This window comes from Rhodococcoides sp. S146-33, from assembly GCF_059489205.1.
In genome coordinates, this window is sequence record NZ_JCAJWY010000003.1 from 114,304 (window position 1) to 169,782 (window position 55,479).

Annotated in this window: 58 protein-coding genes, 4 tRNA genes and 1 riboswitch (2 of these 63 cut by a window edge); of the genes, 28 read left to right on the forward strand and 34 right to left on the reverse strand. The window is 65.0% G+C overall.

Features of this window, described 5'->3' with window-relative positions:
* The 4 genes in view from AC5WEY_RS16155 to AC5WEY_RS16170 are tightly spaced (at most 9 nt apart) and all read left to right on the forward strand, a layout consistent with a single transcriptional unit that may run on beyond the window.
* On the forward strand, positions 1–57 hold the 3' portion of the coding sequence (locus tag AC5WEY_RS16155) for a cytochrome ubiquinol oxidase subunit I (RefSeq protein WP_495646667.1). It extends 1,479 nt beyond the left edge of the window; only the last 57 of its 1,536 coding nucleotides appear in the window; its start codon lies beyond the left edge, outside the window; it ends in the stop codon at positions 55–57.
* A 9-nt stretch (positions 58–66) separates the two neighbouring features.
* Positions 67–1,104, forward strand: coding sequence for a cytochrome d ubiquinol oxidase subunit II (cydB, locus tag AC5WEY_RS16160; RefSeq protein ID WP_495646668.1), 1,038 nt, complete (start codon positions 67–69; stop codon positions 1,102–1,104).
* Positions 1,101–2,789 (forward strand): thiol reductant ABC exporter subunit CydD, encoded by a 1,689-nt coding sequence (gene cydD, locus AC5WEY_RS16165; protein WP_495646669.1) that lies wholly within the window; start codon positions 1,101–1,103, stop codon positions 2,787–2,789. The genes cydB and cydD overlap by 4 nt, the downstream gene beginning before the upstream one ends.
* The gene (locus AC5WEY_RS16170; RefSeq protein ID WP_495646670.1) at positions 2,782–4,383 is read left to right on the forward strand and encodes an amino acid ABC transporter ATP-binding/permease protein; all 1,602 of its coding nucleotides are present in this window, start codon (positions 2,782–2,784) and stop codon (positions 4,381–4,383) included. Before cydD ends, AC5WEY_RS16170 begins: the two co-directional genes overlap by 8 nt.
* A gap of 177 nt (positions 4,384–4,560) precedes the next feature.
* Here AC5WEY_RS16170 and AC5WEY_RS16175 read toward each other — a convergent pair whose 3' ends face one another.
* Positions 4,561–5,181 carry a heme-binding beta-barrel domain-containing protein gene (locus AC5WEY_RS16175; RefSeq protein ID WP_057476413.1) on the reverse strand — a complete coding sequence of 207 codons (621 nt, stop codon included), beginning with the start codon at positions 5,179–5,181 and terminating at the stop codon, positions 4,561–4,563.
* A 391-nt stretch (positions 5,182–5,572) separates the two neighbouring features.
* On the opposite strand from AC5WEY_RS16175, the gene AC5WEY_RS16180 reads away from it, so the two are divergent.
* Positions 5,573–7,114 (forward strand): cutinase family protein, encoded by a 1,542-nt coding sequence (locus AC5WEY_RS16180; protein ID WP_495646671.1) that lies wholly within the window; start codon positions 5,573–5,575, stop codon positions 7,112–7,114.
* A 68-nt stretch (positions 7,115–7,182) separates the two neighbouring features.
* Here AC5WEY_RS16180 and AC5WEY_RS16185 read toward each other — a convergent pair whose 3' ends face one another.
* From AC5WEY_RS16185 to AC5WEY_RS16205, 5 genes are all read right to left on the reverse strand, one after another.
* A complete protein-coding gene (locus tag AC5WEY_RS16185) occupies positions 7,183–7,488 on the reverse strand; it encodes a DUF1416 domain-containing protein (protein ID WP_032376387.1) in 306 nt (101 codons plus the stop codon).
* Between the two features lies 1 nt (position 7,489).
* Complete coding sequence (locus AC5WEY_RS16190) at positions 7,490–8,326, reverse strand: sulfurtransferase (protein ID WP_057476380.1); 837 nt, start codon at positions 8,324–8,326, stop codon at positions 7,490–7,492.
* Positions 8,327–8,405: 79 nt separating this feature from the next.
* Positions 8,406–8,876: a DUF4395 domain-containing protein gene (locus AC5WEY_RS16195; RefSeq protein ID WP_057476381.1), complete on the reverse strand. Its 471-nt coding sequence runs from the start codon at positions 8,874–8,876 to the stop codon at positions 8,406–8,408.
* Between the two features lie 252 nt (positions 8,877–9,128).
* Positions 9,129–9,548, reverse strand: coding sequence for a thioredoxin family protein (locus AC5WEY_RS16200; RefSeq protein ID WP_495646672.1), 420 nt, complete (start codon positions 9,546–9,548; stop codon positions 9,129–9,131).
* On the reverse strand, positions 9,545–10,324 hold the full coding sequence (locus tag AC5WEY_RS16205) for an LmeA family phospholipid-binding protein (RefSeq protein WP_057476414.1): 780 nt from the start codon (positions 10,322–10,324) through the stop codon (positions 9,545–9,547). The genes AC5WEY_RS16200 and AC5WEY_RS16205 overlap by 4 nt, the downstream gene beginning before the upstream one ends.
* A gap of 130 nt (positions 10,325–10,454) precedes the next feature.
* On the opposite strand from AC5WEY_RS16205, the gene AC5WEY_RS16210 reads away from it, so the two are divergent.
* The 6 genes from AC5WEY_RS16210 (at position 10,455) to pstB (ending at position 16,276) form a co-directional block, all read left to right on the forward strand.
* Positions 10,455–11,216 carry a winged helix-turn-helix transcriptional regulator gene (locus AC5WEY_RS16210; RefSeq protein WP_057476383.1) on the forward strand — a complete coding sequence of 254 codons (762 nt, stop codon included), beginning with the start codon at positions 10,455–10,457 and terminating at the stop codon, positions 11,214–11,216.
* Complete coding sequence (gene mshD / locus AC5WEY_RS16215; RefSeq protein WP_495646673.1) at positions 11,217–12,122, forward strand: mycothiol synthase; 906 nt, start codon at positions 11,217–11,219, stop codon at positions 12,120–12,122.
* A gap of 202 nt (positions 12,123–12,324) precedes the next feature.
* Positions 12,325–13,425: a phosphate ABC transporter substrate-binding protein PstS gene (gene pstS / locus AC5WEY_RS16220; RefSeq protein WP_057476385.1), complete on the forward strand. Its 1,101-nt coding sequence runs from the start codon at positions 12,325–12,327 to the stop codon at positions 13,423–13,425.
* Between the two features lie 87 nt (positions 13,426–13,512).
* The gene (gene pstC / locus AC5WEY_RS16225; RefSeq protein ID WP_057476386.1) at positions 13,513–14,550 is read left to right on the forward strand and encodes a phosphate ABC transporter permease subunit PstC; all 1,038 of its coding nucleotides are present in this window, start codon (positions 13,513–13,515) and stop codon (positions 14,548–14,550) included.
* A gap of 3 nt (positions 14,551–14,553) precedes the next feature.
* Entirely contained in the window at positions 14,554–15,462 is a 909-nt protein-coding gene (pstA, locus tag AC5WEY_RS16230; RefSeq protein WP_057476387.1) for a phosphate ABC transporter permease PstA, read from the forward strand.
* Between the two features lie 37 nt (positions 15,463–15,499).
* A complete protein-coding gene (gene pstB / locus AC5WEY_RS16235; RefSeq protein ID WP_094679883.1) occupies positions 15,500–16,276 on the forward strand; it encodes a phosphate ABC transporter ATP-binding protein PstB in 777 nt (258 codons plus the stop codon).
* 123 nt (positions 16,277–16,399) lie between these two features.
* Here pstB and phoU read toward each other — a convergent pair whose 3' ends face one another.
* The 6 genes from phoU to AC5WEY_RS16265 form a co-directional block, all read right to left on the reverse strand.
* Positions 16,400–17,074, reverse strand: coding sequence for a phosphate signaling complex protein PhoU (gene phoU, locus AC5WEY_RS16240; RefSeq protein ID WP_495646674.1), 675 nt, complete (start codon positions 17,072–17,074; stop codon positions 16,400–16,402).
* Between the two features lie 66 nt (positions 17,075–17,140).
* Positions 17,141–19,060 (reverse strand): LCP family protein, encoded by a 1,920-nt coding sequence (locus AC5WEY_RS16245; RefSeq protein ID WP_495646675.1) that lies wholly within the window; start codon positions 19,058–19,060, stop codon positions 17,141–17,143.
* A 118-nt stretch (positions 19,061–19,178) separates the two neighbouring features.
* On the reverse strand, positions 19,179–20,318 hold the full coding sequence (dusB, locus tag AC5WEY_RS16250; RefSeq protein WP_057476390.1) for a tRNA dihydrouridine synthase DusB: 1,140 nt from the start codon (positions 20,316–20,318) through the stop codon (positions 19,179–19,181).
* Positions 20,319–20,409: 91 nt separating this feature from the next.
* Positions 20,410–21,366, reverse strand: coding sequence for an acyl-ACP desaturase (locus AC5WEY_RS16255; RefSeq protein ID WP_495644586.1), 957 nt, complete (start codon positions 21,364–21,366; stop codon positions 20,410–20,412).
* Between the two features lie 261 nt (positions 21,367–21,627).
* A tRNA-Lys gene (locus AC5WEY_RS16260) sits at positions 21,628–21,703 on the reverse strand.
* 67 nt (positions 21,704–21,770) lie between these two features.
* Positions 21,771–22,994, reverse strand: a complete 1,224-nt coding sequence (locus tag AC5WEY_RS16265) for a lipase family protein (RefSeq protein ID WP_495646676.1) — start codon at positions 22,992–22,994, stop codon at positions 21,771–21,773.
* 600 nt (positions 22,995–23,594) lie between these two features.
* Between AC5WEY_RS16265 and AC5WEY_RS16270 the strand changes: the two genes are divergently transcribed.
* The 6 genes from AC5WEY_RS16270 (at position 23,595) to AC5WEY_RS16295 (ending at position 25,827) form a co-directional block, all read left to right on the forward strand.
* Positions 23,595–24,263: a TetR family transcriptional regulator gene (locus tag AC5WEY_RS16270; protein WP_057479303.1), complete on the forward strand. Its 669-nt coding sequence runs from the start codon at positions 23,595–23,597 to the stop codon at positions 24,261–24,263.
* A 79-nt stretch (positions 24,264–24,342) separates the two neighbouring features.
* Positions 24,343–24,415 (forward strand) — tRNA-Glu (locus AC5WEY_RS16275).
* Between the two features lie 124 nt (positions 24,416–24,539).
* A tRNA-Asp gene (locus tag AC5WEY_RS16280) sits at positions 24,540–24,613 on the forward strand.
* A gap of 56 nt (positions 24,614–24,669) precedes the next feature.
* Positions 24,670–24,746: transfer RNA gene (locus AC5WEY_RS16285), tRNA-Phe, on the forward strand.
* 117 nt (positions 24,747–24,863) lie between these two features.
* A complete protein-coding gene (locus AC5WEY_RS16290; RefSeq protein WP_057479302.1) occupies positions 24,864–25,439 on the forward strand; it encodes a DUF6584 family protein in 576 nt (191 codons plus the stop codon).
* Positions 25,440–25,524: 85 nt separating this feature from the next.
* Positions 25,525–25,827, forward strand: a complete 303-nt coding sequence (locus AC5WEY_RS16295; RefSeq protein WP_495646677.1) for a hypothetical protein — start codon at positions 25,525–25,527, stop codon at positions 25,825–25,827.
* Here the strand turns inward: AC5WEY_RS16295 and AC5WEY_RS16300 are convergent.
* The 7 genes from AC5WEY_RS16300 to AC5WEY_RS16330 all read right to left on the reverse strand — a co-directional run bounded on the left by AC5WEY_RS16300 (position 25,824) and on the right by AC5WEY_RS16330 (position 30,875).
* Positions 25,824–26,132, reverse strand: coding sequence for an ANTAR domain-containing protein (locus AC5WEY_RS16300; protein ID WP_495646678.1), 309 nt, complete (start codon positions 26,130–26,132; stop codon positions 25,824–25,826). The genes AC5WEY_RS16295 and AC5WEY_RS16300 overlap by 4 nt on opposite strands.
* 89 nt (positions 26,133–26,221) lie before the next feature.
* Positions 26,222–26,806 (reverse strand): helix-turn-helix domain-containing protein, encoded by a 585-nt coding sequence (locus AC5WEY_RS16305; RefSeq protein WP_057479299.1) that lies wholly within the window; start codon positions 26,804–26,806, stop codon positions 26,222–26,224.
* A 36-nt stretch (positions 26,807–26,842) separates the two neighbouring features.
* On the reverse strand, positions 26,843–27,754 hold the full coding sequence (locus AC5WEY_RS16310; protein ID WP_495646679.1) for a pseudouridine synthase: 912 nt from the start codon (positions 27,752–27,754) through the stop codon (positions 26,843–26,845).
* Positions 27,755–27,845: 91 nt separating this feature from the next.
* Positions 27,846–28,841 (reverse strand): NADP-dependent oxidoreductase, encoded by a 996-nt coding sequence (locus AC5WEY_RS16315; RefSeq protein ID WP_495646680.1) that lies wholly within the window; start codon positions 28,839–28,841, stop codon positions 27,846–27,848.
* 11 nt (positions 28,842–28,852) lie between these two features.
* On the reverse strand, positions 28,853–29,278 hold the full coding sequence (locus AC5WEY_RS16320) for an organic hydroperoxide resistance protein (RefSeq protein ID WP_032377436.1): 426 nt from the start codon (positions 29,276–29,278) through the stop codon (positions 28,853–28,855).
* Positions 29,275–29,733, reverse strand: a complete 459-nt coding sequence (locus AC5WEY_RS16325) for a MarR family winged helix-turn-helix transcriptional regulator (RefSeq protein ID WP_495646681.1) — start codon at positions 29,731–29,733, stop codon at positions 29,275–29,277. The genes AC5WEY_RS16320 and AC5WEY_RS16325 overlap by 4 nt, the downstream gene beginning before the upstream one ends.
* Before the next feature lie 98 nt (positions 29,734–29,831).
* A complete protein-coding gene (locus AC5WEY_RS16330) occupies positions 29,832–30,875 on the reverse strand; it encodes an iron-siderophore ABC transporter substrate-binding protein (RefSeq protein ID WP_495646682.1) in 1,044 nt (347 codons plus the stop codon).
* A gap of 247 nt (positions 30,876–31,122) precedes the next feature.
* Here AC5WEY_RS16330 and AC5WEY_RS16335 point away from each other — a divergent pair, with 247 nt between their 5' ends.
* On the forward strand, positions 31,123–32,214 hold the full coding sequence (locus AC5WEY_RS16335; RefSeq protein WP_495646683.1) for a 3-deoxy-7-phosphoheptulonate synthase: 1,092 nt from the start codon (positions 31,123–31,125) through the stop codon (positions 32,212–32,214).
* On the opposite strand, the gene AC5WEY_RS16340 is transcribed toward AC5WEY_RS16335, so the two are convergent.
* Entirely contained in the window at positions 32,211–32,831 is a 621-nt protein-coding gene (locus AC5WEY_RS16340; protein WP_495646684.1) for an alpha-ketoglutarate-dependent dioxygenase AlkB, read from the reverse strand. The two genes, AC5WEY_RS16335 and AC5WEY_RS16340, sit on opposite strands and share 4 nt — an antisense overlap.
* A gap of 58 nt (positions 32,832–32,889) precedes the next feature.
* Between AC5WEY_RS16340 and AC5WEY_RS16345 the strand changes: the two genes are divergently transcribed.
* Complete coding sequence (locus AC5WEY_RS16345) at positions 32,890–33,315, forward strand: VOC family protein (protein ID WP_495646685.1); 426 nt, start codon at positions 32,890–32,892, stop codon at positions 33,313–33,315.
* On the opposite strand, the gene AC5WEY_RS16350 is transcribed toward AC5WEY_RS16345, so the two are convergent.
* Positions 33,308–34,333, reverse strand: a complete 1,026-nt coding sequence (locus tag AC5WEY_RS16350; protein WP_495646686.1) for an AraC family transcriptional regulator — start codon at positions 34,331–34,333, stop codon at positions 33,308–33,310. The genes AC5WEY_RS16345 and AC5WEY_RS16350 overlap by 8 nt on opposite strands.
* Complete coding sequence (locus AC5WEY_RS16355; protein WP_495646687.1) at positions 34,330–35,502, reverse strand: pyridoxal phosphate-dependent aminotransferase; 1,173 nt, start codon at positions 35,500–35,502, stop codon at positions 34,330–34,332. Before AC5WEY_RS16355 ends, AC5WEY_RS16350 begins: the two co-directional genes overlap by 4 nt.
* A 62-nt stretch (positions 35,503–35,564) precedes the next feature.
* Between AC5WEY_RS16355 and AC5WEY_RS16360 the strand changes: the two genes are divergently transcribed.
* Positions 35,565–36,551, forward strand: coding sequence for an LLM class F420-dependent oxidoreductase (locus tag AC5WEY_RS16360; RefSeq protein WP_495646688.1), 987 nt, complete (start codon positions 35,565–35,567; stop codon positions 36,549–36,551).
* Here AC5WEY_RS16360 and AC5WEY_RS16365 read toward each other — a convergent pair.
* The 3 genes from AC5WEY_RS16365 to AC5WEY_RS16375 all read right to left on the reverse strand — a co-directional run bounded on the left by AC5WEY_RS16365 (position 36,532) and on the right by AC5WEY_RS16375 (position 41,298).
* Positions 36,532–37,221: a DUF3239 domain-containing protein gene (locus AC5WEY_RS16365; protein ID WP_495646689.1), complete on the reverse strand. Its 690-nt coding sequence runs from the start codon at positions 37,219–37,221 to the stop codon at positions 36,532–36,534. The two genes, AC5WEY_RS16360 and AC5WEY_RS16365, sit on opposite strands and share 20 nt — an antisense overlap.
* 40 nt (positions 37,222–37,261) lie before the next feature.
* Positions 37,262–38,917, reverse strand: a complete 1,656-nt coding sequence (locus AC5WEY_RS16370) for a DNA repair helicase XPB (protein WP_495646690.1) — start codon at positions 38,915–38,917, stop codon at positions 37,262–37,264.
* 89 nt (positions 38,918–39,006) lie between these two features.
* Positions 39,007–41,298, reverse strand: coding sequence for a helicase-associated domain-containing protein (locus AC5WEY_RS16375; RefSeq protein WP_495646691.1), 2,292 nt, complete (start codon positions 41,296–41,298; stop codon positions 39,007–39,009).
* A gap of 61 nt (positions 41,299–41,359) precedes the next feature.
* Here AC5WEY_RS16375 and AC5WEY_RS16380 point away from each other — a divergent pair, with 61 nt between their 5' ends.
* Entirely contained in the window at positions 41,360–41,548 is a 189-nt protein-coding gene (locus AC5WEY_RS16380) for a hypothetical protein (RefSeq protein ID WP_032395857.1), read from the forward strand.
* A gap of 79 nt (positions 41,549–41,627) precedes the next feature.
* On the opposite strand, the gene AC5WEY_RS16385 is transcribed toward AC5WEY_RS16380, so the two are convergent.
* From AC5WEY_RS16385 to AC5WEY_RS16395, 3 genes are all read right to left on the reverse strand, one after another.
* Positions 41,628–42,233, reverse strand: a complete 606-nt coding sequence (locus AC5WEY_RS16385) for a transglycosylase family protein (RefSeq protein WP_495646692.1) — start codon at positions 42,231–42,233, stop codon at positions 41,628–41,630.
* Positions 42,234–42,241: 8 nt separating this feature from the next.
* A riboswitch (cyclic di-AMP (ydaO/yuaA leader) is annotated at positions 42,242–42,443 on the reverse strand.
* A 276-nt stretch (positions 42,444–42,719) separates the two neighbouring features.
* A complete protein-coding gene (locus tag AC5WEY_RS16390; protein WP_495646693.1) occupies positions 42,720–43,094 on the reverse strand; it encodes a YccF domain-containing protein in 375 nt (124 codons plus the stop codon).
* A gap of 3 nt (positions 43,095–43,097) precedes the next feature.
* On the reverse strand, positions 43,098–43,316 hold the full coding sequence (locus AC5WEY_RS16395; protein ID WP_495646694.1) for a hypothetical protein: 219 nt from the start codon (positions 43,314–43,316) through the stop codon (positions 43,098–43,100).
* 186 nt (positions 43,317–43,502) lie between these two features.
* Between AC5WEY_RS16395 and AC5WEY_RS16400 the strand changes: the two genes are divergently transcribed.
* The gene (locus AC5WEY_RS16400) at positions 43,503–43,919 is read left to right on the forward strand and encodes a cold-shock protein (protein WP_057479286.1); all 417 of its coding nucleotides are present in this window, start codon (positions 43,503–43,505) and stop codon (positions 43,917–43,919) included.
* A 12-nt stretch (positions 43,920–43,931) separates the two neighbouring features.
* Here the strand turns inward: AC5WEY_RS16400 and AC5WEY_RS16405 are convergent, their stop codons facing one another.
* From AC5WEY_RS16405 to AC5WEY_RS16415, 3 genes are all read right to left on the reverse strand, one after another.
* A complete protein-coding gene (locus AC5WEY_RS16405; protein WP_495646695.1) occupies positions 43,932–44,444 on the reverse strand; it encodes a DUF2771 domain-containing protein in 513 nt (170 codons plus the stop codon).
* Complete coding sequence (locus AC5WEY_RS16410; protein WP_495646908.1) at positions 44,441–46,054, reverse strand: MFS transporter; 1,614 nt, start codon at positions 46,052–46,054, stop codon at positions 44,441–44,443. Before AC5WEY_RS16410 ends, AC5WEY_RS16405 begins: the two co-directional genes overlap by 4 nt.
* A 139-nt stretch (positions 46,055–46,193) precedes the next feature.
* Positions 46,194–47,054, reverse strand: coding sequence for a glutaminyl-peptide cyclotransferase (locus tag AC5WEY_RS16415; RefSeq protein WP_495646696.1), 861 nt, complete (start codon positions 47,052–47,054; stop codon positions 46,194–46,196).
* A gap of 59 nt (positions 47,055–47,113) precedes the next feature.
* Between AC5WEY_RS16415 and AC5WEY_RS16420 the strand changes: the two genes are divergently transcribed.
* The 3 genes from AC5WEY_RS16420 to AC5WEY_RS16430 are packed head-to-tail and all read left to right on the forward strand — an operon-like array spanning position 47,114 to position 51,445.
* On the forward strand, positions 47,114–48,181 hold the full coding sequence (locus AC5WEY_RS16420; protein WP_495646697.1) for a DUF3027 domain-containing protein: 1,068 nt from the start codon (positions 47,114–47,116) through the stop codon (positions 48,179–48,181).
* A 41-nt stretch (positions 48,182–48,222) separates the two neighbouring features.
* A complete protein-coding gene (locus tag AC5WEY_RS16425; protein ID WP_495646698.1) occupies positions 48,223–50,904 on the forward strand; it encodes a sacsin N-terminal ATP-binding-like domain-containing protein in 2,682 nt (893 codons plus the stop codon).
* Positions 50,894–51,445, forward strand: coding sequence for a phosphatase PAP2 family protein (locus AC5WEY_RS16430; RefSeq protein WP_495646699.1), 552 nt, complete (start codon positions 50,894–50,896; stop codon positions 51,443–51,445). The genes AC5WEY_RS16425 and AC5WEY_RS16430 overlap by 11 nt, the downstream gene beginning before the upstream one ends.
* Here AC5WEY_RS16430 and AC5WEY_RS16435 read toward each other — a convergent pair.
* Positions 51,414–51,557: a hypothetical protein gene (locus tag AC5WEY_RS16435; RefSeq protein WP_155289340.1), complete on the reverse strand. Its 144-nt coding sequence runs from the start codon at positions 51,555–51,557 to the stop codon at positions 51,414–51,416. The genes AC5WEY_RS16430 and AC5WEY_RS16435 overlap by 32 nt on opposite strands.
* Before the next feature lie 141 nt (positions 51,558–51,698).
* Positions 51,699–51,938, reverse strand: a complete 240-nt coding sequence (locus tag AC5WEY_RS16440) for a DUF2530 domain-containing protein (protein WP_057479284.1) — start codon at positions 51,936–51,938, stop codon at positions 51,699–51,701.
* A gap of 59 nt (positions 51,939–51,997) precedes the next feature.
* Here AC5WEY_RS16440 and AC5WEY_RS16445 point away from each other — a divergent pair, with 59 nt between their 5' ends.
* From AC5WEY_RS16445 to AC5WEY_RS16455, 3 genes are read left to right on the forward strand one after another with little or no spacing between them, the layout of a single operon-like run.
* Positions 51,998–53,449: an NCS2 family permease gene (locus AC5WEY_RS16445; RefSeq protein WP_057479283.1), complete on the forward strand. Its 1,452-nt coding sequence runs from the start codon at positions 51,998–52,000 to the stop codon at positions 53,447–53,449.
* Positions 53,450–53,498: 49 nt separating this feature from the next.
* Entirely contained in the window at positions 53,499–53,930 is a 432-nt protein-coding gene (locus AC5WEY_RS16450; protein ID WP_057479348.1) for an Rv0880 family HTH-type transcriptional regulator, read from the forward strand.
* 57 nt (positions 53,931–53,987) lie between these two features.
* Positions 53,988–55,259: an MFS transporter gene (locus AC5WEY_RS16455; protein WP_495646909.1), complete on the forward strand. Its 1,272-nt coding sequence runs from the start codon at positions 53,988–53,990 to the stop codon at positions 55,257–55,259.
* Between the two features lie 4 nt (positions 55,260–55,263).
* Here AC5WEY_RS16455 and AC5WEY_RS16460 read toward each other — a convergent pair whose 3' ends face one another.
* On the reverse strand, positions 55,264–55,479 hold the final stretch of the coding sequence (locus AC5WEY_RS16460) for a response regulator transcription factor (protein ID WP_057479281.1). The gene runs 390 nt beyond the window's last position; the window shows 216 of its 606 coding nt (coding positions 391–606); the start codon falls outside the window, past its right edge; its stop codon occupies positions 55,264–55,266.

Genomic DNA, 55,479 nt, shown 5'->3' on the forward strand with positions numbered 1-55,479 from the left:
GTCGACCCGCCGGATTCGGAAGACGAAGAGCCGAAACAGCTCTCGTTCGCGTACTAGGGGATAGCTATGTCACTGCCCGAATTCTGGTTCCTCATCATCGCCTTCTTCTTCGTCGGCTACTTCGTGCTCGAAGGATTCGACTTCGGCGTCGGCATGCTCATGCCCATTCTGGGTAGGCACCCGGACGCAGCAACGGGGGAGAAGCGCAGGCGGGCCGTCCTGAACACGATCGGTCCGGTCTGGGACGGCAACGAAGTCTGGCTCATCACCGCGGGCGGTGCCTTGTTCGCAGCGTTTCCGGAGTGGTACGCGACGCTGTTCTCGGGCTTCTACCTGCCGCTGCTGCTGATCCTGGTGGCGCTGATCCTGCGTATCTGCGCCATCGAATGGCGCGGAAAGATCGACGACCCGGTGTGGCGTCGGCGTTGCGACATCGGCATCGGCATCGGCTCGTGGGTTCCGGCTGTTCTGTGGGGCGTTGCGTTCGCCAATATCGTGCGCGGAGTCGCCATCGACGAGAACAAGAAGGTCACCGCAGGATTCTTCGACCTCCTCAACCCGTACGCACTGCTCGGCGGAGTAACGATGGCCGTGGTGTTCGCACTGCACGGTGCCGTGTTCATCGCGCTCAAGACCTCCGGCGACGTCCACGAGGACTCGGTGAAAATGGCGACGTGGCTTTCGGTTCCGGCCGTACTCGTCGGTGGAGCCTTCGCGCTGTGGACACAACTCGCGTACGGGAAGACCTGGACCTGGGTCCTCGTCGCCGTGGCAGCAGTGGCACTGCTACTCGTCGTCGCGCTGACGGCGAAAGTACGCGAAGGCTGGGCCTTCGTCTTCACCAGCATCGCCATCGTCGCCGTCGTCGTGCTGCTGTTCGCCTCCCTGTTCCCCAATGTCATGCCGTCCAGCACGGACGCCGCCTTCGATCTCACCATCGCGAACGCGTCGTCCAGCCCGTACACGTTGAAGGTGATGACGTGGGCCGCGGCCTTCGCTGCTCCCGTCGTCATCGGCTACCAGGCCTGGACGTACTGGGTCTTCCGGCAACGCATTTCGAGCGCCCAGATACCGGACTCGATCGGACTGACGGTGAAACCGTGAGCGCACCCGCTCGCTCTCGGGCACCGGTCGATCCCAGACTGTGGAAGTACTCGCGCTCCGCGCGCGGTTACCTGGTCGCGACGGTCGGGCTGTCTACCGTCGTCACCCTGTGCATCATCGTGAGTGCACTTGCCATCGGCCGCGTTCTGGCCGGTGTGATCACCGACCCGGCTGCCAGGTCGTTGTCCGCTTGGACGACGGAACTGATGGTGCTGGCAGGTGCGACGGTAATCCGCGTGCTGGCGACCGGAGCTCAGTCTCGATACGCGCACCGGTCGGCATCGCGGGTAGTGGCCGAGCTCGAGCTCGAAGTGCTCACTACGGCAACCAGTTTCGAGCCTCGGGAGCTCGATGCCGAACGCGAAGAACTGGCCGTAGTCGTGACTCGCGCCATCGGTGGACTGCGGGCATACCTGATCGGTTACGTACCGGCGCTGGTGCTGGCCGTCGTCGTCACCCCGCTGGTCCTGATCGTGATCCTCACCCAGGACGTGACGTCGGCGGTGATCATCGCGGTGACCCTGCCGCTGATCCCGGTGTTCATGATCCTGATCGGACTGCTGACCAAGGGTCGAGCAGCCGCGACGCTCACCACGATGACCCGGCTGTCGACACAGTTGCTCGACCTGTTGGCCGGTCTGCCGACACTGCGGGCGCTGGGGCGCGAACACGGGCCCGCAGCCCGTATCCGAGCACTGGGTGATGCGCATCGGCGAACGACGATGCGCGCGTTGAAGGTTGCCTTCCTGTCGTCTATGGTTCTCGAACTGCTCGCGACCCTGTGTGTCGCATTGGTGGCCGTCGGCATCGGACTGCGGCTGGTATTCGGGGAGATGACACTCGAGGCAGGCATCGTCGCATTGATCCTTGCGCCCGAGGTGTACTTCCCACTTCGGTCCGTGGGCACCCAGTTCCACGCGGCCGAGGACGGCGTCGAGGCCGCGAGCCGAGCATTCCGAGTGTTGGATCGCCGGACGGTTCGGCCGAGTGGTGGTCGAACGGTCGACGCCTCGGCCGCGAACATCGAACTCGACGGGCTCACCGTCACCAGTAGGGACGGCGAGGCTCCGGCAGCGCTCAGTGCAGTGTGCCGAGCGGGCACCGTCACGGTACTGACCGGTCCGAACGGAGCGGGCAAATCGACTGCGCTGCAGGCAATCTTGGGTTTGGTGACGCCGTCGAGCGGCGCGGTGAGAATAGGGGGAGTTCCGGTGGCCGACCTCGACCTCGACCAGTGGTGGGCGCAGGTTGCCTGGCTCCCGCAGCGGCCGGTGTTGTTGCCCGGCACGCTGTACGAGAACGTCACCCTGCACGGAGTGCCCGAGCCGGCTGCCTTGGACGCGGCATGCCGTTCGGCCGGATTCGACGAGGTGCTTCGAGATCATCCGGCCGGCTGGGACACCCGCGTCGGTCAGGGCGGCGTGGGGCTGTCGCTCGGCGAACTGCAGCGCCTCGCGCTCGCCAGGACTTTCGTCTCCAGTGCGCCGGTCATGGTGCTGGACGAGCCGACCGCACACCTCGATTCGGCGCGCGAAACGACTGTGCTGCAGGCTGTTCGAGCTGCAGCTGACCGCGGAGTGACCGTCGTGATGGTCGGTCATCGGCGGTCGGTGTTGCAGGCCGCCGACCGTGTCGTGGAGGTACGCAGCAAGGCGACCCTGCACTCGAGGGTCGATCATGTCTGATCTGCGTCGGGCGCTGGCGTTGTTGGAGCTCTCTCCGCGACGGGTGGCGGTGGCTGTGGCTGCCGGAGTAGCAACGCTCGGGAGTGCGCTGGCCCTGGCCGCGTTGTCGGCCTGGCTGATCACCCGAGCTTGGCAGATGCCACCAGTACTGGATCTGTCCGTCGCAGTGGTAGCCGTTCGGGCGCTGGGCATTTCGCGGGGCGTGTTCCGATATCTGGAACGACTGTCCACTCACGATGCGGCACTGCGTGGTACGACGGCAGCTCGCACGAGAATCTACGAGAGGTTGGCGAGCGGAAACGGGGCGATCCATGTGCGGCGCGGTGACGTTCTCGCTCGCACCGGAGCGGACGTGGACGTGCTCGGCGACGTCGTCGTGCGGGCCGTCGTGCCCATCTGCGTCAGCGTCGTGATGATGTTCGCGGCGGTGGGCCTGCTCGCCGGCATCTCGCCTGCTGCCGCGTCGATCCTGGCGGTGGCGTTGCTGATCGCCGGAGTGGGGGCACCGGTGCTGGCGGCGCGGTCGGCAAGGATCGCGGAAGAGTCCGGTGCCGACGCCGACGCACGGTTCGCGGAGTCGGCCGTCCGGGCACTCGACCACGCTGCGGAACTACGGGTCGCGGGGCGACTCGACGCAACACTGGCCGAAGCTCGAAGCGCAGCACAGGATTCGGTGGCTGCCCGGGATCGCGCCGCCCGTCCGTCGGCCCTTGCCGATGCCGCTGGGCCGCTGTCGATCGGAGCGTCGGTGATCGGGTCGTTGCTCGTCGGGATCGGGCTGTACGGACCGGACGGAGGTACCGCCGACGGTATGACGCCGATGGCACTGGCGATCATCGTGTTGGTTCCGCTGGCTGCCTTCGAGGCGACCGCGGCACTCCCCGTAGCGGCGATCGCCCTGATGCGCGGCAGAATCGCAGCCACTCGAATCATGGCGATGTTGGAGGCTCCGCCGCTGCATGTGAGCAGAACTTCGACCCCTGCTACAAACTTCCGTGCACATGCGCGAAGCGCTCTCATCGGCCCCAGTGGATCGGGAAAATCGACGATGTTGCGCGCACTTGCCGAGGAATACGGCTCGGACGCAGCACTGTTCGCCGAGGATGCACATCTGTTCGATACGTCGATTCTGGAGAATCTGCGGGTGGTACGCGGGGACGTGAACGAGCAGGAGGCGTCGGAGGCACTGCGGAAAGTGGGCCTCGGATCGTGGCTCGACGCACTGCCCCTCGGTGTCCACACGCCCCTCGTGGGCGGCGCACACGCGGTGTCCGGGGGAGAGCGACGCAGGCTGCTGCTCGCGCGCGCTCTGCTCAGCAGTGCACCGATCGTGCTGCTGGACGAGCCGACCGAACATCTCGACAGAGTCTCCGGGATGCGGATACTGCGGGAGCTGCTCACCACCGACTGCGGCCTGTTCGGTGCCGACCGAACCGTGGTGGTCGTCACCCATCAACTGCCGGAGAACACCGACGCCGACCAGGTGATCGACCTCGGCGTAGACACGAAGAAAAAACACTTTGCCGACTCGGAATCTCGGGCGTACGTTGGAAGTACACGAGAGAGGAGGTGGTCTGAAGTTGATGAACTCTAGGACGCGTGAGGTGGCTGTCAGCTAGCCGCTATCGCTGACGGATTCACTGCGAAGACCGCGCGAGCGGCAAGCGAATCCCAGGCAGCTACCCGGCCCCCGAGCCCCCGACCTGTCCGGTCGGGACCTGAAATCAGGTATGGCTCGGGGGCCGTTCGCATGCAACGAGAAGAAATGAACTTAGCCGATGTAGCGCGACAACCGCGCGGACAACCGCGGTGCGAGTGGGCCGTCGGCGACAACGCGTTCCTCGACGTACGCCAGATCTCCGCCCTCGACGATTCCGTACAGGCGGCGCGCTCCGCCGACCAGCGCACCCGAGGTGCTGCGGATGACGACGTCGGTGGCGAGTTCCCACGAGGACTTGGTGAGCGCGTGTCCGTAATAGAGTTCGACCACACCGGTGCTGTGGGTCAACAGAAGTTCGATGACCTCTTCGTTCTCGGAACCTTTGAGTCCGTGGCCACCGCTGACGCGCCAGAATCCGGTTTCGCGGAGGTCGGGGTGAGCGTAGTTGCCATCGGAGTCGAGCCGCCACGAGCGCGATTCCCAGCTCAAGTAGCTGCCGCCGTCGTGGGTGATGACGATCTGCTGTCCGAAAGGGTAGTCGGTTCCCAGTTCGGGGTCGTGTCCCTCGCCCTCACCGCGCCAGACGCCGACGAGAGGCAACAGCGCCAGCATCGACGGGTCCAGGTCGGGACCGAGCCGCAGGTTGGCGGTGTCGTCGGGATGAGGGATGTCGGGCAGTACCGGGATGTTCCGAGACGATGCCTCGGCGAACTTCTGTTCGGCCGCCGCTATCGCTTCGTCACCACTGGTGGCGGGGACATGGCGTCTCTCGTCGACCCTGCCCTCGTCAGCACTGCCGGGTTGCCCCGCAACCGGATCCGTCACGACTCGTCGTTGACCAGTCGGTAGACGACGTAGAGCGAGAACGCGATGATGGCTATTGCCGCAAGCACCAGCAACAACTCGAAGAAGATGACCACGAGTGCGAGTTTAACCCGCATGGTTTCCCTCTGAGAACAGTGGCCCGAATCCGACGTGTGTCTTTGGTGACATCTAACCGACTTGGGCACGGAAAGTGCGCTGGGTCACTCGTACTGGTGGATAAATCCTGAACAACAGGTACCTTCTTCGGGGGACGTCGGACGCCCGTGGGCGAATTTCCGACGTTGTTCACTGTGTTGTCGTGAAGGCTGGGGAGGTCTCTGCAGAAATGCTGCGTCGTAAGCGTGTCCTGACATCGTCGTTCGGTTCCGTGGTGTTTCGATCGGCGGTCGTCGCACTGACGCTGGCGCTCGCAGCACCTGCCGCCGCGCTGGCCGCCCCGGATTCGGGCTCGTCCGATTCCGGTTCGTCGGATTCCGGGTCTGCCGACTTCGGTTCGTCTCAGGGCCCGAACATCGATCCGAACAACTACGCGCAGGACTGCCCGGATGTACTGCTGTTGGCGGTGTCCGGAGCCACCGACTCCGCCGCAGATCGCAATCCGCTGAACGAAGAGGCGCAGACGATCGCGTCGAATTGGGTCGGCAACGTCACGGTTCCGGTCGGTGAGGCGAACGCGGACAGCCCCGGGACCGTCGGCTGGCTCTACGTTCCGTACACCTCCACCTACGGCTTCGACGTGCTCGACGACGTGGCGACGTACCAGGAATCGATCGACGACGGCATCGCGTCGACCAACCGGTTGATGAACGAGTACAAGACCAAGTGCGGCGAGAAGACCAAGTTCGCGCTGCTCGGGTACAGCGTCGGCGGGGAAGTTCTCGATCGGATCTCGGTCGACCTCGGACACCGTGATCCCAACGCGCTCGTCACGTCCGACGACGTCGTCGGCGTCATCATGGTCGGGTCGCCGTACCGCCCGGCCGGGGTGCCGAACTTCGGCGACGAGGTCGGTGAGTCTCTCGGCGGTTTCATGGATCAGTCGCCCCGCGACTACGGCACCATGACCGACAAGGTCACCTGGTCGTGTCGGCCCTGGGATCTGGCGTGCGATGCACCGGACAAGATCGAGCTGCTGCAATTGGCGCTCGGCGTACTGGGACAGATGCGGTTGACGCTGCTGAATCCGGTGCAGACCGTGTCCGATTTCGGCCGGACGGTCGCTACCATCGCCACCCGCGCGATCATCGACATCGCCACTAACAAGTCCTGGCTCGAATCGGACGAGACTTTGTTGCAGGTTCTGGTCAAGGTGTCCGACCGGCGATACCAGGTGAACGACGCAGAGGCTGTCGCAGCGCTGTCCCCCGACCAGCTTCTCGCCGATCTGAACTGGGCACTCGGACCGGGCGCGGAGACCGTGGAGGCGAAGTTGCGCGCCGAAGGCGAAGGTCTGGTGGACAACAACAAGGGCATCGTCGACGTGGTCCTGGGCCCCTACCTGGCGCTCGGCTTCCTGCAGCACCTGTCCTACTGGTACAACGACCCCAACGACGGTGTCGAGTGGGAAAGCGAGAAGATGGTCGCGTGGGTGACCGATCTCGCTCGTACCGAACGCGAGAAGAACAACGCACCCGCTCCGGTCGATCCGGCCACGCCCGAGGCTCCCATGACCGAGACGCCCGCGCCTGCGCCGGAGCCGCGGCTGCTGCCCGAGCCGGGTACGCAGACCCGAGTCAGTGACCTCGGTGCCTTCCTCGAGTCCCAGGGCATTCCGGTCCCGGAGGGATTGTTCCCGCCGCAGTACTCCACGGTTCCAGAACCGGTGCCCGCGACCGGCTAGAGGACGAAAAAGAACCCCGCACCTGCCGAGCAGGTGCGGGGTTCTTCGTTTCTGTCGGTGCTTCGAAGTCAGACTCCGACGGTGACGTCGGCAGAGTGCACGCCTGCGCCTTCGGGAGCGATGACGGTGTCGCCGTTGCCCGATGCCGACAGTGCACGCAGCGTCCACTGGCCGGGAGCGGCGAAGAAGCGGAAGTCCCCGGTGCCCGACGCGACGACCTCGGCGGTGAATTCGCCGGTGCCGTCGAGCAGACGCACGAACGCTCCCGCTACCGGCTCACCGTCGCCGGCGAGAACGCGGCCGGTGATGACCGTTTCCTTTTCGACGTCGACACCTGCGGGGATGGTCTGGCCCTGTACGGGTGCTCCACACATATCAGTGAACCTCCAACTCGATGGGTGCTCCGACGAGGGAGCCGTACTCGACCCAGCTGCCGTCGTAGTTCTTGACGTCTTCCTTGCCCAGCAGCTCCTTGAGGACGAACCAGGTGTGGCTCGAACGCTCACCGATGCGGCAGTAGGCGATGGTGGCCTTCTCGTCGTCGTAGCCCTTGGCCTTGTACAGCTCTTCGAGCGCATCGTCGGACTTGAATGTGCCGTCCTCGTTGGCGGTGGTGCTCCACGGAATGTTGATCGCGGACGGCACGTGGCCACGCTGCTGAGCCTGTTCCTGCGGCAGGTGAGCCGGGGCGAGGATCTTGCCCGAGAACTCGTCGGGCGAGCGCACGTCGATCAGGTTCTTGTTGCCGATGGCGTCGATGACCTCGTCGCGGAATGCGCGAATCGACAGGTCGGGAGCCTCGGCTCGGTACTGCGTGGTTTCCCGGCTGACGACGTCCTTCGACAGCGCGCGTCCGTCGAGTTCCCACTTCTTTCGTCCGCCGTCGATGAGCTTGACGTCCTTGTGGCCGTACAGCTTGAAGTACCAGTAGGCGTAGGCGGCGAACCAGTTGTTGTTTCCGCCGTACAGGACGACGGTGTCGTCGTTGCTGATGCCCTTCGCCGACAACAGGTCCGAGAACTGCTCCTGGCCCAGGAAGTCGCGGCGAACCGGGTCCTGCAGGTCCTTGCGCCAGTCGAGCTTGACTGCACCTTCGATGTGTCCGCCGTCGTAGGCGCTGGCGTCTTCGTCGACCTCGACGAAGACGATCTTCGGTGCGTTCAGGTTCTGCTCGGCCCAGTCGGCAGAGACCAGGACGTCGGAGCGAGCCATGGTGTTCCTTTCGGTCTTTCTTGTACGGATTGGAAGAAGGGGTGTTTGGACAGGAGTGGAGCCTGCGAAACGACCCGGTTCAGGAGGTGCTGCGCACTCGCGCCGCGAGCGGGTAGATCATGCACCCGAGGCAGACCGCGAACGCGGCGTTGAGAAACGCCGCGAACAGCGCGAAGCCTGCGGCCACGGTGCCGACGACGGGAGCGCCGAGCGCGAAGCCGAGAACTCCGACGGCGGCGAACACGAATCCCACCAACTGAGCGAACTTCAACGGAGCCACCGGCTCGCGTTCGCTGGTCGGGGAGAGCCGCGGAGCGACGAACGTCGCGTAGATCGTGCCGTACGGACTGTGCTTGGGTCCGCGGACGGCTCCGATTCCGAACACGATCGCCTGTAGCCCGAGCAGGATTGCCGCTGCGGGGACCGAGAACGTGGTCAGGAGAATCACGACGACCAGAACGGCAGTGGTGATCCACGCTGCGAAGCGCGGGCCACGGACGTCGACCTGGTCGAGCGTGGGGGAGACGGTGTGGGTGTCGGGTGTCGACATCGAGAAGTACTCCTGTGCGGGGCCGGGGCACGCTACATGGGCAGTGCTCGGACGTGGATTCCTGTCGAGGGGCCGACATCACGCATGGGCGTGGCGGCAGAAGGAAATCAGCAGCAGCGACAGCAACAACCGCCCAGTCGGCACAGATCAACCGTGCGTCGACTGGTGAGCATCAGCTCGTGGCGGGAGAACACGAAGAGCATCCTACCTGCTACCAGCGGCGCATCGAACCGCCCACCCGAGCGTAGGTGGTCACAGGGCGTCGAGCGCCGACCGCAGAGCCGCCGCGGAGGGAACCCCCGCGATTCTCGAGCGCCGACGCAAGTCGGTGTCGAGCACGAACGTGGTGGGCAGCGACAGCACCCCCAGCTCGCGAGCGAGGACCGGATGGGTATCGATGTCGAGCTCTACTTCGCGGGCCCCACCGCGGTCGTCGAGTACTTGGCCTACGACGCGACGGACGGCGGCACAGGGTCCGCACCAGTCCGCCGAGAAGTGCAGCACGGTCGCGGTGTCGGTCGTGACGCCTGCCTCCAGCAGGAGAGGACGTACAGCGTCGGAGTCGGAGTCGGTCTCTCGTACCGCGCGCACGGTGCCGGATCGGCTCCGGAGGTAGAAACCGGTAGCCACGGCAAGGACCGCCACGACCACCAGAACTGTGATTCCAGTCACGGCTTCTCGATCTCGTTCAGGTCGATCGTCACGTTGTCGCCCGAACCCTCGATGACGATCTGCGACCCTTCCGCGTACACGTCGGTCGGCAGCAGTCCGAAGGGCAGGTTCTGACTCTCGATGGTCTTGGTGAACAACCCGAGCACCGTCGGCTTGGCGAAGTCGGGAATCGTGAAATCCGCCCGACCCTCCGGACCGAAGTAGAAGTCCGATGCCACGATGGCGACGCTGTCTCCCTCGAGCAGCAGATCGGCTTCGACGCTCACGGTCGTTTGCAGTGGGCCGACCGGCACCGTTCCGGTCAGCACGACGCCTCCGGTGGTCGTCTTGCCCGAGCCGCCGGAGCCGCCCGTGCCGTCGGACTTGTCGGCCGGCGGCGCAGAAACCTGCAGGTCGACGATGCCGAGGAACCGCCCGAGGTCCGTCGCCTCGATCCGGACACGGCCGTCGAGTTCGTCGACCGGAATGGCCCGGACGTTGTTGTCGATCAGGTCGGACAGGGCGATGTGTACGCCGCGAAGGTTGGCTTCGATCGTCGTCGAGCCGACGTACTCGGTGGGGACGTCCTGAGCCCTGATCTCGATGTTCTGGTAGCGGCCGTCCGCTGCCTGGGTCAAGAACGGGAAGCCGTGCACGATCACCTGGGGGTCCGAATTGAGTTCGCCACCCGCGCGAATCGCTCGTGAGACCCGGTACTCGGAGTACGCCGCCGCGCCGAAATCCACGACGAGCGCAAGGGCCAGCAGGCTGACGAGTCCGATGAGAAGTGTGCGCACGCGTCCATTGTGACCGACGGGTGCCGCACTGCCCGCTTCGGCCAGTTGTACGGACAAGCTAGTCTGTGTCCTTGACGAACACTCCAATCCAGCTCGGGCTGGACCGGCCAGCAGCAAGAACGGAGACGCAGTGGAGCTCCTACTACTGACCTCCGACCCCAATCCGGAGGGCGTTCTTCCATCCCTTGCTCTTCTGGCGCATCACGTGCGCCCGGTGCCCACCGAGGTCTCCTCGCTACTCGAAGCGGGTTCGGCCGATATCGCTCTCGTGGACGCCCGCACCGATCTGGCTGCAGCACGCGGGTTGTGTCGACTGTTGGGAAGTACCGGCTCGGCCATCCCCGTCGTCGCAGTCCTCACCGAGGGCGGGCTGGTAGCCGTCAACTCCGATTGGGGCCTGGACGACATCCTGCTTCCCGGTACCGGGCCGGCAGAACTGGACGCGCGCCTGCGGCTGCTCGTCGGGCGTAGCGGCGGCGTCGCGAGCCCGGAGACATCGGGCAAGATCACGCTCGGCGAGCTGATCATCGACGAGGGCACCTACACCGCGCGCCTGCGTGGTCGTCCGCTCGACCTGACCTACAAGGAATTCGAGCTGCTGAAGTATCTGGCTCAGCACGCGGGCCGCGTGTTCACTCGCGCCCAACTGCTGCAGGAAGTGTGGGGCTACGACTTCTTCGGTGGCACACGCACCGTGGACGTCCATGTTCGACGCCTGCGCGCCAAGCTCGGTACCGAGTACGAATCGCTGATCGGCACCGTGCGCAACGTCGGATACAAGGCGGTCCGGCCCGCGCGGAACAGCAAGGGCGGCCCAGCGGCATCGGACGGCGCGGGCGGGGATTCCGGCGATGCGGATTTCGAGTTCGAGCAGGAGAGTACTCTCTCGTAGATGAGTTCGGATACTGCGTTCGGCGTCCATCCCATCGACGGCGACGCACCGTCTCCTCGCGTTTCCGGCGAGATTCATGGGATCCTTTCTCGCGCAACGGAAGCCGACGGTACCGCGCCCCTGTCGGAGCAGGCAGTGAAGGCGGTCGACGCGGGCGAGGACGTCGTTCGGCTCGTCGCCATCGAAGGTGATCGCGTCGTCGGCTACGCCGGAATCGCCGACGGGATGGCCGAGGCGGTGGTCGATCCGGCTTCCCGCGGTCTCGGCATCGGTCGCGAATTGGTTTCTCGCGCACTCGATATCGGGTCCGAGGCGCGAATCTGGGCGCATGGCAACATCGCCGCGGCGCAGTCCGTTGCAGCTCGTCTCGAGCTGACGGTGGTTCGGGAGTTGCTGCAGATGCGTCGGGCATCGGCCACTCCTGATCTCCCCGATGTTGTTGTGCCGGATGGTATTACGTTGCGGACCTACCGAGGCCATCAGGACGACGCAGAGCTGCTGCGAGTGAACAATGCGGCGTTCTCATGGCATCCCGAGCAGGGTGGCTGGACCGATCGCGACATCGCCTCGCGCCGCGACGAACCGTGGTTCGATCCGGCGGGTCTCTTCCTGGCGTTCGAGGAGGGCAGCGACCACCTGCTGGGATTTCACTGGACGAAAGTGCACGCCGCCGAAGCGAGCGAGCCGGCCATCGGTGAGGTGTACGTCGTCGGCATCGATCCGGAGTCCCAGGGCCGTGGTCTCGGCCGAGTGCTGACCCTGGCGGGCATGCATTACCTGCGCAGCCGCGAACTGAGCCAGATCATGCTGTACGTCGAGGCGGACAACACCGCCGCCGTGCACACGTACACCAAGCTCGGGTTCGTGAATTACCACGTCGACGCCGCGTACGCGCGCACCCCGTAAACGGACATTTCCAGCGCGGTGTTCATCTTCCGTTCACCCACGCGGGGGTAAACGTCTACCACCTGCCCTTACCTTTCTCCGTGGGTGGCAACCTACGCCGCCTGGTGCGAGGTTCTCTCGAGGAGCCGGCACCCACACAGTCACAGCGCGGCCGATCAGGTCCGAGCCGTGGACACGGCCCAAGATTCCTCGGAGGAAACAGGTGAACCTCAAGCGCAACGGTGCTCTCATGAGTGCAGTGGCCATCAGTGCCATGTTGCTGACCGCATGCGGTAGCGACGCGAACGTCGCCACCACGGACGGCGCATCCGAATCCTCGGCCAGCTGCGAAGGCAAGTCCCCACTGACCGGTGAAGGCTCGTCCGCTCAGCAGAACGCCATGTCCAACTTCACCTCGATCTACTCCGGCGTGTGCGCCGGAAAGGCCGTCGAGTACACCACCAGCGGCTCGGGCAACGGCCGCACGCAGTTCGTCGCCGGCCTCGTCGACTTCGCCGGATCGGATTCGGCCATCAAGGACGATCAGGCCGCCCAGGCCGCCGTTCGTTGCGCCAACAACCCGGCCTGGAATCTGCCCCTGGTCTTCGGACCGGTCGCTGTGGCCTACAACCTCGACGGTGTCGACAACGTTGCGCTGAACCCGGACGTCATCGCGCGCATGTTCACCGGCCAGATCACCACCTGGAACGATCCCGCGATCGCCGCCCTCAACGAAGGCGTCGACCTGCCGTCCACTGCGGTCACCCCGGTCTACCGCTCCGACTCCTCGGGCACCAGCGACAACTTCCAGCGCTTCCTCGCAGCATCCGCTCCCGAAGCGTGGACCCTCGACCACAGCTCCGATTGGGCCGGCGGCGTCGGCGAAGGTGCCAACGGATCCTCGGGCGTCGCCCAGGCCGTCGCGGCTACCCCCGGATCGGTCACCTATGTCGAGAAGGGCTTCGCCGACCAGGAGAGCCTCGGCACAGCTGCCGTCGACTTCGGCAACGGACCGGTCGAGCTCAGCACCGAGACGGCAGCCGCAGCGATCGACGCGGCAACGTTCTCCGGTGAGGGCAACGACCTCGTGATCGACATCGACGCGCTGTACGCCAGCAACGAAGCCGACACGTACCCGTTGGTCCTCGCGACCTACGAGATCGTGTGCTCGAAGGGCTACGACGCCGACACCACGGCAGCGGTCAAGTCCTTCCTGCTCAGTGCAGCCAACGAGGGCCAGCAGGGCCTCGAGGAAGCCGGCTACGTGCCGCTCCCCGATTCCTTCAAGGAACGTCTGGTCACCGCTGTCGAAGCAATCGCCTGATTCAATGAGACGTGATCTTGCTTCGGCTCGCGACACCGCGAGCCGAAGCAAGACCGTCCTCGACCTCCACACGAGACAGTGAGCGGTATGAGCGACACCCACTCGATGACCGGCGTCCCCTCCGCGGCTACCGTGCCCACCACGGGTGCCGCGCACCAACCGGAAGAACCACAATTGTCAGACTCGAAAGCATCGGGAACCGTCACACGTCCCGGTGACCGGATCTTCTCCGGCCTGGCCACGGGCTCGGGCATCTTCATCATCGCCCTGATTGCCGCCGTCGGTATCTTCCTGCTCTGGCGCGCGATCCCCTCACTGTCGAACAACACGGTCAACTTCCTGACCTACAACGGCGCGTGGGACACCTCCAACACCTCCGCGATGGTGTTCGGTGTCCTCGATCTCTTCCTGGTCACCGTTACCGTGTCGCTGTTCGCTCTGATTCTGGCGATGCCTGTTGCTCTCGGTATCGCCATCTACCTGACGAACTACGCACCCAAGCGGGTCGCAGGACCGCTCGGTTACATCATCGACCTGCTGGCCGCGGTCCCGTCGATCGTCTTCGGTCTCTGGGGCCTCTACGTCCTCGCGCCCGCCATCAGCCCGTTCGCCGAATGGCTGAACTCGTCGCTGAGCTGGTTCCCGCTCTTCAGCACCGGATCGGTGTCGATCGCCGGCGGCGGCACCATCTTCACCGGTGGCATCGTGCTCGCCGTGATGATCCTGCCGATCATCGCCGCCGTCACCCGTGAGGTATTCATCCAGACGCCGAAGGGTCAGGTCGAAGCCGCTCTCGCGCTCGGAGCCACCCGCTGGGAGGTCGTGCGCACCACGGTCATTCCGTTCGGCAAGTCCGGTTTCGTCTCGGGTTCGATGCTCGGACTCGGCCGCGCACTCGGTGAGACCATCGCGCTCTACATCATCATTCGCAGCACCCAGGCGACCTTCGGCGGAACGTTGTTCGACGGCGGTTCCACGTTCGCTACCAAGATCGCGTTGGCTGCGGGCGAGTTCAACAACCCGCTGCAGGCAGGTGCCTACATCGCCGCAGGTCTGGTGCTCTTCGTTCTGACCTTCGTCGTCAACGCCGGTGCTCGCGCCGCCATCGCCGGAAAGAAGGACTGACCCATGACCGCAACCATGGACAAGCCCGTCAAGGAACCCACGTTCCAAGGCGTCAGCGCTCGACGCAAAGCGTCCAACCTGACGGCGACCATTCTCGTCAGCCTCTCCGTGCTGGTAGCACTCGTTCCCCTGATCTGGGTGCTCTACACGGTGATCTCCCGCGGATTGTCGGCCGTCGTCTCACCCACCTGGTGGCAAAACTCGCAGGCCGGTGTCACCCAGTTCATCGCAGGCGGCGGCGCGTACCACGCCATCATCGGAACCCTCCTGCAAGGATTGTTCTGCGCCGTCATCTCCATCCCGATCGGCATCTTCGTCGCCATCTATCTCGTCGAATACGGTGCCGGTACTCGGCTGGCGCGAGTGACGACGTTCATGGTCGACATCCTCACCGGCGTGCCGTCGATCGTCGCGGCCCTGTTCATCTACGCCTTGTGGATCGCCACCTTCGGCTTCCAGCGCTCCGGTGTGGCTGTCGCCTTCGCGCTCGTTCTGCTGATGATCCCGGTGATCGTGCGCTCGGCCGAAGAGATGCTGCGTATCGTTCCTCAGGACCTGCGCGAGGCGTCCTATGCACTCGGCGTGCCGAAGTGGAAGACCATCGCCAAGATCGTCATCCCCACCGCGCTGTCCGGAATCGTCACGGGCATCATGCTCGCCCTGGCCCGCGTCATGGGCGAGACGGCACCGGTGCTGATCCTGGTGGGATCCGCTACCGCAATCAACTTCAACATCTTCGCCGGGCCGCAGACGTCACTGCCGCTCATGATGGTCGACCTGCAGAAAGCAGGAACCGGCGTGCTCACCGCTGAGCGCATGTGGGGAGCAGCCCTGACGCTGATCCTGATCGTGGCAATACTCAACATCGGCGCGAAGTTGGTCTCGAAGTTCTTCTCGCCCAAGAACTTCTGACCCACCCGACTCCAGCGAATCGTAAGGAACGAAGAACATGGCAAAGCGTCTCGATCTCAAAGACGTCAACATCTACTACGGCAAGTTCCACGCCGTCTCCGACGTCACTCTGGCCGTGCCGCCGCGCAGCGTCACCGCGTTCATCGGACCGTCCGGCTGCGGTAAGTCGACCGTGCTGCGGTCGCTCAACCGCATGCACGAGGTCACTCCGGGTGCCCGCGTCGAGGGCTCGGTGCTGCTCGACGGCGAGGACATCTACGGCAGCGGCGTCGATCCTGTGGGTGTGCGACGCACCATCGGCATGGTCTTCCAGCGCCCCAACCCGTTCCCGACGATGTCCATCAAGGACAACGTCGTCGCAGGTCTCAAGCTGCAGGGCGGCCGCGGCAAGAAGGAACTCGACGAGATCGCCGAGCGCTCGCTCAAGGGTGCCAACCTCTGGAACGAGGTCAAGGATCGCCTCGACAAGCCCGGTGGCGGCCTTTCCGGCGGTCAGCAGCAGCGTCTGTGCATCGCTCGGGCCATCGCCGTCTCACCCGACGTGCTGCTGATGGACGAGCCGTGCTCGGCACTCGATCCCATCTCGACGTTGGCCATTGAGGACCTGATCCAGGAACTCAAGCAGGACTTCACGATCGTGATCGTCACGCACAACATGCAGCAGGCCGCACGCGTGAGCGATCAGACCGGGTTCTTCAACCTCGAAGCGACCGGTAAGCCGGGCAAGCTCATCGAGATCGACGACACCGAGAAGATCTTCTCCAACCCGACGCAGAAGGCCACCGAGGACTACATCTCCGGCCGCTTCGGATAACCACGTACCGCGAAAAGAACCCCCGCCGAGCGAAAGCTCGATGGGGGTTCTTCTCGTTGTGCGCCTGCCCTGACACGAGCATCGAGTAGCGCTGTCGGGCAGCGCTACTCGACGACAGTGGTTCTACGAGGTGGGAATGTTGTTCTCGTGCAGATCGACCGGGAGCTGGCCGGTGACGAGGAAGATCACTCGGCGGCCGACCTCGACCGCGTGATCGGCGAAGCGTTCGTAGAAGCGACCCAACAGGGTCACATCCACTGCGGCGGCGACGCCATGGCCCCAATCACGGTCCATCAGAACCGTGAAGAGGTGACGGTGCAGATCGTCCATCGCCTCGTCTTCTTCCTGCAACTTTGCAGCGCGCTCGGGGTCGCGTGTCTCGAGAACCTCGCGCGCGGAGGCACCGATCTGAACGGCGAGGCGTCCCATCTCGGCGAAGTATCCGTTGACGACCTCGGGGAGGGCGTGGTTCGGGTGCCTGCGGCGGGTGATCTTGGCGACGTGCAGGGCGAGTGCGCCCATCCGGTCGATGTCGGCAACGATTTGGATACCGGCCACCACGGACCGGAGATCGCCTGCGACCGGAGCCTGCAGGGCGAGGAGTGTGAACGCCTTCTCCTCGCAGACCGCACTGAGGTCGGTGATCTTGTCGTGCTCGGAAATGACCTGCTCGGCGAGCACCAGGTCTGCTTGGAGGAGTGACTGGGTGGCCTTCTCCATGGCCGTACCAGCCAGGCTCGCCATCTCTCCGAGGAGATCGGCAAGCTCGTTCATCTGTTCGTTGTAGGCGACGCGCATGAGCGAAGTTTAGTAGGTCACACCGACCTGTTTACTGTCCCGAGGGTTAACGGAGCATGAATGGAGTCAGGCACACGTGTCGTCGGCGGCATTGGTGAACGACAAATCCTCCGGCAGGGGCGTGTTCTCGATCGACCCCTCCACCTGCGTTGCGTCGACTACGGTGCCGAACGCCGCCGGAGATTGCGTGTATCCGGGGTAGTTGGAGCCGAGCACCACCTCGACGACGTTGTTCAGACTCGGAGCCAGCTCGATGGCTGCGCCCGGGATCGCCGACGCGACGGTCGCTGCGGCCGCTTCCTGGTCCTGGGAGTAGCGCACGACGGTCTGGGCGGCAGAGCCCGAGAAGTTGCCTACCGTCAGGATCTGGAATCCGTAGGTCGCGAGCTCGTCCGATGCTGTTTGTGCCATTCCGGCGATGTCGGACGCGTTGGATACCTGCAGCGACACCGTCCCCGGCTCGACGGCCAGTAGCGGGGCGGCGGGCACCGCGGGGGGAGCCGACGATTCGGGGGCGACCGGGTCTGCGCGTTCCTCGCCGGGCAGCGGATCGTCGTCGATGATGGCCTGGAAGATGGCACCGATCGCGTCCTCGTTGGGGATCTCGTTGCCGTAGTCGTTGGTGCCGGTGGTGGGAATGGTGAGGAACGTGACCGCGCCTGCATCCACGTTCTGCAGCGACCGTCCCAACGTCACCAGGTCCTGCGTCTTGACGTTCTCCACGAACGTGTCCGAGGTGAACGCGTTGACGAACCCGTTGAGCTTTCCCGGATCGAGCAACACCTGGTTGGACAGTGCGGATCTCAGCAGGGACGAGAGGAAGCGCTGCTGTCGCTTGATACGGCCGTAGTCCCCGTTGCCCTCGGACTCGATGTTGCGGGCCCGAACGTAGTTCAACGCGGTGCGGCCGTCGATGCGTTGCGTACCGGGGTTGGGCAGCACGTCACCGAGTTCGTAGTCGAACAGCGGTTGCGCGGTGCACACCTCGACGCCGCCGACCTCGTCGACCATGGACTCGAACCCGGCGAAGTCCATTCCCACGAAGTGACCGATCCGCAGACCGGAGATCTTCTGGATCGTCTTGACCAGGCACTTGGGGCCGCCGAGGGCGTAGGTGGCATTGAGCTTGTCGCCGTAGGCCTCCGGGAACATCTCACCGGTGTAGGTATTGGTGTCGTTGTCGAACTGCTCGCACTCGGGGCGCGTCACGTCGAGGTCGCGGGGGAACGACACGGCGACGACGCGACTGCGATCGGCCGGAATGTTGACGAGCATGACTGTGTCCGAGCGGGCTCCCTCGGCGTCGGCGACGGTCCCGGCACCCACCTCGCCGCTGGCCCCGGTGCGAGTGTCGGTACCGACGATCAGGTAGGTCTCGTCGCCGTACTGGCCTGCGGCGTCGACGACGTCCGTCGAGTCGGGATCGAGCGCCGCGACCTGGAGAAATCCCTGGTCGGTGTTGCGGAGATATCCCCACACCACGCCGGTCAACGCCACCGAAAGGACCGCGATGACGGACACCAGACTCCGGCCGATCATGCGCAGCCGCCGGCGTCGTCGTACCCGGCTCATTGCCAACCGCGTCAGGGCCGGGCGATCCGAGGCGGGCGCGCCCACCGGTTCCGGTACGGCGTGCGGCGGCGTCGGCGGTACCGCTCGGGAGGGTGGTGGTGTGGCATCGGTGATCGGGGCGATGATCTCGGTCGGTTCTTCGATTTCGGGCCGGTCGGTGGGGGCCCGACGACTCGATCCCGAACGCGACATCTTGTCCACCAGCTCGGCTACCGAGACGGTGTCGGCATTGCGCGGCGATCGTTTGCCGAGCCTGCCGCTGTCGCCCGGCTGCGGTGGTGATTCCTGGTCCGGTGTGGACGGGCGTTCAGAGCGAGGCCGATGCTCTCCGTTTTGTCTGATTGAGGACAACGGGCGCTCCCATGGGGCGCGACCCTCGGGCACGGACGGGCCCGACTCTCGATCGTCTCCCACGAATTCGAACCTGGCCTTCCATCACACGCGCACGTTGCCTACTCGGCAATCCCAGCCATAGTACTGACTCGAGCGGCATGGTTCACTTCGTGCGAGGTGAGAGCCGATCAGCTGGGGATCAGCCGCCCGAATGCATCAGGTCGGCGCCGGCTGGGACGCAGATGTCCTCCGGATCGTCCAACCAGCCGTCGGGTAGAGAAACCGCGCCCGGTGAACCCTGTCGTCCGCGGGGACCCTCCGCGTCCTTGGGAAACGGAACGGTCGGATCCAGTTGCGCCAGCAGGTCGTCCAGCTCGGCGAGGGTGGACACCAACGCCATCGAGACTCGAAGATCCGATCCCGCGGGGAAGCCGCGGAGGTACCAGGAGACGTGCTTGCGCAACTCGCGCAGGCCCTTCTTCTCACCGTGGTGCTCGGCGAGCAACTCGGCGTGGCGGGCGATGATCGTGGCCACCTCGCCGAGGGTGGGTGGAACGGGCTCGGGCCGGCCGTTCAAGCGGGCGCTGAGTTCGGCGAACAGCCACGGCCTGCCCAGACAACCTCGCCCCACGACGACGCCGTCGCAACCGGTCTCGGCCATCATCCGGACCGCGTCGGACGCGGAGAAGATGTCTCCGTTGCCCAGCACCGGGATGCCGCTGACATGTTCCTTGAGTCGAGCGATCTCGTTCCAGTCCGCAGTACCGGAGTACCGCTGCGACGCGGTTCGGGCGTGCAACGCCACCGCTGCGGCACCCTCGTCGGCGGCGATTCTGCCCGCGTCGAGGTGCGTGTGGTGGTTCTCGTCGATGCCGACGCGGAACTTGACGGTGACCGGAATGTCGGTGCCCTCGGTCGCCTTCACCGCCGCGGCGACGATGCGACCGAACAGGTTCCGTTTGTACGGCAGAGCGGCACCGCCGCCCTTACGGGTGACCTTCGGCACCGGGCAGCCGAAATTCATGTCGATGTGGTCGGCCAGGTTGTCGTCGACGATCATCTTCGCCGCGGCGTACGTGGTGTCCGGATCGACGGTGTAGAGCTGCAGCGACCGTGGAGTTTCGGTGGGACCGAAGGTCGTCATGTGCATCGTCGCGGGCTGTCTTTCGACCAGCGCGCGGGCGGTCACCATCTCGCAGACGTACAGGCCCGACGTGCTACCTGCTCGCTCGAGTTCCTGCTCCCGGCACAGGGTCCGGAACGCCACGTTGGTGACGCCCGCCATCGGTGCCAGGACGACGGGGCTGCGCAACTCCAGGGAGCCGATCTGCAATGTCATGGAAGAGCCTTTGGAACGGAGGGAGAACGTGCAGGGAAAAGAGTGGTGCCCGGCACCGAAATCGGTACCGGGCACACCAGTCGAACGAAATTTACGACGCGCGTGCTTCGGCCTTGGCGCGTTCGCGGGCCAGGGAGCGGTCTCGCATTTCCTCGAATTTGGTGGCTTGGCGTTCGAGGTCTTCGAGGAATGCGGCGAGTTCTTCGCGTGTGTTCTCGCCGCGGGCGGTGAAGTCGGTGCGCTCGAAGACGTTCCATTTACGCAGGACCGGCCAGACGACGTCTTCGAGGTGCTGACGGAGGTCGTAGATGCCGTGCTTGGCCATGAGCACACCGTTGCGGCGGAAGTTCGGCATCCCGGCACCGGGCATGACGAAGTTGGTGACGATGTCGGAGACGGCCTGCAGTGTCTGATCGGGGGAGATGTCCATCGCTGCGCCGGTGATGTTGCGGTAGAACATCATGTGCAGGTTCTCGTCGGCGGCGATGCGTTGGAGCATCCGGTCGGCGATGGGGTCGTCGCAGACCTTGCCGGTGTTGCGGTGCGAGACGCGGGTGGCCAGTTCCTGGAAAGTGACGTACGCGACCGAGTGCAGCAGCCCGACCTGTGATCCGGCGGGGGAGGCGTAGCCGTTGGTCATGTGGATCATGCGGGCTTCTTCGAGGGCGACGGGGTCGACGCCGCGGGAGACGACGAGGTAGTCGCGCATGACGATGCCGTGGCGGTTCTCTTCGGCGGTCCAGCGACCGACCCAGGTGCCCCAGGCACCGTCGCGAGAGAAGTTCTCGGCGATCTCACGGTGGTAGGAGGGCAGGTTGTCCTCGGTGAGCAGGTTGGTGATCATCGCGGCCTGGGCGACGTCGGAGAGCTTGGACTGCTCGGGGTCGTAGTCCTGGCCGCCGAGGGCGGCGAAGTTGCGGCCTTCGTCCCACGGCACGTAGTCGTGAGGATGCCATTCGCGCGCCATCGTGATGTGACGGTTCACGTTGTCTTCGGCAGTGGGTGCCAGCTCCTGCAGAAGCTCGAGCTGTGTCAGATCCCTCGCCATTAGATCGCCTCCATAGATTGCGTACGACCGGTCCAGCTTACGGCGCCGTAGGTTCGGTGTGAACCTCGTCGCGCCTGTTCACTTGCTGTTCCGTCGGTGGTGATGTCCGGTGTCGACCGACGTGAATCCCCCGAATGTCGATCGACCGGTCGGCCTGCGTGAGAAGGTGCAGTTCCCCCTGCACGTCGCTCTGTCTCGGCCGATCGTTACTTCCCAGTGTACGTACCGGACAGGTGTGATCACTGTTACCCGGACGGTGTGTGGTGCCCCCAGTAGGACTCGAACCTACGACCTGCGGATTAAAAGTCCGTAGCTCTACCAACTGAGCTATAGGGGCGCGGCTCGAAAGTGTAACGGGCCGCGCAGTGCTGACGGCATGTACCCCCGACAGTGCCGCCGATGGGTCAGCGTCCGAAGCTGCTGCATCCGGTCGGTGCAGGAATGCCGGCCAATCGGTCGTCGATCCAGGCATACGCACCGGGGATGCCACTGATGGCGACGATGAGGTGTTCTCCCAGATACTCCTCGAGTCTGACGTCCGCTCCGTGAGCGCACCACTCGTCGTAGAGGGTTTCGGCCCCCTCCCGCGGAATCCAGAATTCCTGTTGTCCCTGGTAGATCATCGTGGGCACGGTCGGGGCGAGATCACCGCCGAGGCGAGTGGCCGCGATGACGTTCCGGGCGATCTCGGTGCGATCGACGTTCGGCACGTCCGACAATGCTTGTGCCGGTATCGGGGCGATCGCGCCTCCCGGCGCGAGCAGAGAAACGCACATGTCCTTGGCGACGGTGGCGAGGCGCAGGCCGTTCGCGTTCATCAGCGAGAACATCTCGGGGTATTCGCGGGCCACCCCCAGAGCTGCGGAAAGAAAGAGAGTGGACGCGACGGTTCCGTTCATCGACGTCAACAGAATCCGGTAGTCCGTCGGCGGGCCACCGAACGCCGCACCGACCAGGTTGACCTCCGGTGCGTACGTCGGTGCCAGTTGTGCGGCCCATCCGGTGGCGATCGCCCCGCCCGAATAGCCTGTCACCGCGATCGGCGATGACGCGGACACGCCGATCTGCGGTACTCGGACCATCGCGCGGAGGGCATCGAGCACCGCGTGCGCCGCCATGCGTCCCGCCGCGTACGCCTGCCGCGGACCCTCGTGATCGGTGACGACGACTGCATAGTTCTTGGCCAGGAACGCCTGTACCGCGGGGATCTCGCGGGCAATTCCCCGCGGCAGTGTCCACGACGGTGCACACGTGTTGCCCAGCGAGTTGATTGCCATGTTGTACGCCACCACCGGTCGGGTCCCGCGCCCTGTCCACGGAGCCGAGGGCACGATGACCGTCGTGACGCCGGCAACCGGACGATCCTTGGAATCGTTGGTACGAAACAAGATTTGCGTCGATGTGACGGGGGTGAGCAGCGGCCCGACGGTGACGGGTCGCGTTGCGAGGACCGAGCCAGGGGGTTGCTGTTCGTACCCCGCGGGCGGATCGAACCAGGGTTCGCCGAGCGGGGTCGGCAGGTAGAGGTCTGGATCGGGAACGGGGGCCACGAAGTTGCCGAAGGGGTCTGCCATCGCCGTGCCGGTCGGCGTGAGCATCAGCAGTGAGACCACGAAAAGTGTTGTCACGGAACGAAATATGCGGACCGAAGCCTTCATGGCATGCACTCGTTTCCGATAGGCCGAGCCGGCTGTGTGATGTATTTCACAGTATGCCGACGCGGTCCCGGGGGCTGCGCGATACCGGGAAAGTGTCGAAAACGTTATCGATCAAATTCGTGCGACATCGATTATCCAACATGGTATTTCGTACCCGAAACCGAAGCATCGACTGTAATCGGCTGGTGTTCAACGGCTTTGATCTGTTAACAAGTCTTACAAATCATTTGCGCTCGAGATGTGTTATGGCCGATAGTAATTCGACTTTCAACTGAATTCGTAGGCTGCAGCGCGGGTGTTCGCGATGTGGATCGGGAACGACGCGGTTCGGCGGTCCTGGACGGGAGACGCCCGGCAGAAGACGGCTCGAGTGCGCACCCCCTGCAGCGCACTCGAGCCGCGCAGACCATACCATCGGGCTTGTTTCGGTTGCCTAATCAAATCTTCTGTCGGCAGTGCCCGCCGAACCGAACCGCTGGTGAGTCGACTCGTGTGTCGTTCGGGTGAAGTACTCTCTATCTGTACTACCTGTGGATACGCAGGGCGCTTGGGCTCGGAGGCACGAAGTAAATGGCACAACAGGAGCGCGCACGGCGGACCCGGGCGGCCATCGTAGAGGCGGCGGCGGCGGAATTCGCCAAGCGTGGATACGCAGCAGCATCCGTCAACACCATCTTGGAAGGCTCGAATGCCACCAAGGGTGCGATGTATTTCCATTTCCAATCCAAAGAGGATCTGGCCAGAGCGGTGCTCGCGGCCGGACTGGATCGGTACGTGGCGATAACGGAGAAGTGGGCAGGCACCACCGCACACCCCTTCTATGTCATCCGGGGCATCGTGGACGACATAGCGCAGAACTTCCAGAACGACGTGATCGTGCGTGCCGAATTCCGACTGATAGTCGAGCCGGAGTTCTACGCGGAGGTTCATTCCGGCGGCGGTCGAGTATGGGGAGCGCAGGGGCACAAGCAGGCCGAGCGGGCTCTGGCGATGGGGGACCTCAAGCCGGAGTTTGATGCGGCCAAGTTCGTCCGAGTTCTCGCCGCGTCGATGGCTGGTCAGCGCTACATGTCCGATCTGGTGGCCGACAACGCGGACCTGCGCGAGCGGTTCGAGGAGTCGGTCGAGGTAGTTCTGTTGGCCATGGCGTCGGATCGTTGGCTTGCCGACTTCACCCGGCACGGGTGGGAACAGTTCGGTGAGAACTACGCAAAAACCGCCTCTGACCTGCCGGTTTGAGATTTGCCAGGAAAGTGTCCTAAGCTATCCCAGCTCCCAACGGAACGCCGTTGAGGGTAACGTCGAAGCAGTTCGGCGGGCCCCCTTCGTCTAGCGGCCTAGGACGCCGCCCTTTCAAGGCGGTAGCGCGGGTTCGAATCCCGTAGGGGGTACGTAGGAAGAGATCGGTTTGACAACCCGGTCGGCAGTACAGCAGTCTTCGTCTCACTCTTCACGAGATGCGGATTTGCAGTTCGGAGAGTTACTGCGCTAGAAATAGCGCGGCAACAACAGCAAGGCCCTGTGGCGCAGTTGGTTAGCGCGCCGCCCTGTCACGGCGGAGGTCGCGGGTTCGAGTCCCGTCAGGGTCGCAACATCGGTGCGAAATCACCGACATTGCGATGGCATTGTTTCACCGGTGCCGCCCGGCCAGGTAGCTCAGTTGGTACGAGCGTCCGCCTGAAAAGCGGAAGGTCGCCGGTTCGATCCCGGCCCTGGCCACCACGGTTTTGGATCGACACGCACCTTGAAAGCCCCTTCCGGTATCCGGGAGGGGCTCTTTCGTGGTCACGACGTCTCCGTGCTGTGTCGACAGCGTTCGTCGAGCGATATGGTCGACGCGTGGACGTGATCGATCGAGCGCAAGAGGATCTGGCGCGTGGAGACACCATCGGTGCTCGGGATCGGCTCGTCGGTGCCCTACGCCGGAACCCTGCCTCGCCGAGCATTCTCGAGCTGCTCGCGTACACCTATCTGGTGCTCGGCGATCGCGCTGCCGCCGGCGCGGCATGGTTCCTCACCGACAAGTCCGACGACGATCCAACGGCGTCGGCCGCATTCGCCGCACTGGCGCGAAAGTACAGGTCACCGTTGGCGCTGGCCGAGGCTCTTCCCATCCACGCGCCCTCGGACTGGTATCCGGTCCGTGCTCGGATCCGCCTCGAACGACTCGGGGCGGCTGTGGAAGCCAATGGTCAGCGCTGGGTGCCGCCGCGTGACGTCGTCTACTTCGACGAGGACGGGCTGAACTCCGACGACTTCTACGATTCGACCGTCGATACTGGAGATGCCGAATACGACGGCGACCGAACCGGGTCGAGCTACCGCTCGGTGCGACAGCGTGCGATCGCGGCTGCGATCGTCATCGCAATCGCGGCCACGTCGGCGTCGGTGGTTCTGGCGCTCATCTTCGGGTGACGATCGGTTCCGGGACGAGCGACTGCGCGCTGAGCGTAGAGTCGCAAAGGAAATTCCGGACGACGACCGAGGGCGACTTCTTTTCATGGGCACAGTGAACGGCGCACCCTCACCGGCACCGAGGGACGACAACTATGCCGTCAATCTAGAACAGGCGCGGGTCTTCGCCCGAGGCTTGGCCGAACACATCAAGACGTGCTCGGCGTCCATCGAAAGCGCACAGAACAAGGCATTTCGAGCTCGCGCGGAACGCGCAATATCCCGAGCCCGAGCGTTCGAGTCCGAGGCATCGACGCTGCGGGCCGAGCTCTACGAGATGTACCGCCATATCGATGCGATGACGGCCCGGTTTCCGGAACTGCGCACCGATCCGGCCGTCCGCGGTTAGCCCGTCGGCACCGCTGCGGAATCGGTGACGGCGCCGAACGCGGCCTCGGCACCGCGACGGCCCAGGGCCGAGCCCCACGTTGCGTACACGGCATCGGTGGTCGAGGACCGTGCGATATCGCGTCCCTCCGCGACGGTGATCAGGGTGCGGGACAGATCGAACAGGCTGACTCGATGATGCCGGGCTGTTGCGAACAGCTCGTCGATGGCGTCGGCGACGGATCCACCGTGAATGCCGATGAGCACTCCGGTCGCGATGTCCACGTCGGTGCGAGACGCAGGTGAATCAAGCAGTCTGTCGGTCATCTTTTTCCTCGAGATGGTGTTGTCGGTGCGGATGACCGAGGCGGAATCTGGCGTCGAGCGGCTTCACTGTCTCACACGGACACGACATTTCATACCGTCGGTTTTGCCCGCACGTGCATCCGCTCGCCCTGGGGTCCGAACAGGCTCAGCAGCTCCACCGGCCGGTTCCCCACGGCACCGAACCAGTGCGGCACCCGGGTGTCGAATTCGGCCGCCTCACCGGGTTTCATCGTCAGATCGTGCTCGCCGAGAATCAGTCGCAGCGTGCCGTTCAGCACGTAGAGCCACTCGTATCCTTCGTGGGTTCTGGGGCGAGGCTCGGAGTCCTCCGGTTTCACGAGAAGCTTGTAGGCCTGCAGTCCGCCCGGACGCAGGGTCAGGGGAAGAATCGTCACGTGTTCGCGAACGGTGGCCGTCGTGCGCACCCGTGGGTCGGCGACAGGGGGTGCTGTCACCAGATCGTCGAGCGGCATCTGATGGGCCCGAGCTATCGGCCACAGAAGTTCCAGGCTCGGTTTGCGGTCGCCGGATTCGAGACGCGAGAGCGTGCTGATCGAGATTCCCGTGGTCTCGGACAGTGACGCCAGCGTGGTGTTCTTCTCCATCCTGATGCGCTTGAGACGTGGACCGAGGCCGGCGATGACCTCGTCGAGGCTCAACGATGCTTCCTTCATCCCTGTATTGCAGTTTCGGCAAACGAATTTGTCAAGTCAGGTGAGTGGTGACGCGGGGTGATCGAGACTCCGATTGCTCTCGAACCGTCGAACCAGCCCACTGAGCGGATCGACGAATTCGATCGAGCGGGCGAGCAGCCGGAGTGGATCGGAGTAGTCGTCGTCGGCGACCTCGCGGAACGAGGGATAGAAGTTGTCGCCGACGATCGGAATTCCCAACGAGCACAGATGAACCCGAAGTTGGTGGGTCTTACCGGTGCGGGGGTGCAATCGATACCGGCCATAGGATCCGATGGTGTCTACCAGATCGACGAGTGTCTCGGCGTTGGGTTCTCCCGGAACCTCTCGGGCCTGAAGAACGCCGCGCTCCTTGATGATTCGGCTGCGTACCGTCAACGGGAAATCGATGTCGGTTGCGAGTGGGGCAATGGCCTCGTACTGCTTGGTGATGGTGCGTTGAGCGAACAGTTCCTGGTACGGCCGGCGAGCCTGTTGCCGCACGGTGAACACGAGAACGCCTGCCGTGAGCCGGTCCAGACGGTGCGCCGGGCTCAGCTCGGGTAGGTCGAACCGGCGTCGCAGCAGAACGAGGGCCGAGCGAGCGACGTAGGCGCCGCGCGGAGTGGTGGCCAGAAAATGCGGCTTGTCGACCACCAGTAAATTCTCGTCGCGATGGAGGACGTCCGGGGAGAACGGAACCGTCGGCTCCACCGGCGGATCGCGGTAGAGGTAGATGTCGGCACGCGGTCTCGCGATCGTCGCCCCATCGATGGGAATGCCTGTTGCGTCCACGATTTCGCCGCCCGCAACTTTCTCGGTCAGCCTCGCCGCGTCCTGCGGGAACCGTGCACGCAGGTACTCGAGCACGGTGGCTCCGGTTGCGATGTCGGGCATCCGGACCCGAGTGGGGTCGAGGCCGTCGCGCAACGGCAGTGGGGCGGCAGGCATGCATCGACTGTAAACGGTCCGAGCATGGAAACACCCCGGCCGGAATTCCCGGCCGGGGTGTGGTCTGTGGTGCAACCGCTCGGGTTTCGACCTAGATGGTGACGACCATCTTGCCGGTGTTCTCGCCCTTCATCAGACCGATGAACGCCGAAGGAGCGTTGTCGAGACCGTCGACGACCGTCTCGTCGAACTCGATGGCACCGTCGTTCAGCCACTCGGTCATCTTCGCGCGGAATTCCTCGGTGACGTGTGCGTAGGAGCCGACGATGAAGCCCTTGAGTGTCAGCTCCTTGCCGATGGCCAGCACGAGGTTGCGCGGAGCGGGAGTGGGCTCCGTGGAGTTGTACTGAGCAATGGCTCCGCACATCGCAATTCGGCCGTACCTGTTCATCGAACCGATAGCGGCTTCGAGGTGCTCCCCGCCGACGTTGTCGAAGTACACATCGATACCGTCCGGTGCGGCCTTGCGGAGCTGCTCGGCAACCGGACCGTCGTGGTAATCGAATGCTGCGTCGAAACCGAGCTCGAGCAGGCGAGCGACCTTGGCGGGAGATCCCGCACTGCCGATGACGCGGGAAGCGCCGAGCGCCTTGGCGATCTGGCCGACGAGCGACCCGACTGCGCCGGCAGCGCCGGAGACGAAGACGACGTCACCCTGCTTGAACGAGGCAACCTCGGTCAGTCCGGCGTACGCCGTCGTTCCGGTCATTCCCAGTGCGCTCAGGTAGGCGGACGCCTTCGCGGCCGAGAGATCGACTTTGCTCGCTCCGGTGGCCGGGACGATGGCGAGATCACGCCAACCCTTGCCGTGCAGAACCGCATCGCCGACGGCGAAGCCCTCGGCCTTGGACTCGACGATCTCGCCGACGGCACCGCCGTCGAGTGGTGCATCGATCTGGAACGGCGGGACGTACGACTTGACGTCGTTCATCCGACCGCGCATGTACGGATCGACCGACATCACGATGTTGCGGACGAGGATCTGCCCGTCTGCGAGTTCGGGGAGGTCGACGTCCTCCGCGCGAAAATTATCTTCGGTCGGCCAGCCTCGAGGGCGGGACGCGAGGTGAATTTCGTGTGCCTTCATGGTGTTTCCTCTTACTCGTCTTCGGTGACTGTGACGGTGACGTCGATGTTGCCGCGGGTGGCGTTGGAGTACGGGCACACCTGGTGGGCTTTGTCGGCCAGGGCCTGTGCGTCGTCGCGGCTCAGGTTCGGCAGCGTCACCTCGAGGGTGACGGCGAGCTGGAAGCCGCCTGCGTCGTTGGGTCCGATGTCGACGCGAGCGCCGACGGCCGAATCGGTGACGTCGGCCTTGTCCTGGCGCGCCACCATCTGCAGTGCGGAATGGAAGCATGCGGCGTAACCGGCGGCGAAGAGCTGCTCGGGGTTGGTGCCGTTGCCGCTGCCGCCCATGGCCTCCGGGATGGCGAGGTCGAGATCGAGGCGTCCGTCGGAGGTGCGGGCGTGGCCGTTGCGGCCTTCTCCGGTCGCGAGGGCTTCGGCGGTGTAGATGGTCTTCATGATTCTCCTTCTGTCGTAAGCGAATCGGTGTGATGTAGAGCGCTCGTCAATGCGTCGAGCGCGTCCTTGAGTCTGACGAGATCGTCGACTCCCATGCCGGTCTTCTCCGCCAGCTTGCGGGGGATGTCGAGTGCCTTTGCGCGCATGGCGCTACCGGTCTCGGTGAGGTGGATTTCGACGCGGCGTTCGTCGGTGCTCAGTCGTCGACGCTCGATGAAACCGAGACCTTCGAGTCGCTTGAGCATCGGCGAAAGCGTGCCGGTGTCCAGATCGAGTTCGGCGCAGATCTCCTTGACGCCGCGCCCGTCCTTCTCCCACAGCACCAACAGCACGAGGTACTGCGGGTAGGTGACGCCGAGCTCGTCGAGCATCGGGCGATACACCGCAGTCGTAGCCCGCGATGCGGAGTACAGCGCGAAGCACACCTGACGGTCGAGTGCGAGTTCGTTGGTCACGAGAAGAACAGTAGTGCACGTTTAAGTCGTGCGCAACCTAAAATCCCTCGTGCGCGTTTTGCGTACCCTCAAGGGCGCAAAACGCGCACGACGAGGGATCAGCTCTGCAGGGCGCTCTTCAGGCCGTCGAGCACGATGGTTGCCGCCGTCGGGCCTGCGTTGAGGTACCAAGGATCGTCGTCGACGCGCACGATGTGGTTCTCGGTGGCTGCGCTCATACCGGTCCACAGCGGGTTGGTGGTGTACGACGCGGCGCTCGAATCGGCCTCCGCGTCCTGGCTCGATACGAACACCCAGTCGGCGTTCGCGAGCTGAATTTCCTCCTCGCTGAAGTCCTGCGAGGTCTTGTCGAACTGCTGACTTTCGGGCCGTGCCAGGCCGGCGTCCCAGGCGATGTAGCCGGCGAACGAGGGCACGCCGAACACTCGCGCCCGATCCGCGGTGAAGCGGACGAAGGAGACCGTGGGCGCGCCGTTGCCGGAAACCGAATTACCCAGTGTTGCAGCGTCGGAGACGAAGGTATCGATGAAGGTCTGCGCTTGCTCGGTTCGGCCCAGCGCGTCGGCGAGCAGTAGGAAATCCTGCTTCCAGTTCACTCCGGTGCCTTCGGTGAGCACGGTCGGTGCGATGGTCGAGAGCGTCGGGTAGATGTCTTCGGAGCCGGTCTTGTTCGCCAGGATGAGGTCGGGTTCGGTAGCGGCGATGGCTTCGATGTCGACGCTCTGGCGGTTGCCCACGTCCACCATCTGCGTCAGCTGGTCCGTGTACTGGGGGAACGAGAAGCTGATGTAGTCGGGCACCAGGTCGGCTCCGTCACCGTAGGCGGCTCCGGTCGGAACGACGCCCAGTGTAAGGGCCGCGTCGAGCTGGCCGGTAGCGATGACGACTACCTTCTTCGGTTCGGCGGGGATGTCGGTGGAGCCGCCGAAGTGGCCGACCGTGCGCGGGAACACTCCGTCCGAAGCTCCCGAACCCATTCCGTCGGGGATGCCGGTCGGTCCCGGTGCGTCCGTCCCGGCGTCACCGGTGGCCGCTTCGGTACTGGTGGAGAAAGTGGCGGTCTGCTCGGCGGTGCCGGCGCAGGCGACAGTGGTCAGCGCGGTGACTGCGGCGATCGTGGTGGCCAGGAGTAGACGTTTCACTTCGTTCTCTTTCACAGATCGGACGTAGTCAGGGAACCCTAGCCTAAAACTGTCCGAGCTGACTTCGCGATCGATCCATCTGTTACGGTGCTCTGCATGCAGCGCATGTATTTCTGGTTTAGCAGGCCGGCCCCGGGTGGGTCAGCCAGCGACGCCATGCGCTGACCTCCACCCCACGAGCCGGATACAGACCGGCTCGAAGTGTGCGTGGAGCATGTTGAGCCGGCCTGGGAACAGGAACCCTCTCATGACGCTCTCCCTCGACACCCCGTCACTCGATGATCAACGGACGATCAGCATCAGTCCGCTGGTTGCGCCGTCGGTCGTGCGCCGCGAACATGCAGTCGACGACGCGATCTCGGCGAGTGTCCGTACCGGACGCTCCGGTGTCGTCGACATTCTCGACGGCCGCGACGATCGACTGATCGTCGTCGTCGGCCCGTGTTCGGTGCATGACACCGATGCTGCCCTCGAGTACGCCCGCCGGCTTGCCGCCACGGCAGCCGAGTTGGGCGATCGACTGCACATCGTCATGCGGGTCTACTTCGAGAAGCCCCGGACGACGCTGGGCTGGAAAGGCCTGATCAACGACCCGCACCTCGACGGCAGCTTCGACATCAACGAGGGCCTCCGAGTGGGACGCCAACTGCTGCTGGACATCTCGGCGCTCGGCCTGCCTGTCGGATGTGAATTCCTCGACCCGATCACCCCGCAGTACATCGCAGATCTGGTGAGCTACGGTGCCATCGGAGCACGGACCGCTGCGAGCCAGGTGCACCGTCAGCTGTGCAGCGCGCTGTCGATGCCGGTGGGGATCAAGAACTCCACCGAGGGCGACATCCAGGTAGCGGTCGACGGAACCCGTGCTGCGGCCGCGAGCCATGTCTTCCCCGGAACCGATCTCGACGGCAAGGCGGCGCTGATTCGGACCGTCGGAAACCCGGACTGCCACGTCATTCTCCGCGGGGGCGTCGACGGACCGAACTACCATGCCGAATCGGTCGCCGATACCGTTGCGCGACTGCGTAAGTCGGGTCTGCCGGAGCGTGTCGTCATCGACGCCAGTCACGGCAACAGCCGCAAGGACCACAACAAGCAGGTCGACGTGGTCACCGATGTGGCCGGCCGAGTCGCAGCAGGCGAACACGGCATCGTCGGGCTCATGCTCGAAAGCTTCCTGGTGGCGGGGCGTCAGGATCTCGAACTCGGGCACCGCGAGGATCTGGTGTACGGGCAGTCGATCACCGACGCCTGCCTCGACTGGGATACCACGGCAACACAATTGAATGCCCTCGCTGCGGCCGTGGAGGCGCGTCGGAGCTCGCGTACCGCGCGTTAGCGGACCCCGCGCGGCCGGAACTGCACGCTGATGCGTGGGCCGGTCGCGCGGGTGGACTTGGGGATCGCGTGCTCCCACGTCCGCTGACAGGATCCGCCCATCACCACCAGATCTCCGTGTCCGAGCGTGAACTTCAGCGACGTACCGCCGCCGCGAGGCCGAAGCATGAGTTGTCTTGTGGCACCGAGCGAGACGATCGCGACCATGGTGTCCTCGGTGGCGCTGCGGCCGATGTTGTCGCCGTGCCAGGCGACGCTGTCGGACCCGTTGCGGTAGTAGCACAGCCCCGCGGTGGCGAAGGACTCGCCGAGCTCGGGGCGGTAGTGATCGTCGAGCGCGGCACGCGCGTCGTACAGTGCCGCGTTCGGCCAGCGCTCGCGCTCGGCGTAGAACCGAACCAGACGCGGTACATCGACCACGCGGTCGTACATCTGTCTGCGTTCGGCGCGCCAATCCACGTCGGTCACCAGGGAGTCGAAGAGGTGGGAATCGGACAACCAACCCGGGCGTACGTCGATCCAGGCACCGAGCGTGAGCTCCCGTCGGGTGACGGACTGCAGCGACCCGACGCCACCGTCGTCGTCACCGAAGAGCGAACCTTGCATCGCGAGCGACATGGTTCGACTGTATCGAACAGGTGTTCCCATTTCCACCGACCGGCGGTATCGTCCCACCATGGGACACGCAATACAGGTTGTTGTGGACAGCACCGACCCCCATGCGCTGGCGACATGGTGGGCGCAGACGCTGGGTTGGCAGGTCGAACCCAGCAACGAGGACTTCATTCGCGAGATGGTCGCCGCAGGCCACGCCCGCGACGAGGACACGACGGTCTACGAGGGTGTCCTGGTGTGGCGAGCAGGCCAGGGCATCACCGATCCCGACTCGCCCGGCAGCCCGAGGGTGTTGTTCCAGTCGGTCCAGGAGCCCAAGTCGGCGAAGAATCGGTTGCACCTCGACATCCGCGTCGGTGACGAGCGTGAATCGGTAGTGACGGAACTCGAAGCGCGGGGTGCGTCGGTACTTCATCGGGGCCAGCAGGGTCCGAGCGTCTGGATCACCATGACCGACCCGGAGGGCAACGAGTTCTGCGTCAGCTGACCCGGTACGAGCCGGGGGTCTGACCGGTCCAGCGCTTGAATGCACGGCGGAACGCGCTGGGTTCGGAGAAGCCGAGTCGGGCCGAGATGTCGTCGACGCTGTCTCCGCGGCTCAAACCGGAAATTGCCGCATCGCGCAGTACTTCTTCGCGCAGCTGGTTGATCGAGGTGCCCTCCTGCCGAAGGACGCGTCGCAGGTGCGGCGGACTGATGTTGAGCATCGCGGCGATGTCGTCGGTGCCCGGCGCGCCGCCTTTGAAGCCGGTCTCGAGCGCCCGGCGAACCTGGCTCGACGCGGTGCTGTCGTAATCCCTCGACGAGAACAGCAGATTGGGTGACTCGGCGAGATACTCGGCGAGGGTGTCCTCGGTCTGCACTATCGGTGCTCGCATCACTGCACTGTCGAATTCCAATGTGGCGCGGTCGGTTCCGAACTCGACGTGCGTCCCGAAGATGGAGTCGTACATCTTTCCGGCCTCGGGACCGGGAAGCGAATACGGAAGCTGCACCGACAGCAGTTTGACCCGGTTCCCGATGAGCCACGCCGCGAATCGATGCAGCAGAATCAGCAGGAAGTCGGTCAGCAAGCGTTCGGCGAGGGCGTTGGCTTCCGCAGTCAGATGAGTCGTGGGCGTGACGTGGACCGTCAACACCGTGGACTCCTCGGTTCGGTCCAAGGTCATGGGGCGCACCGGAATCAGCACCCGCATGGTTTCGGACATCCTGATCAGCGCCGCCCAGAGGTTCTCCGAATGAATCAGGGTCTGGCAGATCACGCGAAAGCTGCCGCGTCTCACCGGTACTGCGGCGAGGCCGAACAGTTCGTCGCCGGTCATCGCCCAGACTGCCTGGGTGAAGGCCGTGACCTGGCGGGTGGTCAGCCGTTCGGCCGGGTTTCCGAGAATGGTCGGCCCGATCCCGGCCATCGACAACGGGTAGGTCAGATCCATCCCGCCGCTCGTGGCGAGGTCGACGGCCTGCCTCACGAAATACGCCGGGATCGTCGGCTGCGGAGTCACAATCTCCGTAACCTCTCGGCTGCGTCGGCGAGTACCTCGTCCTGCTTGCAGAAAGCGAAGCGTACCAACGACTTCCAGGGAGTTGGTTCGTCCACGAAGGCCGTGACCGGAACCGCGGCGACGCCCACCAGATCCGGCAGGGAGCGGCAGAATTCGTACGCGTCCCCACGCCCGATAGGCGCTATGTCGGCGCACACGAAATATGTTCCGGCGCTGTACTTCACGTCTGCGCCGGCAGCCGCAAGGGCGTCCGAGAGCGTGTCTCGTTTACGCTGCAGCCCGTCGCGCATCGAAGCGATCCACGGCTGCTCGTGCTCGAGGGCGTAGGCGACGGCCGGCTGAAAGGGAGTGCCGCCGACGAAGCTCATGAACTGTTTGGCGGCGCGGACGGCGTCGATCAATCGGGAAGGGCCGAGCGCCCAGCCCGTCTTCCATCCGGTCGCGTTGAAAGTCTTCGCGGCACTGGAGACGGTGACGGTGCGCTCGAACATCCCCGGCAGGGTTGCGATCGGCGTGTGCACCGTTCCGTCGAAGGTCAGGTGCTCGTAGACCTCGTCGGTGAGGACGAGCAAGTCGTGTTCGACGGCGATCTCGGCGATACGGACCATGGTGTCGCGGTCGAAGACGGTACCGGTGGGATTGTGCGGCGAGTTGACGATCAGCATGCGTGTTCTGGGACCGACGGCACGACCGAGCGCGTCGGTGTCGACGGTCCACCCGTTTCCGTCGGACACCAGCGGCACGGCGGTGCGGGTCGCCCCGGCAAGAGCCACGGCGGCCGCGTACGAGTCGTAGAACGGCTCGATCAGCAGCACCTCGTCACCCGGCTCGATCAGGCCGAGTAGCGAGGCGGATATTGCCTCGGTGGCACCGACGGTGATCAGAACCTGCGAGTCGGGGTCGTAGCGCAGCCCGAATCGCCGTTCCCGGTCGGCTGCAACGGCGTTGCGCAGTACCGGCATGCCGGGGCCGGGGGAGTACTGGTTGAGTCCGTTCGCAATGGCCTCACGGGCGGCCTCGAGCATGGCAGGCGGCCCGTCGGTATCGGGAAATCCCTGCCCCAGGTTGACGGCGTTCTTCGCCACCGCCAGAGCGGTCATTTCCGCGAAGATCGTCGATGCGAACGGGCGCAGGCGCGCCACCGTGCGCGAGGGCAGCATCTCGGACATTCGTCCAGCGTAGTTCACCGGCCGGAACCGGGCGTTCGCCCTGCATCTGTACTGTGCCTGTCATGCGATTCGGATTGTTCGTCCCACAGGGTTGGCGCCTGGATCTGGTCGGTATCGACCCCTCCCGGCACTGGAATGTGCTGCGTGAGCACGCGCTCACCGCCGAGGCCGGTCCGTGGGAGTCACTGTGGGTGTACGACCACTTCCACACCGTTCCCACCGCGACCGACGAGGCGACGCACGAGGCATGGTCGCTGATGTCCGCACTGGCCGCGAGCACGTCCCGGATCAGGCTCGGCCAGATGTGCACCGCGATGTCGTACCGCAATCCGGCCTACCTCGCCAAAGTTGCTGCCACGGTGGACATCATTTCCGGCGGACGCGTCGAGATGGGTATCGGCGGCGGTTGGCACGAGCACGAGTTCCGCGCCTACGGTTACGGGTTCCCCTCTGCGGGTGAACGATTGGCCCGGCTGGACGAGGGCGTGCAGATCTTCAAGCAGGCATGGACGGCCGGCGAGGTGTTTCTCGACGGAGAGCACTACCAGATAGACGGCGCCGTGGTCCGGCCGCTGCCGCTGCAGGAGGGCGGAATACCGCTGTGGATCGCAGGCGGGGGCGAGAAGGTCACCCTGAAGATCGCCGCGAAGTACGCGAACTACACGAACTTCGATGGAACCCCCACCGGATTCGCCGCCAAATCGGCGCTGCTGCGTGAGCATTGCGCCACCGTGGGCACCGATTTCGATGCCATCGTCCGCTCGGCGAACTACAACGTCGTCATCGGGTCGACCGAGTCGGAGGTGGAAGACAAGCTCCGCGCCCTGGAGAGTCGGCTCACCGAATACGTGGGTGCGGACAAGGCCGAAGGAGCTCTGACGGCGTTCCGCGGCATGCCGGCCGTGGGAACCCCCGAGCAGATCGCCCAGAACCTGACGGCGCTGCAGGAGCAGGGGATGACGTACGGAATCTTCTACTTCCCGGAAGCTGCTTACGACCGCTCCGGCATCGAACTCTTCGAGCGCGAGGTCATTCCGACTCTCGCGTAGGTCGCCGCAGATCGTCGGGAAGATCCGCCGGGTCGATGAGCAACTGTTGGTTCTTGGCCTTGCGGACCTTCTCGGACAAGCCGATGTTCGCGTGCAGCAACGCCCACTCTCCCTCGGTGATCTCGTCGGTTGCGCGAGCGAGAACCGTTGGATCGGGAGTGCCCCAGGCGATGGGCATCGCCGAGACCAACTGCCATGTTCGCCCGCCCTTGTTCCGGCCACGATCTGCGAGCACCGACACTGCAGGCACCTGCGCACCCCGCTCCATCGCGTGGCCGGGCAGCGCCCGGACGCTACGGGTGATCAGCACGTAGTACGGTTCGTCCACCCCGGGCTTGCCGATATCGATCAGGGCCAGCAGCAGCGCCCCGCCCGGTCGTGTCTCGGCCACCATCGCGGGGACCAGTTCGCCTGCAGCATATTGTGATTCGATGGACCCCATCTTCCGTGGTGCCCAGAGCATCACCCACAGCGAGGTGGCCGCACCGATGAGGAACACCGCGCCGAGGATGTAGGACCACGCGGTGCCGATCCAGACGAACCACACCCCCAGGGCAGTCAGGATCACTGCGGTGAGCGCCGCGGAGGCACGCAGCCTGCGAAGCTCGGTGAACGTCTCGTTGACCGACTTCGCGTGGGCTACGTCTACAGGGAACTCGAATCGGCGCACACTGCTATTCCTAGCACGCCGCCGATGCGGACACGAAGCCTCAGATGGCCGGGCCCAGCAGGTCGTCGGCGTCGGTGATGCGGTACGCGTACCCCTGCTCGGCGAGGAAACGCTGGCGGTGCGCGGCGTACTCGGCGTCGAGAGTGTCGCGCGAGACCACCGAGTAGAAATGGGCCTGACCGCCGTCGTGCTTGGGTCGGAGCAGTCGCCCGAGGCGCTGCGCCTCCTCCTGCCTCGATCCGAAGGTGCCCGAAACCTGTACTGCGACAGATGCTTCGGGAAGGTCGATCGAGAAGTTCGCCACCTTGCTCACGACGAGCGTCTGAATCTCTCCCTTGCGGAAGGCGTCGAACAGCACCTCGCGTTCCTTGTTCTTGGTCGAGCCCTGGATCACCGGCGCGTTCAGGGCTTCGCCAAGCTCGTTCAGCTGATCGAGGTACGCGCCGATCACCAGCGTCGGAGCGTTCTGGTGTTTCGCCAGGATCGATTTCACGACGGCGATCTTGGTGTGCGCCGTCGAGCAGAGCTTGTAGCGCTCCTCGGGTTCGGCGACGGCGTACGACATGCGCTCGGCGTCGGTCAGGGTGACACGCACTTCGATGCACTCCGCCGGGGCGATCCACCCCTGCGCCTCGATGTCCTTCCAGGGCGCGTCGTAGCGCTTCGGGCCGATCAGCGAGAAAACGTCGCCCTCGCGCCCGTCCTCGCGGACGAGGGTTGCCGTCAGGCCGAGGCGTCGACGCGACTGCAGATCTGCCGTCATGCGGAACACCGGGGCGGGGAGCAGATGGACCTCGTCGTAGATCACCAGTCCCCAGTCGCGGGAGTCGAACAGTTCCAGGTGCTTGTATTCACCCTTGGTGCGACGCGTGATCACCTGGTAGGTGGCGATTGTCACAGGGCGAATCTCTTTTCGCTCCCCCGAATACTCGCCTATTTCCTCCTCGGTGAGCGAGGTGCGCGCAATGAGTTCGCGTTTCCACTGCCGACCGGCGACGGTGTTGGTGACCAGAATCAGCGTGGTCGCCTTGGCTCTGGCCATTGCCGCTGCGCCGACCATGGTCTTGCCGGCACCACACGGCAGCACGACGACGCCCGAGCCGCCGGCCCAGAACGAATCCGCCGCCATCTCCTGGTAGTCGCGCAGTGTCCACTTGCCACCCTCGGTGTCGAGTTCGATGGGGTGCGCTTCGCCGTCCACGTATCCGGCCAGGTCCTCGGCGGGCCACCCGATCTTGAGCAGCATCTGCTTGAGGTGGCCGCGCTCGCTCGGGTGGACGATGACGGTGTCCTCGTCCACCATGGCACCGAGCATCGGCGCAATCTTCTTGTGGCGCATCACTTCTGTGAGCACGGCGCGGTCGAGACTGATCAGAGCCAGGCCGTGGATCGGGCTCTTGACCAACTGCAATCGGCCGTAGCGAGCCATGGTGTCGACGATGTCGACCAGCAGCGGCTGCGGCACCGCGTAACGGGAGAAGTTCACCAGCGCGTCGACCACCTGCTCGGCGTCGTGGCCGGCCGCGCGCGCGTTCCACAGGGCCAGCGGGGTGATGCGATACGTGTGCACGTGCTCGGGGGCACGTTCGAGCTCCGCGAACGGTGCGATGGCCGCCCGCGCTGCACCCGCGAGCTCGTGATCGATCTCGAGCAACAGCGTTTTGTCGGACTGAACGATCAGCGGGCCGTCGGTCACGGTTCCTCCTAGAGACTTCCGCCGCGCCCGAAAGAGCGCAACTTCTCCATTGTCCACAGGTAGGGGCGCGTGCGCACGTGAGCGTCGAACTACTCGACCAGAGCGACCGAGGTGATGCGATGCAGGGTGAAGCGCCGAACCCCTCCGGTGGCGGGGTCGAACGCGTCGAGTTGGCCGCCGCCGATGCTGATCGGATCGACGATCCGATGGGTCGCGACTCCCTGTGCATCGACGTAACCGATGCTGACGCTGCGTTTGACCTTGGCTGCCGTCTGCAACAGCGTCATCGTGGCGGTGCTGCTGGCACGAGATCCGTCGGCGCGCACCACCGCGCCGGCGTTGCCTGCTGCCCGGTCGGCCGCACGCATCCCGCGCACCAACGAACCCAGCTGTTCCTCGGTGGGCACAGCCGGAGTGCGGAACGTCTGGCGTGGACGCCTCGCCGATACCCGCGAACCGCGGGCGCGCAGATCGACGATGGTTCCGGACGAGTCCTCGCCTGCAGGCGCGAACCCGGCCCCGGCCAGCACCGTCAGTACCTCGGCGAGCGGGGCCTGCGAGATCGCGACGGTCGGGGCGAGGGCACGAAGGGCCAGCGATTCTGCGGCCGGGGACGCCATCACCTCCGCCAGCAACGCCGGATCCTCGCATCGGACGAACGACGAGGCGACGCCGGCACGCAGGCGACCGTGTCGGCGCGCCACGTCGTCGATGAGATAGGTCAAGGCCTGCGGCACCGGTGTGCGTGAGTGGGTCGCGAACAACGCGTGCAGCTCGGATGCGCTCAGTCCCACGTCGAGGGCGCGTCGCAGGCTCGTGTCGCTGATCCGGTACATCGTCGCTGCGCCTGCGGATTCCACATCGGCGACCAGTTCGATCCGATCGTGCAGGTCCGGCTCGAGCGGACCGGGGGCCACCAGCGTGAGGTCGGCCTGCACCAGGACGTAGTCGATGGGTTGGGGCAGGGCGGCGCGCATGTCGGCCTCCGCGTTGCCGTCGTGCAGCAGCGAGCGTCCCGGGGTCGACATCGCTCCGCGGGCGACGATTCCCAGAGCGGTTGCTTCGGCGACGACGTGTCCGACGGGCGTCACGCCGAACCGTCCGGACCAGCGGGGACGACGCCACGCCAGGGTTCGGGCGAGATCCGCCGGCTCGGCCGAGTGGCCACTGCCGAGTTCGGCGAGCAGTTCCAGGATCATCCGTCGATCCCGCGGTGCTGCCGGAGAGCGGACTTCCTCGGACAGTGCGGCGATGGGCTTGTCGTTGGGGTCGCGCATCCCGATGACCCACGGCGCCCGCGGCACCTCGAGCCAGGCGGACGCGAGCGTGTGCCAGCGGGCCGCCGGGGCAGCGGTGAGCCAGGCGTCGACTGCGGGTGTGGGAGCCCAGTAGTCGTCGCCGGTGTCGGATGTGGGAACCGGGTCCGGTGTTCCGCTGGAGATCAGATGGGCTGCTGCGAGCAGTTCGACGAGGATGCTGACGCGGTCGTCGTCGAGGCCGGTTGCCTTGGTGACCTTGCGGAGCTCGCGTACGCCGAGTCCACCTGCTTTGAGGGCAGGGGCAGGCGAGGCGGACAGGGCTTCGATGATCAGGGCGCAATGCCGACCGAGTTCGAGCGCCTCGCCTGCGGCAGCGGCATCGACGTCGGTGAGCGACTGTGTCTTGGTGGGGAGTTTCGGCTCGGCGAGCGACCGTGGGTCGGACATCGGCTCGCCGCGCAGAATCTGCCCCACCTGGACGGGCAGCTCGACGGTTTGCTCGTCCAGCCAGATCAGCAGGCCGGCGGCGAGCAGCTTCTGCACCGGCCGGTCCGGCGGAGTGCCCGGTGCCGCGTCTCGGGTGCGGCCGGTCGGGGACGATCTGGCGAGGGTGTCGAGCAGATTGCGTTCCCCGTCGCCCAGTTCTGCGAGAGCTGCGGTGATGTGCGACTCGGTGAGATTGTCGACCGGATCGAGCGCGCGCCCGATGCGCCACGGCACGGCGTCCGCGGCGGTGGCGCTGATTCGGAGACCGGACGCGTCGCCCCACACCAGCAACCGCTCGCGGAGCTGAGCCAGAGCCTTGTCGACGCTCTTGGCCGGTGCGCGTTTCGCTATCGCGGACAGGAGTGCGGCGCGGGTGACGGGCCGCTCGTAGGCCTCTTCGATGGCGAGGATCTCGAGGACGGTCAGGGCGAGTGTGTCGAGGGTGTCCGCGGTGTGCAGAATCGACCGGCGCTGCTCGGCCCGTCCGGCGAGCACGGCCAGGGAGGCGGGCGGCGGAGCGGTCAGATCGGGACGCAGCGACATGGCCTTGATCAGCTCGGCGTCGGAGCGAGCTGCGATCCACTGGGGTAGATCGGGGGGCGTGTCGGTGTGTCGAGGCACAGTCGTGTCGGTCATCGTCTATCAGATTAGAGACCTGGGCTGGTGCTTGCCGCAGTGCAGGTGTCAAAATAGGCGCATGGTGAACAAGTCGAAGAAGCCCTATGTCGATCCAGGCTGGCCGGACACCGCTCGCGGTGACCACGCGGTGACCGAACTCTCGTCCGCTCGATCGGGTGGCTTGTCGCCCTTCGGTGAGGACACCGAGTTCCCGCTGCCCGTCGAAGACCTGCCCTACGCGCATCCGGTGACCGTGGTCAACCGGTAGCCAAGGCCACGCAGCACGAGAAAAGCCCCCGACGATGTCGGGGGCTTTTTTCGTACGAGATGCGAACCGTCGCAGGCGCTTACTGAGGCAGGAATGCCTTGTTGGCCTGGTAGAAGTTCACGATCTGCGGATCGAGCTGAATGCCCTGCGCTGCGTTCTGGACGAACGAGGCGATGGCCGGATCGTTGGTGATGTTCTGCACGGCGGCGACGATGCCGTTGACGACCTCGGCGGAGCTGTCCACTGCCGCCGTCAACTCGGGAACCTCGGGAAGTTGGGGTGCCTTCGGAGTGACCGGAACGCTGCGCTCGGTCGGCGCGCTGCTCAGGCCGAGGCTCGAGGAGCAGGACGGCCATGCGCCCCAGCCCTGCGAGTCGAGGACCTTCTCTGCGACTGCGATCTGCTCTTCGCGGCTGGCCTGGTTGGCCGTGGCTGCGTACTGCTGGCCGCCGTGTGCGTTCCAGGTGCTGGGGGAGAACTGCAACCCGCCCTGGAAGCCGTTGCCGGTGTTGATGCCCCAGTTGCCGCCGGCTTCACACTGTGCAAGGCGATCCCAGTCGGAATCCGGTGCCGCGTTTGCGGTGCCGGTGAAGGCAATGCCCGCGGTGCTCATGATGGCTCCGGTGACAGCGACCTTGGCGACGGTCTTGCCAGTGGTGCTCGGCTTGCGATGACGTCCGCTCATACGAGTTGAAATCCTCTCCACACGCGCCTGCGAGGTCAGCTGTCGGGTTCGGGCTGAGAGGTAGCCCGGCCTTTTCGCTCATTCTTCTCGAATGGGCAATTGGGCTTCACCCCAAGGGAAGTCGGTGCAACGTCGTGAGTTGCGACAACTTCCCGGTTGTCCGTGGAGGACGTGGGTCCCCCGTCCTCGTCCCCTGGGTGATCGTCGAGGGTGTTCCGGTATCCGCGGGACGAGGTTTGGCGCTGCGGACCGGAGTTCGGCCGAACTTTCCGGCCGATGCTGACCGTACTGAAATTCCCGGCTTACGTCACTATTTGGTAACTGTCGATTTTGCGGAGTCGTCTCGAGCGCATTCCGTGCCTCTTTTGTGCATCGTGTGTCTGCCCAGCTAGTGGGCGTCGTCGGCAGTGAACCCCAGCCCGTTGCCGACCTGTTACCCAAGCGTTATGTGATGGAAGTCACAGCGGCCGAGACCCGTCCGGAAAGTCACCGAACGGCAACGATGTCCTTCCCGAGGGGCATCAGAGATACGGGAATCAACTTCAGGTTCGCGATCGCGAGCGGAATGCCGATGATGGTGATCGCCATTGCGACGGCCGTGACCACATGAGCCAGCGCCAACCACCAGCCGGCGAGTATCAACCAGAGCACGTTCCCGACGAGCGCGCCGGACCCGGACCCGGGCTTGTCGACGATCGTCGACCCGAACGGCCACAGTGCGTACACACCGATCCGGAACGACGCGATGCCGAATGGGAAGGTGACGATCAGGATGCACAGCAGAAGGCCGGCGAAGAAGTAACCGATGGCCAGCCACAGCCCACCGAAGACCAGCCAGATGATGTTCAGGATCAATCGCATGATCTACCGAGCCCGCCGTCCGGACGCCAGCGCGTACACCAACGCCAGTACGAACCCGGCCGGTGCCGAGAACATGGCCGTCAGGTAGAGGCTCAGCGGGGGCTTCGCGTCGGAGAAGACCGGAAACAGCAGGATCGCGACGATGGCGACGAGGCCTATCGCGAACAGCGCGAGCGCGATGCGCAGCAGAACGGTGTTGCTCTTAGGGGTCGGTGTGTCCACCTGCACCACGGTAGTGCGAAGTACAGGGTGCGAAGAACTCGAATGCTTCGTCGAGACTCACCGCGCTAGACTGATGTATTCGCGTCCTACGTTTCGTGGGGCGCGAAATTTGTGCAGACCGCCGGTCCGAACATCGGGCCCGCGCACAGGAAACGACCGACAGCAACAGATGAACGGGTGAGCTCAGTGCCGACCGGCAAGGTGAAGTGGTACGACGTCGACAAGGGATTCGGATTCCTCTCTCAGGAGGAAGGCGAGGACGTCTACGTGCGTTCGTCGGCGTTGCCGGAGGGCGTCGAAGGCCTCAAAGCCGGTCAGCGCGTCGAATTCGGCATGGCTGCCGGCCGCCGCGGACCCCAGGCGCTGAGCCTGAAGGTGCTCGAGCCCGCACCGTCGGTGCGGCAGAACGCCGGTAGCACTCGCCGTGAACCCGTCGAGCGCAAGCACACGCCCGACGAGCTGCACGGAATGGTCGAGGACATGATCACACTGCTCGAGGCGACGGTGCAGCCCGAACTACGTAAGGGCAAGTACCCCGATCGCAAGATCGCGCAGCGAATCTCCGAGGTCGTCCGGGCTGTCGCCCGTGAGCTCGACAGCTGACGTCCACCGACGCTACGGGCGGGTGCCGATCGACCAGATGGCGTGGCTGACGAACCCTTCCTGATTGGTATCGGTGTCGATGATGCCGGTGGGCAAGCGCACCTCGATGCCGAGCAGTGTCCGGTTGCTGTCGTCCTTCGTGGGAACCGTGACGCTGAGCTTGGTGTCCGGCTCGTTGAACTCGGTGTTCTCCACCACGTCGCCGCTGTCGTCGCCGTAGACCACGGCGAGCACCCACGGCGCGGAGTAGATGGGGGCGGGCAACGAGAGCTGGACCGTCTCGGCATTGCCGACCTGGATCTCGGTGGTCTCACCGACGTTGGTGCACAGCGGGTCGCTGACAGCGCAGTACAGATACGGCTCCACCACGACGGCTCGGCCGTTGGCGTATGCGGTGACGGTCGGATCCTTCTCCGGCGCTTTCCCGATCAGCAGGGCGAGCACCGCGACGAACGCGACGGCGATGACGACAAGACCGGCGGCGGTGATCGCCGCGATCTTCTTGGTACGGGGAGCGAGATTCACTTGGTCACGTTTTCGCCGAAGGAGCCGTCGGACATTTCTTGTTCGACGTGGTCGGGGCGGTTGCCGCCGAAGCCGGGCAGAAGCGATCTGCCGCGGTAGGTGAGGAATGTCTGCACGAGCCCGATCGTAAGCAACACCGACACGACGGTGAAACCGAGCCAGTATACGGTGGGGAGCAGCACACCCAGGGTGCCGCCCAGAACCCAGCACAGCTGCATGACGGTTTCGGAGCGGCCGAATCCCGACGCTATCGACTCCGGCGGCAGATCGGCCTGCAGGGATGCGTCGAGGGAGACCTTGGCCAGCGCACTGGCGCTCGATGCAACGAGCGCGGCCACCGCGGCGGTGAGCAGGCTGTCGGTGACCGCGGCGACGACGGCCACCACCGTGACGGCGAGGGTGCAGCGGAGAACCACCAGGGACGGTCGGCCGAGTTTGATCCTGGCACCGAGCGCGTTTCCCGAGAAGTTGCCGAGACCGGCTGCGGCTCCGACGAGTCCGAGCATCGCGGCCTGCTGGAGCGGCTCGTGTTCGGTACGGGATTTGGCAACGAACGCTATGTAGAGCGTCAGGAAGCCGGTGAGAATCCGGATGGTGCCGTTTCCCCACAGTCCCACGATGACGGCCCGGCCGAGGGGCTGTCTGCGGTTCTTGGTGCTGCTCGAGTTCTTGGTGCGCGGCGGTGGGCGGCGCAGGTTTTCGGTCGGGGCGCTGTTTCCGGCGAAATCGCTGCCGTTGTGCTGCTCGGCGTGATAGCTCAGGGTGGCCGGCACTTCGCCCTCGGTGATCTCGACCCAGGACGGGATCTGCATGCTGAGGTAGCCGCCGAGCACGGTGATCGCGGCGACGAACCACAGTGCGCCGGGTGAGCCTGCGAAGAACGCAATGCCGCCGGCCACGGCCCCTGCCGCGATGGTGCCGCCGAGCAGGCCGAAGACGGTGAGCCGAGAATTGACGCGGACGAGGTCGATCTCCGGGGGCAGCACCCTCGGCGTCACCGCACTCTTGAGCACTGCAAAGGATTTGCTGAGCACGAGCATGCCGAGCGCGGCGGGATACAGCACCCAACTGTCGAAGTTGAACACCAGCACCACCGCCAGCACGGTGCGTAACCCGAACGATGTGGCGAGCGCGATGCGTCGACCGTGCTGCAGCCGGTCCAACAGCGGTCCGATCAACGGGGCGATCAGCGCGAACGGCGCAATGGTGATGACGAGATAGAGCGCGACCTTGGTCTTGTCCTCACCGGTGGCCGCGGAGAAGAACAGTGTGTTCGCCAAGGCGATCGCCAACGCCGCATCCGACGCGAAGTTCGCCATGGTCGCGTAGGTCAGCGCAGTCAGTCCGGACTTGTCCGCGCCGTCGGCTTTCGCAGCTCGCTGGAACGACGCGATGCCCTTGCCGGTGAGCTCGCGCCCTCTCATGGCGGCGACGCGAGTGACGGTCAGCTTCTTCGGCATCGGCGGGGGCTTGCGAGTGCCGGCGCGGCCGCGCGGAGCGGTGATCTTCTCGGTCCGCGGTGGGTGCAGGGGAGGCAACGGCTCGCGACGACTCGGAACATGGGTGGCGGCAGGTGCGGGCGGGTAGTTGGCCAGACCCGGATGATCCATCGAGCTGTCTTGCTCGGGGTCGTGAGCGGAGCCTGCGGGGCGAACTTGTCCTGGGCCGTGAGCGGAGCCTGCGGAGTGAACCTGTTCCGAGCCGTCCGCACCCCGTGGGGTGTGGGGGAGACGAGGATCGGTCACGGGGTCAATTCTGTCCTACCGGCGCGGTATCGGTGAATCGCACCTCGAAGATCTTGGGCCAGAATTTGCCGGTCACGAGGAATCGGTCCGTACCCGGGACCTGAGCGATGCCGTTGAACACGTCGGCTCCGCCTCGATCGGCGGCAGACATCGAGTCCCACAGCGGTGTGCCGTCGATGACGGCCGTCACCTTCCCGGTCTCGGGGTCGATGCGCATGATGTCGAACGTCTGCCACACATTGGCGTAGATAGACCCGCCCTCGGCGCACTCGAGTTCGTTGAGCCGCTCCACCGGATTGCCGTCGAGCGTGACGTCCACTGTGTCGACGGCGTCGAAAGTGGTGGGGTCGCGGAAGGTCAGGGTGGATGTGCCGTCGCTCATGACGAGGCGGTCGTCCGGTGTTCCCCGACCCTGTGTTCCTCGGCCCTCGGTGCAGAGTCCCCAACCTTCGCCGTCGTAGTTCACTCGGCGCTGTTCGGTCAGGGTGTCCCGGTCGCGCGCGATGGCGACTCCGTCTTGCCAGGTGATCTGCCACAGGGTGTCCCCGTCGACGGTGATCCCTTCGCCGAACAGGTCGGACGGCAGATCGACCCGCTCGAGCTCGGTCATGTCCGCGAGCGAGGTGCGCCTGACGAACGACGAACCTTCCAGCCCGGTGCCCTCGTAAAGCACGTCACCGTCGATCTCGAATCCCTGGGTGAACGCGTCGTCGCCGCGGTCGTACGTGCGCACGACTTCCGCGGTCAGGTTCGGCACCGAGTCGGAGGTCGGCGCTTCGGCCGTCGATCCTGGTGTCGACGAGCAGGAGGCCACCGCCAGTGCAGAGGCCAGGACGGCTACGAAGGTGCGAGCGCGGACGGTCATTGCATCCATGATGGCAGCCCGAACTGGGCGTCACCGAGTCGATGCGGCAAACTGAATGTGTGAGTTTCGTATCTTCTCCAGAGCTCGATTCCATCCGCCCCGTCTTGGCCGAGGCCGTGGACCTCGCGCGGCAGGCTCTGCTCGACCTGGGCGAGGGAGGTGTCGGCGAGTATCTGGGGGTCACCGCCGAGGACGCCAGCGCGGCCACGCACCGCTTCGCCAGCGATCTCGAGGGCTACCGAGGATGGCAGTGGGCTGTGGTGGTCGCGGCCCCGGAGGACGCCGATCGCGCCACGGTCAGTGAGTTGGTTCTGCTGCCCGGGCCCGACGCTCTGGTGGCACCGTCCTGGGTGCCCTGGGACGAACGTATCCGCCCCGGGGATCTGGGACCGGGCGATCTGCTGTCTCCGAGGCAGGACGACCCACGCCTGGTACCGGGCTATGTCAGCTCCGGTGATCCCGCCATCGACGAGGTGGCAGGCGAGATCGGTCTCGGCAGAACGAAGGTCACCAGCCTCGAAGGACGTCTCGACGCCGCCCAACGCTGGCACGACGGCGATTTCGGCCCTGATACCGAGATGGCCAAAGCTGCGCCGTCGACGTGTGGGCGCTGCGGCTTCTACCTGCCCATCGCCGGATCGTTGTCGGTTGCATTCGGAGTGTGCGGCAACGAGTTCGCCGCGGACGGGCACGTGGTGCATGCCGAGTACGGCTGCGGTGCGCACTCCGACACCGAATTGCCTACCGGAGCAGGATCACCGCAATTCGAGCCGTACGACGACGCGGCCCTCGACGTCACCGTGGCACCGACGCCTCCGGCCGAGACGAGTCCTCCGGTCGAGGCGAGTGTGTCCGACGATACCGTTGTGTCCGACGAGACCGTTGTGTCCGACGAGTCGAGTGCGTCGGCCGAAACCATTGCGTCTGACGAGACTGCTTCCGCGAACGAGACCACCGACAGTGCGGACCCGAGCGACGCGCCGACAGGCACAGCCGATGCGCAGAACGAGGCAACGGCGCCGCAGGAGGAGGCACCTGCGGTTGCGGACACGACGGCCACGGAAGTTTCTCACTCCGAGGTGACAGAAGATGCTGTGCACGAAGAGGATTCGGTATCTCCGAGCTGATCGACCCGTTCGATACCGGGTCGCTGCGCGAGTCGATTCTCGTGGCCTGGGGCTCGTCTCCCACCCGGCTTCGTGAGGACTCGGCGTCCGAGTCCGACTTGGTGCGCGGAGGCTATCGTGACCGGCTTTTGACCGAGCTCGCGCAGAACGCTGCGGACGCGGCGGCGCGGGCCGGTGTTTCGGGACGGTTGTCAGTGTGGACCGATGATGTCGGTTCCCTTCACATCGCCAATACCGGTGCTGCGCTCGATGTTTCGGGTGTGCATGCGTTGACCGCGCTGAGGGCATCGGCCAAGACTGCAATGGATGGCGGCGTCGGGCAGTTCGGAGTCGGTTTCACCGCGGTGCGATCGGTGTCCGACGAGATCGAGGTGCGCTCCCGTGACGGCGGTGTGCTGTTCAGTGCACGGCGTACCGCGGACGCACTGCGCGAGCGCGGAATGGCCGTGCCCGAGGCGGGCGTGCCGGTACTGAGGTTGGCGTGGCCCGTGGTCGAACCCCCCGCAGCGGGGTACGACACCGAGATCGTGTTGGCGCCGCGACCGGATTCGGACGCGGCGTCCTTCGCGTCCGGATACGCGGACGAGGCTGTCGATCTGCTTCTCGAACTCGAGGCACTGGACTCGATCGACATCGACGGCTATGTGATCGACTGCATCAGAACGACACTCGACGCCCAGAGTATCGACATCGCGATCGGGTCGCGAACATGGCGACAGTTCAGCACCCCTGCCGCGCGCTGGCTGGCTCCGGTCGTCGACGGTCTACCCGTTCCGGCGTCCCCCGACGTGTTGCGGGCTCCCACCCGATCGGACGAGCTGTTGTCGTTGCCCGCCTTGGTGATTACCGATGTACCGATGCAGCCGGACCGACGGCGCGTGCTTCCGGGTGTCTCGTTCGATGCGCTGGCACACGGGTATGCGGATTTCGTGGCGTCACTGCCCGCAGCGTCGAGAGTGTCGTTCGTTCCCGAGGTCGGATTCGCCCGAAGCGAGGTCGACGGGCAGTTGCGAGAGCTGATCTTTCGCCGATTGTCCAGCGCTCCATGGCTTCCCGGTGCGCGCGGACGCGACCTCGTGCCGGAGCGGTCGAATGTCGTCGCGGATGCCTCCGCGGAACTCACCTCGGTGCTGATCGACGTCGTACCGGATCTGGCCGACGCGACGCTGTCGGGCGCGCGCTACGCGTCGGCGCTGTCGGCAGTGGGGGTGCACCGGATCGGGTTGGCGCGGCTGGCGGAGATGCTCGGTGGTCTGGGCCGCGAACCGTCGTGGTGGCAGCAGCTGTTCGACGCGTTGGCGCCCCTCGTCGTCGACGGTGTTGCGGCGGAAGAGCTTGCAGCTCTGCCTGTTCCGCTGGCAGACGGCCGCACGGTCACCGGTGCGCGAACAACGGTGATCGGATCGGATGCCTCGGCGGCGGTGACGTGGGTGCGTCTGGTGCATCCGGGCGCAGTGAGTCCGCTGCTGACGAGGCTCGGGGCTCGCGAGGCAACCGCGTCCGAATTGCTGACGGACCCGGCTCTCGAAGCGGCGCTCGACGATCTCGACTGGGACGGCGACGACGTCGACACCCTGGTGAGCGCGGTTCTCGCCCTGGCCGCGGAGGCGGGTGAACTACCTGGTTGGATCGGCGGCCTGCCACTCGAAGACGAGGACGGCGAGCTGCGCAGTGCCGACGAATTGTTGCTTCCCGGAGCGCCGTTGGCGGATCTGCTGGTGCAGGATTCCCCGTTCGGCGTTCTCGCGCCTGCGGTGGTGACGAGGTTCGGTGAGCGGGCGCTGCGCGCGGTGGGCGTCGGGTGGGGTTTCTCGGTGATACGCGACGAGCTGCCGACCGGGCCGGACCACGATCTCGACGACGAGTCGGGGTGGTGGTCCGAACTGTCCGCGGAACCGGCGACGCTGCTCGCAGTCCGAGATCTCGATCTCGTTCGTTCGGACGCATGGTCGGAGGCGCTGACCGTTCTGCTCGACGATCCGAGTACCCGTGCGGCTCTGACCGATCGAGACGGTTACACCGCGTGGTGGCTCAGGCGTCATGCGCGGATGCAGAGGGTGCCCCTGAGCGCGTTCAGAGCTCCGTCCGACGGGACATTCGCAGGCCTGCTCGATCCGCTGGATCACCCGCGCGCCGACGAGTTGTCGGCCGTATTGAGCGCATCGGCCTGCGACAGCGTCGAGACGTGCCGGTTACTGCTCGAGGCACTGGGGGATCCACGGCGGAGTCCGACCTCTGCGGTGATCGCACGGACTCACACGCTGATCGCCACTGCGGTTGTCGACGGGCGCATCGACATCGCCGACATCGACCCGCCTGATCGAGTCCGCACTCTCGGCGGAGCGGTCATCGACGCGTCGGATGCGTTGGTGATCGACACACCATGGCTGGCAGGCGTCGTACCGACGGAGGTTGCAGTTCTCTCGGACATCACCACAGCAGCCGCTCTGGCAGACGTTCTGGACATCAGACCGGCGTCGGAGGCGATCAGCGGAGAAGTACTCGGAGTCGGACGTGTCAGCTCCTGGGACCGTGAACCTGGAGCGGTATTGGCTTGTGCGGTAATGGGATTGCCGCTTCCGCAGGGCGGAGTGGTGGTCCACCGAGAACTGGTGGTCCGATCGACCGGAGACGTCAGCGGTGACCACGCCGTGCCGTTCTGGGTCGACGCAGACAGGACCGTACATTGTTCGGAGAGTTGGGAGCGTCCTCGTGGGCTTTGACGCCACAGTGCTGGACTGGATGGTCGATCATCGCGTCGACTGGCTCACCACGGTGTTCTGGATCGTCACCACACTCGGCAACACGGTGTCGATGTTCCTGTTGGCCACGGTGGTTGTCGTTGCGGTGCTTCGCGTCGGACGCAGGGCGGATGCCGTTGTCGTTGCGGGTTCGATGCTCACCGGCTGGGGTCTGATGAATGCGCTCAAATTCGCGTTCGCGCGGGAGCGTCCACCGATTCCCGAGCGGCTGGTGGACATTGCGAGCCATTCGTTTCCGTCGGGCCACGCGATGATGTCGATGTTGCTTGCCACGGTGGCGATCGCGCTGATGCTGCGATCGCCGCATCCGTGGCTGCATCGGCCGGTACTGCTCGTGCTACCTGTGGTCGCGGCCCTGCTGATCGGATTCTCTCGGATCTACCTGGGTGCGCATTGGACCACGGACGTGCTGGCCGGCTGGGTGTTCGGTGCCCTGTGGGGGCTGGGATGGATCTATGCCGTCAGGCTGATCAGCGCGAGAAATCCGAGCGCTGAGCGATGACGAGCAGCTCGTCGCGCATGGCCGGGCTGGAGACAGCATTGGCGCGTGCGTAGAGGGCGCGGAGCGAGCGGACGTGGTTGCGACGGTTGCGGTACTGAGAGACGAGCTTCATGGCCTGGCTTTCGTGGATCAAGAGGTTGTATTAACTGACATAACCCATGGTCCACGTTAACTTTGTGTTACTCAACCGGCTGAGGGGTTAGTTTGCCCACGTCAGGGGCGGTGTGGTGATCGAGCTAACGTGATGCTGGTCTCAATCGAGGCCGCGCTGGGCGGTTTTGCTTCCGCGACGTGACGCCGCTCTCTGTATCAGGAAGATTCCGAACCCTACTGCACCCACGGCCAGCCCCGACCAACAGGTTGCGAGGGCGTCGTCGGTGCGGTCTCCGGTGGCGGTGAACACCACCAGTGCGACGATCCAGCCGAGGATGCCGATTGCCAACACCGGCACCGGATCGGTCAGGCTGCGCGGGATCTGGGGGAGGTCGGCCACAAAATCACGCTACGCCACCATATTTCCCCAAGTCTCACGATGTGCTTTATCGTTCGCTCATGCAATTGTCGTCGCGGCTACTCGACAACTACTTCAAGATCACCGAGCGCGGCTCGACGGTGGGGTCCGAGGTGCGGGGAGGCGTGGTCACTTTCGTGGCCATGGCCTACATCGTCGTCCTCAATCCGCTGATTCTGGGCAGCTTCTCCGCCGACGACGCAGCGGCCAAGACCGACGTGCTCGGCAACATCCTGCCGGTGGCCCAGGTGGCTGCCGTGACAGCGCTGGTGGCCGGGTTCATGAGCATCGCCTTCGGCATCATCGCCAACTACCCCTTCGGTATCGCGGCGGGCCTCGGCATCAACACATTGCTCGCCGTGACCATCGCACCGCAGGTGACCTGGCCCGAGGCGATGGGGCTGGTGGTCATCGACGGCATCATCATCGTGCTGCTGGCCGTCACCGGATTCCGCACAGCGGTCTTCAATGCGATCCCGGCGGAGCTGAAAGCAGCGATCGCCGCCGGCATCGGAGCGTTCATCGCCTTCATCGGGCTGGTCGACTCCGGGTTCGTGCGCCGTATCCCCGACGCCGCAGGTACGACGGTTCCCGTCGGGCTCGGCATCGATGGGTCGATTGCGTCGTGGCCGACGGTCATCTTCGTGTTCGGGCTGCTGCTGATGGGCGTACTCGTAGTGCGCAAGGTTCGCGGCGGACTGCTGATCGGGATCGTGGTCACGACGATCTTCGCGGCGATCGTCGAGGCCGTCACCGATGTGGGGCCCTCCAACGGCGTCGACCCCAAGGGGTGGAATCTGTCGGTGCCGCAGTTGCCGAGTCAGTTGGTGCAATCGCCGGATCTCTCGCTGGTGGGCAACGTCGATCTGTTCGGAGCGTTCACTCGCATCGGAGTGCTGGCGGCAAGCCTGCTGGTGTTCACGCTCGTACTCGCCAACTTCTTCGACGCGATGGGCACGATGACCGGCTTGGGCAAAGAAGCGAAGCTGGACAAGGACGGAACGCTGCCGAACATCGGTAAGGCTCTCGTGGTCGAGGGGGCCGGAGCGATCGTCGGTGGCGGTGCGTCGGCGTCGTCGAACACCGTGTTCGTGGAATCCGCGTCCGGAATCGCCGAGGGTGCTCGCACCGGGCTGGCGAACGTGGTCACCGGATTGTTGTTCTTGCTGGCCATGTTCTTCACTCCGCTCACGGCCGTCGTTCCGATCGAAGCGGCCGCTCCGGCTCTGGTCGTGGTGGGTGCGCTGATGATCGGACAGGTGCTCGACATCGATTTCCGACGCTTCGATTACGCGCTGCCCGCCTTCCTGACCATCGTGGTGATGCCCTTCACGTACTCGATCGCCAACGGGATCGGCGTCGGTTTCATCACCTGGGTGGTTCTTGCGGTCGGATCCGGCCGGGCGAAGTCGGTACATCCCCTGTTGTGGATTGTTGCACTGCTGTTTGTTGCATATTTCGCGGTGGGACCCATCACCGAAGCGGTTACATGATGCGCGGTGCGTGCCAGGGCGTATTCTCTGCGCTGTGACGTCGGGAAACATAGTTAATGACAATCGGGAATTGGCAAGCGATCTGTCGCTTGCGGTGGTGAGGCTGACTCGCCACCTTCGAGGTAGGCGAGTGGACTCGCAAGTATCGCTGACTCAGCTGTCCGCTCTGGCCACGCTGAGTCGGGAGGGCGACATGACGCCCGGTGCGCTGGCGGCGCGGGAGAGGGTTCAGCCACCGTCGATGACGCGGGTGATCGCGTCGTTGGCCGAACTCGGCCTCGTGGTGCGCACGCCGCACCCCACCGATGGACGCCAGGTGATCGTGTCGCTTTCACCGGCCGGCCAAGAGCTGATCGCCGACGAGGCGAGCGCACGCGAGGCATGGATGACCGCCCAGCTCGCGGGCCTCACGCCCGAGCAGCTCGACATTCTGCGGGACGCGGTGAACATCATCGGTGCACTGGTGAGCGACTCCGAGTAGTTACCTAGGTTTATTATCTGAATGGTGGCCCCTGCTTCCTCTGCGTCCGGTTCGTCGATGTTCGCTGCTCTGAAGACTCGCAACTACCGATTGTGGGCGTCGGGGCAGATCGTCTCGCTGGTCGGAACGTGGATGCAGCGGGTTGCCCAGGATTGGCTCGTACTGACGCTGTCCGGCGGCAATGGCTTCGCCGTCGGCATCGTCATGGCTCTGCAATTCGGGCCGACGCTGTTTCTCTCGGTGTGGGGCGGAGTACTGGCAGACCGATACGACAAGCGCAAGCTCCTCATGATCACCCAGGTGTTCGCGGCAGTCTGCGGTCTGGTGCTCGGCGTGCTCGACGTCGGCAACATGGTGGAGTTGTGGCACGTCTATGTCATTGCCTTCATCCTCGGCTGCTCGTCCGCCATCGACGCACCCGTGCGGCAATCCTTCACCATCGAGATGGTCGGCAAGGAAACCCTCTCCAACGCGATCGCGTTGAACTCGATGACGTTCAACATGGCGCGGATCGTCGGGCCTGCGGTGTCCGGTGTGCTCATCACCCTCGTCGGTACCGGCTGGGTATTCCTGATCAACGCGGTGTCGTTCGCCGCGGTGTTCGGCGCCCTCCTGGCCATGAACGTCGGTCAACTCTTCCGTGTCGAACCGGCACCGCGCGCCAAAGGGCAGGTGCGAGAGGGCTTTCGGTACGTCTGGGGGCGGGGAGACCTGCGCGTATTGCTGGCGACGGTATTCATGGTCTCGACGTTCGGTCTCAACTTTCCCCTGAGTCTGTCGGTGCTGGCGCGCAACACGTTCGGCAGTGGAGCCGACGCATACGGATTGCTGTCGACCACCCTCGCGGTGGGCACATTGGCGGGAGCGACCCTGGCGGCCCGGCGCGCCGCGGCCCCACGACTACGGCTCTTCATCGGTGCCGTCATCGCGTTCGGGCTCTTCGAGCTGCTCGTGGGGTTGATGCCCAATTACGTTCTCGTAGCGGTGCTGTTGGTGCCCACCGGCGCGTTGACGTTGACGTTCACGACGTCGGCGATGAACATTCTGCAGATGTCGGTTCCATCCGACATGCGCGGACGCGTGATGGGCATCTACATGCTGTGCTTCCTGGGCGGAACTCCGCTGGGCAGCCCGGTGCTCGGCTGGCTCGCCGACGTCCTCGACCCACGCGCACCGTTGTTGTTCGGCGGCGTCATCTCACTGGCCACGGGTCTCTTCGCTGCGGTATACCTGCTGCGGCACAACAATTTGCGGATCACCGTGGTGCCGCCCGCCGAAGGTCACCGGCTGCCCACCCTCGACACGGTCTCCGCAACCGCCAAAGTATGACGCGTCAGATCCACCCGTGGCGTCGAGCCAGTGCGCAGGCCTCGTGCCGGTTCGCCGCGCCGAGCTTCGCAGCGGCGGCGGACAGGTAATTGCGGGTGGTCCCCGGAGACAGATGTGCGCGCTGTGCGATCTCCGCTATGGATGCGCCATCGGCGGCGAATTCGAGCACGTCGGCCTCACGCGGTGTGAGCGGTGAGTCGCCGGCCCCGATGGCTTCCGC

What these genes read in the sequence shown, in the direction of transcription:
- AC5WEY_RS16335 (WP_495646683.1), top strand. Translation starts at nt 31,123, where the DNA reads ATGACGCTCTCCCTCGACACCCCGTCACTCGATGATCAACGGACGATC.
- AC5WEY_RS16190 (WP_057476380.1), bottom strand. Translation starts at nt 8,326, where the DNA reads ATGGCTCGCTCCGACGTCCTGGTCTCTGCCGACTGGGCCGAGCAGAAC.
- AC5WEY_RS16380 (WP_032395857.1), top strand. Translation starts at nt 41,360, where the DNA reads ATGGTGAACAAGTCGAAGAAGCCCTATGTCGATCCAGGCTGGCCGGAC.
- AC5WEY_RS16295 (WP_495646677.1), top strand. Translation starts at nt 25,525, where the DNA reads ATGGGCACAGTGAACGGCGCACCCTCACCGGCACCGAGGGACGACAAC.
- mshD (WP_495646673.1), top strand. Translation starts at nt 11,217, where the DNA reads ATGAGTTCGGATACTGCGTTCGGCGTCCATCCCATCGACGGCGACGCA.
- AC5WEY_RS16305 (WP_057479299.1), bottom strand. Translation starts at nt 26,806, where the DNA reads ATGAAGGAAGCATCGTTGAGCCTCGACGAGGTCATCGCCGGCCTCGGT.
- phoU (WP_495646674.1), bottom strand. Translation starts at nt 17,074, where the DNA reads ATGCGCGTCGCCTACAACGAACAGATGAACGAGCTTGCCGATCTCCTC.
- AC5WEY_RS16310 (WP_495646679.1), bottom strand. Translation starts at nt 27,754, where the DNA reads ATGCCTGCCGCCCCACTGCCGTTGCGCGACGGCCTCGACCCCACTCGG.
- AC5WEY_RS16455 (WP_495646909.1), top strand. Translation starts at nt 53,988, where the DNA reads ATGTTCGCTGCTCTGAAGACTCGCAACTACCGATTGTGGGCGTCGGGG.
- AC5WEY_RS16300 (WP_495646678.1), bottom strand. Translation starts at nt 26,132, where the DNA reads ATGACCGACAGACTGCTTGATTCACCTGCGTCTCGCACCGACGTGGAC.
- pstC (WP_057476386.1), top strand. Translation starts at nt 13,513, where the DNA reads ATGAGCGACACCCACTCGATGACCGGCGTCCCCTCCGCGGCTACCGTG.
- AC5WEY_RS16415 (WP_495646696.1), bottom strand. Translation starts at nt 47,054, where the DNA reads ATGACCGTCCGCGCTCGCACCTTCGTAGCCGTCCTGGCCTCTGCACTG.
- AC5WEY_RS16255 (WP_495644586.1), bottom strand. Translation starts at nt 21,366, where the DNA reads ATGGCGAGGGATCTGACACAGCTCGAGCTTCTGCAGGAGCTGGCACCC.
- pstA (WP_057476387.1), top strand. Translation starts at nt 14,554, where the DNA reads ATGACCGCAACCATGGACAAGCCCGTCAAGGAACCCACGTTCCAAGGC.
- AC5WEY_RS16435 (WP_155289340.1), bottom strand. Translation starts at nt 51,557, where the DNA reads ATGAAGCTCGTCTCTCAGTACCGCAACCGTCGCAACCACGTCCGCTCG.
- AC5WEY_RS16360 (WP_495646688.1), top strand. Translation starts at nt 35,565, where the DNA reads ATGCGATTCGGATTGTTCGTCCCACAGGGTTGGCGCCTGGATCTGGTC.
- AC5WEY_RS16170 (WP_495646670.1), top strand. Translation starts at nt 2,782, where the DNA reads ATGTCTGATCTGCGTCGGGCGCTGGCGTTGTTGGAGCTCTCTCCGCGA.
- AC5WEY_RS16445 (WP_057479283.1), top strand. Translation starts at nt 51,998, where the DNA reads ATGCAATTGTCGTCGCGGCTACTCGACAACTACTTCAAGATCACCGAG.
- dusB (WP_057476390.1), bottom strand. Translation starts at nt 20,318, where the DNA reads ATGACATTGCAGATCGGCTCCCTGGAGTTGCGCAGCCCCGTCGTCCTG.
- cydB (WP_495646668.1), top strand. Translation starts at nt 67, where the DNA reads ATGTCACTGCCCGAATTCTGGTTCCTCATCATCGCCTTCTTCTTCGTC.
- AC5WEY_RS16315 (WP_495646680.1), bottom strand. Translation starts at nt 28,841, where the DNA reads ATGAAGGCACACGAAATTCACCTCGCGTCCCGCCCTCGAGGCTGGCCG.
- AC5WEY_RS16390 (WP_495646693.1), bottom strand. Translation starts at nt 43,094, where the DNA reads ATGCGATTGATCCTGAACATCATCTGGCTGGTCTTCGGTGGGCTGTGG.
- AC5WEY_RS16320 (WP_032377436.1), bottom strand. Translation starts at nt 29,278, where the DNA reads ATGAAGACCATCTACACCGCCGAAGCCCTCGCGACCGGAGAAGGCCGC.
- AC5WEY_RS16185 (WP_032376387.1), bottom strand. Translation starts at nt 7,488, where the DNA reads ATGTGTGGAGCACCCGTACAGGGCCAGACCATCCCCGCAGGTGTCGAC.
- AC5WEY_RS16270 (WP_057479303.1), top strand. Translation starts at nt 23,595, where the DNA reads ATGGCACAACAGGAGCGCGCACGGCGGACCCGGGCGGCCATCGTAGAG.
- AC5WEY_RS16355 (WP_495646687.1), bottom strand. Translation starts at nt 35,502, where the DNA reads ATGTCCGAGATGCTGCCCTCGCGCACGGTGGCGCGCCTGCGCCCGTTC.
- pstB (WP_094679883.1), top strand. Translation starts at nt 15,500, where the DNA reads ATGGCAAAGCGTCTCGATCTCAAAGACGTCAACATCTACTACGGCAAG.
- AC5WEY_RS16385 (WP_495646692.1), bottom strand. Translation starts at nt 42,233, where the DNA reads ATGAGCGGACGTCATCGCAAGCCGAGCACCACTGGCAAGACCGTCGCC.
- AC5WEY_RS16410 (WP_495646908.1), bottom strand. Translation starts at nt 46,054, where the DNA reads ATGGATCATCCGGGTCTGGCCAACTACCCGCCCGCACCTGCCGCCACC.
- AC5WEY_RS16340 (WP_495646684.1), bottom strand. Translation starts at nt 32,831, where the DNA reads ATGTCGCTCGCGATGCAAGGTTCGCTCTTCGGTGACGACGACGGTGGC.
- AC5WEY_RS16195 (WP_057476381.1), bottom strand. Translation starts at nt 8,876, where the DNA reads ATGTCGACACCCGACACCCACACCGTCTCCCCCACGCTCGACCAGGTC.
- AC5WEY_RS16345 (WP_495646685.1), top strand. Translation starts at nt 32,890, where the DNA reads ATGGGACACGCAATACAGGTTGTTGTGGACAGCACCGACCCCCATGCG.
- AC5WEY_RS16375 (WP_495646691.1), bottom strand. Translation starts at nt 41,298, where the DNA reads ATGACCGACACGACTGTGCCTCGACACACCGACACGCCCCCCGATCTA.